The following is a 53,827-nucleotide window of genomic DNA, read 5'->3' as shown; positions in this document are numbered from 1 at the left end:
GAGGGGGAGCCCCGGTGATCTCCGGCCCCGTCGTCCCGGGCGCGGCGCCCGACACCGTGCCGGACGCCGTGGTCATCGGCGCGGGCCCCAACGGACTGGTGGCGGCCAACCTTCTCGCCGACGCCGGCTGGTCGGTCGAGGTCCTCGAAGCGCACGACGAGCCCGGCGGAGCCGTCCGCAGCGACCGGGGCGTCCACCCGGACTACATCAGCGACGTGTGCAGCGCGTTCTACCCGCTGGCCGCCGCTTCTCCCATAGTGGCCCGGCTCGCGCTCCACGAGGAGGGCCTGTGCTGGAGCCACGCCCCCCGCGTCCTGGCCCACCCCCTGACGGACGGGCGGTGCGCGGTGCTGGAGCGCGACCGTGCGGCGACCGCGGCCGGCCTCGAGACGTTCGCGCCCGGGGACGCACTCGCCTGGGACCACCTCTGCGACATCTGGGACCGGCTCGGCCCCGACATCGTCGACGCCCTGTTCACGCCCTTCCCGCCGGTGCGCCCCACGGCCCGGCTGGCCGCCCGGCTGCGCGCGGCCGGCGGCCTGCGGCTCGCCCGCATGATGGTGCTGCCCGTACGGCGCCTGGCGGAGGAGGAGTTCCGCGGCGAGGGCGGCAGGCTCCTGCTGGCCGGCAACGCCCTGCACGCCGACCTCGCCCCCGAGGCGGCGGGCAGCGGAGGCTTCGGCTGGCTGATGTCCATGCTGGGCCAGTCGCACGGATTTCCCGTACCCCTCGGCGGAGCCGGAGCGCTCGTCGACGCCCTGGTGCGCCGCCTCGAGCGCCGCGGCGGCGTGGTGCGCTGCGGGGAGCGGGTCGTGGAGGTGACGGTCCGCGCCGGACGGGCGGTGGCGGTCCGCACGGCGGGCGGCGAGACGGTCCCGGTGAACCGCGCCGTCCTCGCCGACGTGTCCGTACCCGCCCTGTACGGGGAGCTCGTCGCCCCCCAGCACCTGCCCCCGCGACTCCTGGACGACCTGCGGCGCTTCCAGTGGGACTGGGCCACCTTCAAGCTCGACTGGGCGCTGTCGGGCCCCGTCCCCTGGGCGGCCGGTGAACCGGCGGCCACCGCCGGGACCGTACACGTGGCCGACGGTCTGGACGAACTCACCCGGTTCTCGGCGCAGCTGTCCATGCGCGAGGTGCCCGACCGGCCGTTCCTGTTGTTCGGGCAGATGACCGCCGCCGACGCGTCCCGCTCACCCGCGGGCACCGAGTCGGCCTGGGCCTACACGCACGTGCCCCACCGGGTGGGGGGCGACGCGGGCGACGCGGGCATCACCGGCTCCTGGGACCAGCGCGAGCAGGAGGTGTTCGCCGACCGCGTCGAGGCCCAGGTCGAACGGTTCGCCCCCGGCTTCCGCTCCCGTATCCTCGCCCGCCGGATCCTCGCCCCGCCGACGCTCGAAGCGATGAACGCCAACCTGCGCGGCGGCGCCATCAACGGCGGCACCACGGCGATGCACCAACAGCTCTTCTTCCGCCCGGTGCCCGGCACGGGCCGCCCCGAGACCCCGGTGGAGGGCCTCTACCTCGCCTCGGCCGGCGCCCACCCGGGAGGCGGCGTGCACGGCGCGCCCGGTGCCAACGCGGCCCGCGCGGCCCTGCGCAGCTCCCGCCCCCTGCGCCGGGCGCTCACCCGCGCCCAGACGGCCCTCGCGGGACGGGGTTTCCGCCCCACGCCCGCGTACGAAGCCCAGGAGCGGCCGTGACGGCGGACTGAGGGCGGCCTCACGGACGCGGTCGGCGGCGACAGGCCGCCGTTCACTTCGTTCACTTCCCCGGCGCCCCCTTTGCGCGGGCAGCCGCCTCCCGGGCGCGACGTCCGGCTTCGCGCGCCGCCCGCTCGGCGTCGTGGGACCGCTGCCGAGCGGTGCGTACCCGTTCGTCCGCCGTCCGCCGCAGCCGCTCGGCCTCCTTGAGCTCCCCGGTCAGCGCCTCCACCCGCTCGGCGGCCTCCCGCAGCTCCGCCTCGGCGTGTTCCTCGTCCGCGGCGGCCCGGTCCCGGTCCTCCTCGCGGGCGTGGGCCTCCTTCTCGGCGAGCCGGAGTTCCTCGCGCAGCTCGCGTGCCCGCCTCGCCCGTTCTCGTTCGTCCTGCTTCTCCCGCTGTTCCTGTGCCGGACGTGCGGTGCGCCGTGCGGTGCGCCGTTCCGGCGGCGGTGCTATGACGTCCGCGAGGGCGGCGCCGAAGCCCACCGGGGCGCTCAGGGGTTTCACCAGCCGCCCCGACGCCCACTCGTCCGCGGCGGCGGGGTCGGCCAGGACCGCGTGCAGCGTGGCCTCGACCTCGTGCTGGACGTCCTCGCCGACCGGCTGCCCGGCGTCCGCCGCCAGTTGCCGCGCCTGCCGGGCGAGGGCGGTGACCAGGACGTGCTGCTGCCGGCTGAGTTCCCGGAGCCGTGCGCCGTCCAGGTCCTGGTGCGCACGGCGCAGCCCGTCCCCGAGCCCGGCCAGCGACCGGGCCTCCTCCGGTCGCTCCCGCACGAGGAGGTTGCTGACCCAGGCCGCCAGGGTGGGCCGGCGCAACGCCCGGACGGCGTCGGCGAGTGCCCGGTCGCCGGCCTTGCGGGCCTCGGCCGCGCGGGCGTTGCGTGCGGCGGTGAAGCGGTCGGGACGCAGCCCGTACAACTCGTCGGTGACGCTCTCCAGGTCCACGGTCCATACATGCCCGCTTTCGAGCGGATTGAGAGGTTTTCCTCCCGGAAGCGGTGGTCACCCGACCCGAGAGATCCGAACACGAGAGACCGACATGAGAGACCGACACGACAGAACCGACACGAGAGAACCGCGGGAGGATGCATGATCACGCAGGCACAGATCCCGGACGTGCTGGACCATCCGGTGTACGACGCGACCGGCGACAAGATCGGCGAGGCCAAGCACGTGTTCGTCGACGATGTGACGGGCCGGCCCGACTGGGTCAGCGTCAAGACCGGATTCTTCGGCTCGGGCGAGTCGTTCGTGCCCATCCACGACGCGAGCGTGGTCGAGGACCACCTGGAGGTGCCGTACCCCAAGGGCAAGGTCAAGGAGGCCCCGAACGTCGACGTCGACGCGGGCGGCCACCTGTCGGCCGTGGAGGAGCGGCGGCTCTACGAGTACTACGGCATCCGTTGGGACGGCACGCTGGAGGGCGGCGACCGGTCCGGCGACGACGACCGTGCGCGCGGGACGGGCACCGCGGCGGCGGGCACCGCGGGTGCAGCCGGGGCCGCGGGTGCGGCCGGGACCGTGGGTGCTGCCGGGACCGCGGGTGACGCGGGCACCGCACGCGCCGCGGGTGGCCGCACCGACGACGCCATGACCCGCTCCGAGGAGGAGATGCACGTCGGAGTGGAGCAGCGCGAGAGCGGCAGGGCCCGGCTGCGCAAGTACGTCGTGACCGAGGAGGTCGAGCAGACCGTCCCGTTGCGGCACGAGGAGGTCGTCCTGGAGCGCGAGCCGGTCACGGACGCCAACCGCGACGCGGCGCTGTCCGGGCCGGAGATCACCGAGTCCGAGCACGAGGTGACGCTGCACGCGGAGGAGGCCGTGGTGGAGACCAGGGCCACTCCGGTGGAGCGGGTGCGGCTGCGCGCCGAGGAGGTCACCGACGAGGAGACCGTTCGCGGGCAGGTCCGCAAGGAGCGGATCGAGGCCGAGCTGCCCGACGACGAAACCCCCCGCGACCGCTGATCCTCGCCACGCACGTCGTATACGACCGCGAGCGATCGCGAGCGCAGCCAGGATGAGCCGGATGGACGCGACGAGGCCCGCACGGTCCGTGGTGGACCGTGCGGGCCTCGGCTCTCGCGGTGCGCGGGGACCGGCGGGGCCGTGGATCAGAAGGAGAACACGCTCGAACCCTCGGCCTGCAACATGCAGGAATTGCCGTACGTCTTCTCGAAGTTGACGCGCTGGCCTTCCCATATTCCCTGCGCGGTGACGACGACCGGGTCCCAGATCTTGACGCAGGGCCGGGCCGTGTCGTCCCCCAGATTGTCGAAGCTGCCCCGGGCGGCCCGCAGTTCGCCACAGGCCTGTTCGGGCGCCGGGTGCGATCCGCCGGCCTTGGGGCTGCACGTGAGCGTGACCGCTCGCAGGGGTACGGCGGTGGCGGCGGTCTCGCCCTGGGCGACCGTCAGCACCAGGGCCGTGGGTGCGTAGAGCCGCGGCGCGGGCGCGGCGGCCTCCGCGGCGGCCGCCGGGACGGTCACGGGTCCGAGGACCCCCGCCGTGGCCAGACCGCAAATGACGGCGCGCCTTACCAGTGTCCGCATGACAGGAAACCTTTCCGTTCGTTTTGGGTTCGTTTCGGGTTCGTCTTGGTGCGGTGTGCGGCAGTCACATTGCCGTGCCCGCCCTGTTGACGCACATTCAGCGACGCTTTTCAGTTTGGTCAGTTATTCAAGCGCTGACGCGAACCCATTCCCGAAACGCCGTGAGCGGTCCCGTGATCCCCTCGTTCATCAGGGTGTTGTGGTGTGTGATGAATGGTTCAAACGTGCACCATGCGTGGAAACGTTCGTGTGGCCGTCGCGCAACACGTCCGAAACATGGCGGCAACGCGGAGCGCTGTGATCCGGCCTGCCCGTCCCGGCGTGCCGACTCAAAAGGACCTTTCACCTGAAGGTAATGTTCTGGCAAAGTTGACGAAGGCTGCTGCTGTGCATGATCGTTGTCGCACCCACCACGGTGCCGTGCTCCGCAGCACCGCGGAGACCCCGTGGCCGTCGTCGACGACACCCCCCACACGACAACCGACAATGACCCGACCACACCGCGTCCCGGCCCCAAACCCGGAGCGCAGGAGGCAGGCCGCCATGAAGTCCCTGATCGACAACGCCCGTGCGTTCCGGACCCGCGTCGCCCAACAGCCGCAGGAGTTCCGCGATCTCGCCGCCGGACAGTCCCCCCAGGCGCTGTTCATCACCTGTTCCGACTCCCGCGTGATCCCCTCACTCATCACGGGTGCCCGACCGGGCGAGCTCTTCGAGCTGCGCACCGCCGGCAACGTGGTCCCCCGGTACGACGAGGCCCGGCCGAGCGCCGAGGCCGCCACCGTCGAGTACGCCGTGCGCGTCCTCGGTGTCCGCGACATCGTCGTGTGCGGGCACTCCCACTGCGGAGCCGTGGGCGCGCTCGTGCGCGGCGACGACCTCTCCGCCCTTCCCGCCGTGCGCGGCTGGCTCGACCACTCCGTGCCCGAGCCGCCCGCTGCCCCCGACCTCGCCGGGGCGGTGCGCCGCCACGCGGTGGCGCAGCTCGACGCGCTCCGCGGCCACCCCGCCGTGCGCGAACTCCTCGCCGACGGTCAACTGACGCTGCACGCCTGGTACTACGAGATCGACACCGGTGCGGTGAGTGCGTACCGGCCGGAGCCGGAGGGCGAGTTCGTGCCCCTGTGACGGGGCCGAGCACTCTCCTCCCCCCTCCGTCCGTCCGCCGCCCCCGCCGGGGCGGCGGACCGCATCCCCAGGGACCCCACCCTCATGTTCTCCCCGTTGAAGGACCGCACCGTGCTGCGCCGCGACATACTCGCGTCGCTCGTCGTCTTCCTCGTCGCCCTGCCCCTGTGCGTGGGCGTGGCCGTCGCCTCCGGCGTACCCGCCGAACTCGGGCTGATCACCGGCATCGTCGGCGGCATCGTCGTGGGCTGCCTGCCCGGAAGCTCCCTCCAGGTCAGCGGCCCCGCCGCGGGCCTGACCGTCCTGGTGTACGAGGCCGTCCAGGAATTCGGCCTGGCCGCCCTGGGAGCCATCGTGCTCATATCCGGGCTGCTCCAACTGCTCCTCGGCGCACTCGGGTTCGGCCGCTGGTTCCGTGCCATCTCCGTCGCCGTCGTCCAGGGCATGCTCGCCGGAATCGGCCTGGTCCTCGTCCTCGGCCAGGTGTACGCGATGGCCGACACCGCACAGCCGTCCGGCGGCCTCGGCAAGCTCGCCGGGCTGCCCGCGCTGGCCGGCTCCCTCTTCTCCGGCGGTACGGCCCTCACCGCCTTCCTCGTCGGTGCGGGAACCGTCGCCGTGCTCGTCCTGTGGCCACGCCTTCCGGCCCGCGCCCGGGTCGTCCCCGGCCCGCTGGTGGCCGTCGCCCTGGCCACCGCCGTGACCGCCCTGTGCGGCCTGCCCATCGCCAAGGTCGAGGTCCAGGGCCTGCTCGAGGCGATCCAGCCGCCCTCCCTCGGGGAGTTCGGCGGGCTCGCCACCGTGGCGGCGCTCGGCACCGTCCTCGCCTTCACGCTCATCGCCTCGGCCGAGTCCCTGTTCAGCGCGGCCGCCGTCGACCGCATGCACGACGGGCCGCGCACCGACTACGACAAGGAGCTGATGGCCCAGGGCATCGGCAACACCGTCTGCGGGGCGCTCGGCGCCCTGCCCATGACGGCCGTCATCGTCCGCAGCGCCGCCAACGTACAGGCCGGGGCACGCACGTCACTCTCGCGCGTCCTGCACGGAGTGTGGCTGCTGCTGTTCGCCGCACTGCTGCCCGCCGCGATCGGCGTCATCCCGCTCGCCGCGCTCGCCGGCGTCCTGGTGCACGCCGGCTGCAAGCTCATACCCGTCAAGGACCTGCTCCCGCTGTGGCGCGACCACCGCGGCGAGGCCGTGATCCTCGTCGTCACGGCGGTGGCCATCCTGGTCACCAACCTCTTCGAGGGCGTCCTGCTGGGCCTGCTGCTCGCGGTGTGCAAGACCGCCTGGGAGACGTCCCACCTCCACGTCGAGGTGCGGGAACTCACCGGCGGCCGCCTGGTCGCGACCATCACCGGCAACGCGACCTTCCTCCGGCTGCCCAGGATCCTGGAGGAGCTGGAGAACCTCCCGAAGGACAAGCCCATCGAGCTCGACCTCTCCGGGCTGCGCCACCTCGACCACGCGTGCCGCGTCGCCCTGGAGAACTGGGCGCTGCGTCACAACGACGCCGGCACCGAACCGGTGCGGATGCTGCACCCCGAAGAGGTCCCGGCTCAGGCCTCGTCCGCGTCCAGCACGTAGCGCACGACGGATGACGGTGTCAGCCGGTCGTTCTTGACGACGGCGACACCGCCGCTCCCGGTACGGCCGTCCGTACCGGGAGCGGTTTCGTGTCCGGCCGCGACGGCGGTGGCGGCCCCGGCGGCGAGCAGCACGCCGGTGGCCGCGGCCACGGCGGTGGCACGGAGGTACATGGTTCCCCTCTCGGTCGGTGATGCGTTGCGTCCCGTGATGCGTTGCGTCCGGTGAGCGCCGCGTCGTTCACGGTCCTGCCGGTGAGCAACGAAGTGGGGCCGCAGAAGTGTCGGGTGACGGTTGTCGTCAGCGCGACGTATGCCCGTAATTCCCCTATTGACCGAAGGGCCGGATCGGTAGTTATATGTTGAATAAAGGGCAGATAAAGTCTTCCACAGGAGGCGGGCCCGCAATGACCACCCACCCGAGCATCGAGCAACACCCCGATCTCGCCGAGATGCGGTCTCGGTTCGAACGGGCGACCAGCACCCCCCGTGGCCAGGCGATCGAGACCCTCGGCCTCCTCACGGGTCTCTTCCTGGCGGCCTCGCCATGGATCGTCGGCTTCAGCGGCCTCACGGCCCTCGCCGTGTGCAACCTGATCACCGGTGTCGCCTACGCCCTGTGCATGGGCGGGTTCGGCTCGGCATACGAGCGGACCCACGCCATGGCCTGGTCGGCGTGCGCCATCGGCGCATGGACGATCGTGTCTCCCTGGGTCGTCGCGGGCAACGTCGACACGACCCGCAGTGTGGTCTGCAACGTGATCGTCGGCGCCGTGGCCCTGCTCCTCGGCCTGGCGATGACCGGGTCGGCGATGTCCGGCCGCCGTTCCGGCCGTACCCGCGCCCGTGGAGGCCCCGGCCCCATGGCGTGAAGCAGACCGACCCGCTCGACCAGGAAGGCCCCGGCGCCCGTGCGCCGGGGCCTTCCGCGTCCGCTCGGGCCCTCCGCGCGCCGGCGCAACGCGCGGGCGGCCGGTCAGACGCCGGACCGTGAGCGGGGGAGTGCGGGAGGGAGCGCCGCCGTGAGAACGGCCCGGTGGACGGCGCGTGCCAGCCGGGCACCCCACACGGAGCGCGGCCCCGCGAAGGCCTGCGTCTCCCGGCCGGCCCCCGGCACGGGCGCGGCGACGCAGACGGCGTCGGTCGGCGTGCCGGAGCAGTCGTGACCGGCGTCCAGCAGCGCCTGGACCTTGGCCTCGGTCACCGTGGCGACGGCGTTCACCAGAGCGGCGTCGCTCAGCGGGACCGGTACACAACCGATGATGTTTATCGTCCCCGCCGGGGGAGGCCCCGAGTACCCCCGGGCCGGCGAAGCGGCCCAGCCGGTGACCCCCAGACCCGCGGTCACCAGCGCCTCCGCGCCCTCGTCGGCCCCGTGGGCGAAACCCCGCACATCGGCGGCCGTCATCATCCCCACCCCCGCCCCCTCGGCGCCGGCCGTCCGTGCGAGGGCGGCCAGGTGGGCGGCCGGGTCCATGCGCCGGTAACCGTGGGCCACCTGGGCGTTCAGGACCCAGGCCCGCTCGGCGATCCCACCGCCCAGCACCGCGCTGCTCACCATCCGCCAGCCCGGCCCCGCACGCCAGAGCAGACCGTGCAGCCGCTCCCCGTCCTCGTCGCGCGCCCAGCCCTCCACCCGCACCAGACGGGCGCCGGCCGGCGTGGGCGTGGTGAGGGAGGACACGGGCGCGGCTCCTTGGGCGTAGGGCGTTCACGGCCTGCGACGTGCGGTGTTCACCGCGCGGCGTACGGCGTTCGAGGGATGACCGGATGATCGTAATGAGACGTCCGCCGCTCCCGGAACCGGCCCCCCGCCGGCCGTGGTGACCTACAGGTCGGCCAGTCCGGCGACCTCCGGACCGGCCGGTCCGGCGATGTCCTGTTCCGCCCAGACGACCTTGCCCGTCGGCGTCCGGCACGACCCCCAGCGGCGACAGAGCATGTTGATCAGTTGCAGTCCCCGGCCGCCCTCGGCGCTCAGCGGCGCGTGCTGGATCTGCGGCAGGTCGGGACCGGAGTCCGACACCTCCACGCACAGCCGTTCGTGCCGGATGAGCCTGAGCCGGTCCGGGCCGCCCCCGTACCGCAGGGCGTTGCCGACGAGCTCGCTGACGACCAGCTCCGTGACGTCCACCAGGTCGGGCAGCGACCAGCGCTCCAGCTGGCTCCGCACCAGGCGCCGGGCCTCCCCGGCGGCCGACCCGTCCGACGGCAGGGGCCACACGTGCAGCTCGCCGTCCGGCAGGGGCCGGGCCTCCGCGACGAGGACGACGGCGTCGTCGAACGGTGTGCCGCCCTCCCCGACGAACCTCGTCGACGTCACGTCGCAGCTCAGCGACAGCTCGGGCCGCGGGCCTCCGACCGCCTCGCGCAGCCGGCCCAACTGCGTCTCGATGTCGACTTCCCGGCTCTTGATCAGGCCGTCGGTGTACAGCATCAGCCGCGCGGGCTCCGGCACCTCCAGGGTCACCGGATCGTACGGGATGACCCCGGCCCCCAGGGGCGCGCCCGCCGGCACCTCCATGAACGACGCCTCACCCGCGCCGTCGATCAGCAACGGCGGCAGGTGACCGGCGCTGGCCAGCCGGAACGTCCGCTCGGCCGGGTCGTACACCGCGCACAGGCAGGTGGCGACCTGGTCCTCCTCCAGGTCGCGCGCGGCGAGGTCCAGCCGGGCCAGGACCCGTTCCGGGGCGATGTCCAGCCCCAGCAGCGTACGGGCGACCGAACGCAACCGGCCCATGGTCGCGGCGGCCGCCAGGCCATGACCCATGACGTCCCCGACGACGAGCGCGGTACGGCCGCTGGGCAGGGGCACGACGTCGAACCAGTCCCCGCCCACTCCGCTCGGCTCGACGGCCGGCTGGTAGCTGGACGCCACGTGCAGCCCCGGTGTGGAGGGCGCGGCCCGGGGCAGCAGGGCGCGCTGGAGCGTCAGGACCGTTTCGCGCTCACGGCTGTAGAGGCGGGCGTTGTCGACGTACACCGCGGCCTTGGACGCCAGCTCCCAGGCCAGCGCCAGATCGGTGGGGGTGAAGGGGGCCCTGTTCCCGGCGCGTACGAAGTCGGCGGCCCCCAGCAGCACCCCGCGGGCGATGAGCGGAACGGCCATGTAGCTGTGCACGCCGGCGCGTCGCATGAGGCGCGCGGCGCGGGGCGTCGGGGCGATGGACTCGAACTGGTCCGCCGCGATCCGGCTCACCAGCACGGGACGGCGTGCCGTCAGGCACTGGTAGACGAACTTGGGCGTCGGGTGGATCGTCGACAGGTCGCCCACCGGATCCGGTTCCAGCCGCCGCAGCCGGTCGATCGCCGACACCGCCATGGCGCGGGTCAGGGGCACGCCGCCGCCGCCCGCCCGGTCGCCCTCGCCGCCCCGCAGCACCGACTCCAGGAGATCCACCGCCGCGCCGTCCGCCATCCTGGGGACGGTGAAGTCGGCGAGCTCCTGAGCGGTCGTCCCCAGGTCCAGGGTGGTGCCGATCAGGTTGCCGGCCTCGTTGAGCCAGTCCAGCCGGGAGCGGGCGGCGGTCATGGAACCGACCGCGGCCACGGTCCGCCGCAGGGCACGTGCTGCCCGCAGCGGGTCGAAACGGCCACCGGGCCCCCCGCGAACCCTCCGGCTCCCTCCCGGACTGCGGCTGTCGTCCACGTCGTGTACCTCTCCCACGGCGCTGCCGGACTGCTGGAATCCCCGATTCTGCCCTGTCCGGCTCCCGGCGGCCTCCCGGAGGCCCGGTGGGCGGGCGGCGCGGGACACCCCGCCGCGGACTTCACGAACACGTGACACCGGACATGTGTGCGAGCCGGACGGCATGGGGAGGGCCGTGATCATGACAGAGACATCCGTCCCCGTACGCCGGCCGGCCCGGCAGCTGCTCGCCGCCTCCGTGGGCAACGCGGTCGAGTGGTACGACTGGTACGCCTACACCTTCCTCGCCACCTACATCGCCGGCCAGGTCTTTCCCGAGAGCAGCGGGAACTCCCTCGTCCCCCTGCTGTCCACCTTCGCCGTCTTCGCGGTCGGGTTCTTCATGCGGCCCGTCGGCGGACTGCTGATGGGCGCCGTCGCCGACCGGCACGGCCGGCGCGCCGCCCTGACGGTCACCATCCTGCTCATGGGCGGCAGCAGCCTCCTCGTCGGGCTGACACCGACGTACGCCGCGGCGGGAGTGCTCGCGCCCGTGGTGCTCGTGGCCGCCCGGCTCCTGCAAGGCCTCTCCGTGGGCGGGGAGTTCGCCGCCTCCACCACGTTCCTGGTCGAATCGGCCGGACCGGGCAGGCGCGGCCTGTTCTCCAGCTTCCAGTACGTCTCCACCACCATCGGCCAGCTCACCGCCTCCGGCGTCGCCGCCGCCCTGGTCAGCAACCTGGGGGAGGGGCAGATGGAAAGCTGGGGGTGGCGCGTCCCGTTCCTCGCGGGAGCGGCGCTCAGCCTCGTCGGCTTCTGGATCCGGCGCGGCGCCCAGGAGACCCTCGAACCCACGGGTGAGCACGCCGGACGGCCCCGCCCCCGGCTCCTCGACGCGCTGCGCCACCACCCGCGCGAGTCGCTGCTGATCTGCGGCATCACGGCCGGCGGCACCATCGCCTACTACACGTGGACCTCCTACCTGCCCACGTACGCCGAACTCAACGCCGGGATCGACAAGGCCGACGCCCTGCTCGCCGGTACGCTCTCGCTCGGCTTCTTCGCCCTGCTCCAGCCGCTCGGCGGGCTGCTGTCGGACCGCTTCGGCCGCAAACCGCCGCTGCTGTTCTTCGGCGCGGGCTTCGCCCTGCTCGCCGTACCCCTGCTGCACACCATCGGGGACTCCTTCGCCTCGCTGCTGCTGGTCCAGTGCGCGGGCATGGTCCTCCTGACCGGCTTCACCTCGATCTCGGCCGCCGTCAACGCGGAGATCTTCCCCGCGCGCGTGCGCGCCGCGGGCATCGGCTTCCCGTACTCCCTGACCGTCGCCCTCTTCGGCGGGACGGCGCCCTACGTCGGCACCCTGTTCACGGACCTGGACCACCCGGGCCTGTTCCCCTGGTACGTCTCCGCGGTGTGCCTGGTGTCCGCCCTCGTGTACCTGCGGCTGCCCGAGACCGCGCACCAGGAACTGGAGCGCTGACCCGCCCGGACGCCCCGGCCGAATCCGGCACAAAACTCCGTGGTTCCCACAACGACCTGGGGGTACCAGGGCGCCATGACCCCACGCGGACCGGCGGATCCCGCCACCGAGCCGGTGTGTGCCGATGGACGGACGTCTCCGGCGACTTCGTTACGCGCCGCCCCGCGAGGGTCATGGCTGAGGAGTCCCAGTCCCGAGCACGGAGGAACCATGCCCAACCCCAAACCGCTCAAGGCCGCCGCGCAGAAGCTGACCGAGGCCCTCCAGGACGGCGGCCCCGCCGAAGGCGTCCCCGGCGCGCCCGCCCCCGAGCCCGCCCAGGTCGAGGAACCCACCGAGGCGCGCGGGCCCCTGCCGCCCAAGCCGGACCAGGGCGAGCCGGCCCCGTACTCGCCCACCGGCCGCCACACCGGCAACCCGCCGCAGTCCCGCGCCCAGGACGGGCCCTACCTCACCACCGCCCAGGGCGCCCGGCTGTACGACACCGACCACTCGCTCAAGGCGGGCCCCCGCGGCCCGGTCCTCCTCCAGGACCACCACCTGCGCGAGAAGATCATGCACTTCGACCACGAGCGCATCCCGGAGCGCGTCGTCCACGCCCGGGGCGCCGGTGCCCACGGCGTCTTCCAGGCGTACGGCACCGCCGAGGGCGTCACCAAGGCGGCCTTCCTGCGCAAGGGCACCGAGACACCGGTCTTCGTACGGTTCTCCACCGTGCTCGGCTCGCGCGGCTCCGCCGACACCGTCCGCGACACCCGGGGCTTCGCCACGAAGTTCTACACCGAGGAGGGCGTCTTCGACCTCGTCGGCAACAACATCCCGGTCTTCTTCATCCAGGACGCCATCAAGTTCCCCGACGTCATCCACGCCGGCAAGCCGCACCCCGACCGGGAGATCCCGCAGGCCCAGAGCGCCCACGACACCTTCTGGGACTTCGTCTCCCTGCACACCGAGGCCCAGCACCACACCATGTGGAACATGTCCGACCGGGGCATCCCCCGCTCGTACCGCACCATGGAGGGCTTCGGCGTCCACACCTTCCGCCTCGTCAACGCGGAGGGCGCCACCACCCTGGTCAAGTTCCACTGGAAGCCCAAGCTCGGCGTGCACTCCCAGCTCTGGGAGGAGGCGCAGATCACCGGCGGTGTCGACCCCGACTTCCACCGCCGCGACCTCGCCGACGCCATCGAGGCCGGCGCGCACCCCCAGTGGGAACTGGGCATCCAGACCTTCCCCGACACCCCCGAGCAGACCTTCGAGGGAATCGACCTGCTGGACCCCACGAAGATCGTCCCCGAGGAGCTCGCGCCGGTCCGGCCCATCGGCCTCCTCACCCTCAACCGCAACCCCAGCAACTTCTTCGCCGAGACCGAACAGGTCGCCTTCCACGTCGGCCACCTCGTCCCCGGCATCGACGTCACCGACGACCCGCTGCTCGCCGGACGCCTCTTCTCCTACCTGGACACCCAGATCACCCGGCTGGCCGGCCCCAACTTCCACCAGATCCCCATCAACCGGCCGCACGCCCCCGTCAACGACATGCTCCGCGACGGCTTCCACCAGCAGGCCGTGCACAGCGGCGTCGCCCCCTACAAGCCGAACTCGCTCGACGGCGGCTGCCCCTTCTTCGCCGGCGCCGACACCGCGGCGTTCATCGAGACCCCGGTGGAACTGCCCGCCTCCCGCAAGGTCCGCGAGGCACCCGCCAGCTTCGACGACCACTTCAGCCAGGCCCGGCTGTTCTGGCTCAGCATGAGCCCGGTCGAGCGCGAGCACATCATCACCGCGTACACCTTCGAGCTCGGCAAGGTCTACGACAACGCCATCAAGGAACGCCAGCTCCGGGCGCTCGCCCACATCGACGCCGAACTGTGCGCACGGGTCGCCGAGGGCCTCGGGCTCCCCGCGCCCGAACCCACGGGGCCGCTCGCCGACGTCCGGCCGAGCCCCGCGCTGTCCCAGGTCGGCCAGGAGTGGCCCGCCGACGGCCGCGTCATCGGGATCGTCGCCGACGACACCAGCGACCTCGACGCCGTACGGACCCTCCGTCAGACCGTCGTTGACGCGGGCATGGTCCCCCTCGTCATCGCCCCGGCGGGCGGGAAGCTCGGAGCGGGCGGCGCCGACCCGGTCACCGTGCAGCGCACCTTCGCCACGGCGCGCTCGATCGAGTTCGACGCCCTGATCCTCGCCGGGGTGCCCGCGCCGGGCGCCGACGCCTACGGCGCGCGGGACGCCAAGGCAGGCGACGCCGGGCAGGCGGCCACCGCCCTCGACCCCCGGCTCCTGCTGATGCTGTCCGAGGCGTACCGGCACGCCAAGGCCATCGGCGGCTGGGCGGGCGCCGACAGCGTCCTGGAGGCCGCGGGCGTGCCCGCCGGCGCACCCGGCGTGGTGAGCGGCGACAGCGGCGAGGGCGTCCTCGCCGAGATCACCCGGCTCCTGGGCCGCCACCGCGTCTGGGACCGCTTCCCCGCCGCGGCGTGAGGGAGTTCGCCTCCGCTCAGGGCTCCCGGTCCGCGTCGTGCCGCAGCGGCGTCAGCTGCTCGATGTCGTAGCGGTCGCGCAGCGCGGCGATCGCCGCGTGGTCCGGGGGCCCGCCCCGGTCGAGGATCTCGATCAGCTCCTCGAAGTACCGTTCGTGGTCCGGCGGCGGCGACGCCTGGAAGAACATCTTCGCGGGGCTGTCCGTACGGTTGGCGAAAGCGTGCGGACAGCCCGGCGGGACCACGATCACCGTGCCGGGGGTGGCACGGACCGTGCGCCGGCCGGACGGCGACTCCCAGTGCCGCCAGTCGTCGCCCGTCCGCACCCGCGGCTCGAACGCCAGGACGTCCAGCTCCCCCTCCAGGACGTAGAACAGCTCCTCGCTCCGGGCGTGCACATGGGCGCCCACGTCGAAACCGGGCGGCACCACCACCTCGAAGCTCGACGCCGCCCGCGAGTGCTCGCCGGTCACCTTGAAGGTGACCTCGTGCGCGGGCGAACGCAGCGTACGGCCGTGGCCGGTCGGCACCAGGAGACCGTCGGGGGCGTCGGCCAGCAGCCCGGCCGGCACCCCCTGATGCGCGGTCACCAGGCCACCGGGAGGGACTTCGGCCCGCGGATCAGCGCGCCGCGCCGGAACGGCACCTCCTCGACCGGAACGGCGAAACGCAGACCCGGGAACCGGTCCAGGAAGGCGTCCACCAGCAGTTCCGACTCCATCCGCGCGAGCATCGCGCCCACGCAGAAGTGCGGCCCGTACCCGAACGCCACGTGCGGATTCGGGCTCCGGTCGAAGTCCAGCGTCTCCGGGGACGGGAACACATCCGGGTCCCGGTTCGCCGCCAGGTACGAGACGTAGACCGGCTCGCCGGCCCGGATCCGCACCCCCGCCACCGTCACGTCCTCCACGGCGATCCGCGACAGACCGACCGCGCTGCGGTGCGGGATGTACCGCAGCAACTCGTCGATGGCACGCGGCCGCACCTCCGGCTCGGCGCGCAGCCGCGCCAGGTGCTCGGGGTGGGTGAGCAGCAGGAACAGCATGTTCCCGCAGTTGTTGGTGACCGCCTCGCCGCCGATCTGGATCAGCAGCGCCAGCCCCACCGCCTCGGACGCGGTGATCTCACCGTTCGCCACGGCGGCCCCGAGCAGGCCGACGACACTCTCCTCGTCGTCGCCGTCACGCGGCTGGCTCAGCAGATCGGCGAAGTAGGAGCACATGTCCTCCTTGGCGCGCTGGCTGCGCTCGACCCCGTGGGCCGAGGAGAGGATCAGATTCGTCCACTCGTGCATCCGCGGCCGGTCGATCGGCGGGACGCCCATCAGCTCGCACACCACGGCCAGCGGGAAGGGCCCCAGCAGCCGCTCGGTGAAGTCGGCCGGCGGGCCGTCGGCCAGCACCTCGTCGACCAGCTCCTCCAGCAGCTCCCGGGACCGCTCCCGCAGCCGCTCCACGCCCCGCGTGGTGAACGCCGGCGCCACGGCCCGGCGCAGCCGCGTGTGGTCGGGCGGATCCTCGAACCCCACCGCCCCGTCCACCGGGATGAAGTGCGGCGCGAGCCGGGTGACGTCGTTCTCCACGACCAGCTTGCGGCTGAAGCGCGGATCGTTCGTCACCGCCCTGACGTCGTCGTAGCGCGTCACGAGCCAGGCCCAGCCCTCGCCGTTGGGCAGCTTGATCCGGGTGATGGGGCCCTCCCGCATCAACTCCGCCAGCACCGGGTCGAACTCCGTGCCGAACAGGTCGAGCGCGGGCCAGTGGCGCACCGGGGGCAGTGCGGCCGTGGTCGTCGGTTCATCCAACACGGGTCGGTTCCTCCACCGGTACGCGGTCGGGCAGGTCCTTGAGCACGTGGGAGCCGAGGCGTTCGGTGACGCGGTCGGAGACCGTCCAGCGGCCGAGCGACATCTCGGCCGTGATGCCGGGACCGAACCCCGCGAGCAGACCGCGGGCGCTGTGCTCCGCGCTCCCCTCGTCGAACAGCCGGCGCAGCGCGTCCAGGACGACGGCGCTGGCGATGTTCCCGTACTCGGTCAGCGTGGCCCGGCTGAAGCGGAACGCCTCCGCCGGCACGCCGAGGAACGTGCTCAGGTCGTCCAGGATCCTCGGGCCACCCGCGTGGATGATGTAGAAGTCCAGGTCGGAGGCGTCCCAGCCGTGCTGCCCCGCCAGCTCCTTGAGGGCCGGCGCCAGCGGTTCCATGGTGCCCGGCACCCGCTTGTCGAGCTTGAAGTGGAAGCCGGTCGACCGTACGTCGTACGCGATCCAGTCCTCCGTCTCCGGGACCAGGTAGGAGCCGTTGCGCTCCAGCGTCACGCCCGTACCGCCCCGGCCCCGCATCACGGCGGCCGCGAGGCCGTCGCCGAACAGGCCGTTGGACAGCAGGTTGCCGACGCCCAGGTCGGTCGGCTGGTAGCACAGTGAGCAGAACTCGCAGGCCACGATGAGCGCGTTCGCCTCCGGGTAGGCGGTGCAGAAGTCGTGCGCCCGGTTGATCGCCGCGCCGCCCGCCGCGCAGCCGAGCTGGGCGATGGGCACCTGGCGGGTGTCGCTGCGGAAGCCCATGGTGTTGATCAGCCAGGCCGTGAGCGACGGCATCATGAAGCCGGTGCACGACACGTAGATGATCACGTCGATGTCCGCGGCGCGGAGATCGGCGTCCTTCAGGGCCTGCTCGATGACGGCCGGCACCCGGGCCTTGGCCTCGGTCTCGTATATCCGGTTGCGTATCTCGAAGCCCTCGTGCCGCAGCGTCTCCTCGATCGGCCGCAGCAGGTGTCGCTTCTGGACACCGGTGTTCTCCATCAGCCGGAGGGCGAGCGGGAGCTGGGGGTGGTCCGCGTGAATGGTCCGCGCCAGGTCGAGCGTCTGCTGCATGGTGATCACGTGCTCGGGGACGGAGACCGCGGGTCTGCACAACGTGGCCATGACGTAAGCCCTTTCGTCGCGTTTGCACTCAAAGGATCCGGGACGGGCGATCGTCGCGCGCGGCGAAGAAGCCCCCCGCGGTTACGGCGAACCGGTGACGGGACACCCTCCGCGCGCCCACCGCCGGCGCCCCCGCCGGCCGGCGGCCTCCGGCCCCGCGCCCCGCACCGCCCGCCGGGGCGGGAACCCGGTGGCGCCGCGCCGGAACCCGGACGGACCACATGCACCGGCTCCGCGCCATCGCCGCGCGTTGCGCCGACCCCGGGAACGGGCGTCCGGCGGGCCCCGGCGTTCGCCCGGACGGGGGAGCAGCGGATGCTCCGGCGGGCAGCGGCGGCGGAGCATGAGGCAATGCCCCTCCATCTCCGCATCGTCCACGGCCGCCCGACCCCGACCGAGGTCGCGGCCCTCACCGCCGTGCTGACCGCACTCGCCTGCCGCACCCCGACGGAAGGCCCCGGCGCCCGCGGCACCCCCCGCACCCCGGTGCACCGCGCGCACTGGGACCGGGGCTGGCGGGCCCACCCCGCCCCCGGCTCGTGGCGCGCCCGCTTCGGCCTGCCGCCCCGCCACCCGCACCATTGAGGGGTGAAGGCGACCCACGACCTGCGACTCCTCCTGACCTCCGACACCCATCTGCCCAAACGCGCCAAACGGCTCCCCGACGAACTCCTCGCGGCCGTCGACGCCGCCGACGTGGTCCTCCACGCCGGCGACTGGGTGGACGCCGCGACCCTCGACCTGCTCGAGGCCCGCGCCGCACGGCTCCTGGCGGTGTACGGCAACAACGACGGACCCGAACTCCGCGCCCGGCTGCCCGAGGTGGCCCGCGCCCGGCTCGGCGGCCTGCGGTTCGGGATCGTCCACGAGACGGGTCCCGCGCAAGGCCGCGAACGCCGGTGCGAGGAGCGGTTCCCCGACCTGGACGTCCTGGTGTTCGGCCACAGCCACATCCCCTGGGACAGCACCGCGCCCGGAGGCCTGCGGCTGCTCAACCCCGGCTCGCCCACCGACCGCCGCCGCCAGCCCCACTGCACCTACCTGACCGCCGTCGTCACCGGCGGCCGGCTGACCGACGTACGGCTCCACCGCCTCCCTCCCCGCCACCCGGTGCGGCCCGCCACCCCGTAGAGCGGATACGGTGCTGCTGTGGTGAACAGGGAGGACACGGCCGGGACGGCGCTGCTGCTGGCGGCCGCCCCCGTCGGCAAGGGACGACTGATCGACGCGGTGGGCATGCTGCCGGCGCTCGCCGCGGTGCCGCCGGGCGCGCTGACCGGCACCCCGGCCGCGACACTCGTCGAGCTGGCGGACCCGCTCGACCCGCAGGCCGTCCTCACCCGCCTCCGCGCCGCCGTCGCCACCCCCGGACCGCTCTGGCTCTGCGTCGCCGGCCAGCTCCACCTCGACCACCGGCAGCGCCTGCCGCACCTGGCCCTCGCGCGCACGTCACCCTCCACCCTCCGCTACACCGCCCTGCCGTGGCACTGGATCGCCGGCGAGCTGAAGCTGCGCCGGCCGGGCACGACGACGGTCGTCCTCGACCTGGTCGCCGACGACCCGACCTGGCGGCAACTGGCCACCGACCGGGGCCTCCTGGCCCTCTGCCACGGGGTTCGGGTCTACGGCCGTGTCGTCCCGCCGCCGGGCCGCCGCGCCCTGGCGAGCCCCGACTACCTCAAGGCCTGCGCCGGCATCTGGCGCAGCGGGGCCCGCCCGCACCTCGCCGAGCTGCACGAACAGGCCCTCGCCCAGGCGGGCCCGGCGGACCGGGCGCTGCTGTTCGCCACCGACTTCGCTCCGGCGCCGGGCGCGCCCGGCGTCCCGGCCGCACGACAGGAGCCGGGTGGGCAGGAGCCGGGTGGGCCGGACAGGGACGGCGACCCGCTCCCGTCGATCCTCGCCGCCGCAGGGGCGGGCCGGCACGGCGAGGCGGCCGCGGCCGCCGCCGCCTGGGAACAGCACGCCCACCTCACCTACGGCTCCGCCTCGCCGCAGGCGATCCACTGGCTCGAGGTCCGGGCCGACCTCGCCCGCCTGGCCCGTGACCCGGCGGCCAGCTGCCGGCTGTGGATGGTCGCCGCGGAGGCCAGGCTGGCGCGCCGCCAGACCCTGGACGACCCCGAGGTCGAGGGCGCCGTCGACCGGGCCCACCACCAGTGGGAGCAGCTCCGCGACGCGCGGACCGCCCGCACCCTGGCCCCCGCCCTGATCGCGCTCCGCCGCCGCGTACCCGGCCGCCAGCGCCAGGCGCTCCAGGTGCTGCAACGCCGGCTCGAACGCTGGCACGACTCCACCGAAGGTGTCATGCGCTGACACGATGGCCGAAAGAAGTCCTCACCGGGCACTGTTACGGCCATTCCTCATACCGGCGCGCCGACTCTCTCTAGCATGTGCCTCTCGTACGAACGACCTGACGGCACCCGAGCGGATGAGGACTGGATGGCACGCGAGTTGTGGAGCCCTGAAGCCATCGACACCACCGTGCCCAGCGTGGCGCGCATGTACGACTACTTCCTGGGCGGCAGCGACAACTATGAGTCCGACCGCGCGGCCTGCGAACTCCTGCTGAAGCAGGTGCCCAGCACCAAGGCACTGGCGGTCAACAACCGCCACTTCCTGCGCCGGGTGGTGCGCGTCCTTGCCACGGAGTACGGAATCCGCCAATTCATCGACCACGGATCCGGCCTGCCCACCCAGGACAACGTCCACCAGGTCGCCCAGGCCGTCGACCCCGGGGCGAGCGTGGTGTACGTCGACAACGACCCGATCGTGCTGGCGCACGGCCGCGCCCTGCTGGACGAGAACGAGCGCACCGCCGTCATCCAGGCCGACATGCGCGACACCGACGGCATCTTCGGTCACGAGGAGACCACCCGGCTGATCGACTTCAGCCGCCCGGTCGCCGCCCTGTTCGTGTCGGTCATGCACTGCATTCCGGACGAGGACGACCCGGCCGCGCTGGTCCGGCGGGTCGCCGAACGCCTCGCACCGGGAAGCTTCCTGGTGGTGTGCCAGCTGGTCAGCGAACGGCCGGAGATCCGGACGTTCGTCACCGACTTCATGGCGGAGGCCACCGGCGGGCACTGGGGTCGGGTGCGCGAGGAGCACGAGGTCAGGGCGTTCCTCGACGGACTGGAGATCCTCGAACCGGGGCTGGTGGAGGTGTCGACCTGGCGGCCGGACAACGACCTCGCCCCCACCCAGCAGACCGACGAATGGGTGGAGTGGGGCGGCGTCGCCCGGATCGTCTGAGCCGGCCCGGCTCCTCACGTCCGGTCAGGAGTAGCGCCGGAGGCGTTCGTCCAGCAGCACGAGCGACTCCTTCGGAGTGAGCGCACAGGCCCCCAGTCTGTCGAGCATGTCGCGGTACTGCTCGACGGTCTGGGGCTTCTGGCTGAAGGTGCTGTCCGTCAGGTGCTCGATGTAGACGGCGTCCTTGAGGTCGCCGAGCGCGAAGCGCAGATACGTCAGGCCGGTGCCGACGCCCACGGACGCGGTGACGTCCAGCGGTGCGATCTGCACGGTGACGGACGAGCGCTGCATCATCTCGGCCAGGTGCTCAAGTTGCTCCCGCATCACCCGGGGGCCGCCGACCGTGCGCATCAGCACCGACTCGTCGATCACCGCCCACAGGCGCGGCGCGTCCGGCAGGTCCAATTGCCGCTGCCGTTCCAGCCGCAGGTCGACCCGGCGCCGGACCTCGTGGGGGAGGAGGCGGGCAGGACCCGACTCGATCACCGCACGTGCGTAGGAGGGCGTCTGGAGCAGCCCCGGCACGTAGAACGGCTCGTAGGTGCGTATGATCGCGGCCGCTCCCTCCAGGGCGACCAGCGGGGTGAAGAAGTCCGACAGGACGTCGCTGAAGGAGCGCCACCAGTCGGGCCGGCGGGACTGGGCCACCAACCGCTGGAACTCCGCGACCAGTTCACCGTCCTCCACGCCGTACAGGCCCAGCAGCGCGGCCGCGTCGGCCGGTTTGCACCCGTGGCGCCCGAGTTCCAGCCGACTGGTCTTCGACCGTGAGAATCCGAGGCGGACGTCGACGTCCGCGGGGTCGAGCCCGGCGCTGACGCGAAGTTCGCGCAGCTTGCCGCCCAGGATCAGCTTCAGGGCGGTCGGGTTGTTCTCGACCGCCCCCAGGGGCCGGACGAACAACGACGAGCTCCGTTCCGTTGCAGCCATCGGGGCGCTCCTGCTCTGTGAGGACACGACAGTATCCAGCACCGGGCGGCCGATCCAGAGAGCGGGTCGACCCTGTGGCCGATTCCGTTCGGTCCTGATCCGGACCGGTGCGGAATCAGTCCAGTACGGAGTCGAAGTCGCCGTCCCGGGCGCCCGCGACGAACGCTGCGATCTCGTCACGCGTATAGATGAGCGCGGGCCCGTGGGGGTCGCGGGAGTTGCGGACGGCGACCCGGCCGCCGGGGAGCGCCGCCAACTCGACGCAGTTTCCGGTGGCGTTGCTGCGGGCGCTCTTGGTCCACGCGACCGCGCCCAGGGCTCCGGCCTGCATTCCGTTGAAGAACTCCACTCCCACCAACCCCTGCCGTTTCGTTCAGACGTTCGCCATTGGCTCAGAATGCAATCCCAGATGCAATTGCATTTTGCGTACGGTGCCGACGATACTCGTTCCAGATCGCCTGCCGCACCGTCGAACACCGAAGCCAGCAGGGGGACATGCCCAGTGACGGCTCACACGTCGGCCTTATCGCGTACAGCCACCGATACACATGCAGAAGCCGCGCTACCGCGGGACGAGGGCCTGGGTGCCTTCGCCGCCTGCGGGCTCGGCGGATGCCCCAGGAGCGCGGGGCAGGCGCGGGGTTTCGTCCGGGCCACGCTGACCTCGTGGGCGCTGCCCTCGCTCGTACCCGACATGTCGCTGATCGTCAGCGAACTCGTCACCAACGCCGTCCAGCACGGCCTGGACGCGCCCGCCTCCCCGCCCTCGGACAACCCGGTCTGGCTGGGCCTCTTCCGGTACCCCGGCGTCGTGGTGTGCGCGGTCTCCGACCCGAGTTCGGAGCCGCCGCGGCCGCGCGCCGCCCACGACTCCGCGGGGAACGGCCGGGGGCTCGCCCTCGTCGGCGCGCTCAGTGAATCCTGGTCCTGGGACCCGGCCCCCGTGCGGGGCAAGACCGTCTGGGCGAGCGTCGCGCTGCCCGGCGGGCAGGCCTGACGGCGCCCACCCCCCCCGCCGGCGGACAGCCGGCGGCCCCTGTCCGGCCCCCGGAAACAGCGGGGCCGGTCCGCCCGGCGCGGGTGCGCCGTGCGAACCGGCCGCTTGTCGCGGGCCGCTGACGTCAGTCCTGGACGGCAGCCGAGAGGTTCTCGGAGATGACGTTCTCCAGGATGTGCGACAGGGCGCTGTCACCCTTGACCGCCGTGGAGTTCTCGGCGCACTGCTGGTTCTGGGTGTCGTTGAGGATGTCCTGGACACCGACGTTGATCAGCGCGATGTTCTGGACGTCCGCCTCGGCCGGCAGACCGACGCACAGCTTGTTCAGCGATCCCTGAACCAGACCGATCTGCGGGCTCAGCTGGCCCCCGGTGGTCGTGTTGCCGTACGACTGGGTCGCGAAGTTGCCGTTCTGCGTGTCGATTCCGCGGTCGCCCACGGCGGCGGCCATCGGCGCGGACGCGCCGAGAACGGCGGCGGCGACGCCGACCGTGGCCAGAACCTTCTTGATCATGTTCGTCCTTCATCCGTTGCGAGACACCCGGATCCCCGGGGTTCCTTTGCGTAACAGGACGGCCGCCGCCGCGTAACGGGACCGCGATCAGAGAAGTGCGAGTTCACCCTTTTGCCGCAAGGGGGCGGGAATGACACCGCGCGCGAGCGGTCACACATGGGGCATGGAGCAATCGACAGCGGACGAACGCGTCGCCGAACGACTCGTACCGGCATGGCTGGAGGAAGCCGCGCGGCACGACCCGCGGGCCGCCGAGCGGGCCCGGGCGGAGTGGGAGCGGGGGAGCCTGTCCGCCGGGGCCGCCCGGGAGCTGGCGGACTGGGTGACCGCGCGGGTCACCGACACCGGCTTCAACCAGGACGAGGGCCCCACGCCCGACGGACCCGTCCGCATCAGCGTGGCCGACAAGGCGGCCGTCCACCGCTGGCTGGCCGCCCAGGGGCACGACGTGTGACCGGCGGCGTCAGCTGAAGAGGGGGAAGCGGGCCGCGTCCGCGCCCAGGACGCCGCGTTCGGCCGCCGTGAGCGCGACCCGGCCGGTCGCCGCGCGGGCGTAGTGGGCGTCGTCCCACGGCAGCGGCACCGGGCGGCCCAGCAGACCGTCGAGGGTGCGGCGGACCTCGGCCAGCCCCGCGGGGGACGGGCCGGGCAGACCGTTCGCCGGTGCGCCCAGGTCGAGGTGATGGACGGTCACCTCCACCGCGAGCGTGCGCAGCAGGTCGCCGGGGTCCAGGACGTGCCCCTGAGTGGCGACCGGCCGTCGCGGATCGGCGTGGCGGGCGGCGTGCAGGACCGCGGCGGCCGTCTCCAGGTACAGCTCGCGCAACTGCCCGAACTCCAGGAACATCCCGGCGACGGTCCTCGCGAACCGGCGCCCGTGCGCCGCGCGTTCCCTGCCCTCCCCGTCCTGCTGGCGCCAGTCGGCCCAGTAGGTGACGGCATCCCGGTCGGGTGCGGCGTCCGCGGGGGAGTGCAGGGCGGTGAGGGCGCGCCTCGCATCGCTGAGGCAGTGGAAGACCAGGTCGCGCGCGGCCCAGCCGGTGCAGCCGGTCGGCGCCCAGGAGCCGTCGTCGTCGATCTCCCGGACGGCGGCCATGAAGGCTCCGTACGCCGCGTGCAGCACACCGGTCGGGCTGGTGACGTCCTCGGTACGTGTCATCACGCCAGTGTGCGGCAGACCGTGTGCGCCACCCCACCCGGGCATCCGGTTGGTGTGTACCTGACGCTAGAGTGCCTAGCTCGATCCATGGCGTTACCGAGGAGGGGGCGGCGCATGAGTGCGCAATTGCGGGAGGCGGCAAGCGAGTTGGCGGCGGTGTTGTGGCGGGAGCACACCGTCTACCGCGAGCGCTCCGGGGGCGTGGTCATCCGGGGGGAGCACGTCCGGCGCTGGATCAGTCTCGCCCCCGCCGGGGGCAGGAACGAGATACTCCTGCGGGCCGGACGCATCCTGGACGGCGGGACCACCGCCCCCGCCCGCTCGGAAGCCGTCATGCCGCTCACCGCGGGCACGGCCGAGCTCGCCGCCGCCTGCCGCCGTCTGCTGGCCGAGACGGCCGCCGAGGCAGCCGTCGCAAGCAGCCCCGGCGGCGACGGACCCGCCGGCCGCCGCCGTGGTGCCGGGCGCGCCGGGCGAGGGACGGCGCCGCGGCCCCGGCGGCAGAGACCGCCGCGCGGGACCGGGAAGAAGGGACGCCATACGGGAGCCGGCTCCTGGATCGTCCTGCTGTGCCTCGCCGGCGTCGCCGCGTACTACGCCTGGAGCGCAGGACTGACGCCCTGACACCCGCCGCGCCCCGATCTGGCCGGGCCCTGCCTTTCGTGGTCCACTTGAGGCAGGCAGGAGCGAGAACGATGGATGACAGACGCAGGTCGGTACCGGCCGGTGCTGCCGTCGCCGTGGCGCTGACCGCGGCCATGACGGCCGGCCTCTACGGGTGCTCGGGCTCCGCGCCCGGCACGCGGCCCGGCGCGTCCACCGCGACGAGCCCGCACGGGGAGGGCGTCTCGCCCTTCACGGGCCTCCCGGCCGAACCCGCCCCGGTGCTCGCCGTGAAGATCGACAACGTACCCCCGGCGCGGCCGCCCACCGGCCTCGACGCCGCGGACCTCGTCTACGTCGAGCAGGTCGAGGCCGGGCAGACCCGGCTCCTCGCCGTCTACGCGTCCCAGCGGCCCCGCACCGTCGGACCGGTGCGCAGCGCACGCGAGTCGGACCTGGAACTGCTGCGGCAGTTCGGCCGCCCCGCCCTCGCCTACTCCGGGGAGCAGTCCGCGCTGCGGCCCCTGATCGACGCCGCCCCGCTGTTCCCGCTCACACCCGGCGACGCCCCCGGAGCGTACTTCCGCGACCGGGACCGCCCGGCCCCGCACAACCTCTACGTCCGGCCCGAACGGGCCCTGGCCGCCGCCCCCGAGGCCACCAAGGCCAAGGACATCGGCTTCCGCTTCGGGCCCGCGCCCGCGGGCGGCCGGCCGGTCAACGAGCACACGGTGCGCTACCCGGCGGCCCGCTTCACCTTCACCTGGTCGGAGGGCGACCGCCGGTGGAACGTGGCCATGGACGGCACGCCCACCCGCACCGCGGACGGCGACCGGGTGGCGCCCCGGACGGTCGTCGTGCAGAACGTCGACGTCCACCCCTCCCGGTTCCGCGACCGGGGCGGCAGCGTCACCCCGTACACGGAGACCGTGGGCTCCGGCACCGCGCTCGTCCTGCGCGACGGCCGCGGCCACGAGGCGCGGTGGAGCCGGCCATCGGCGGACGGTGGCACCACGTTCACCACCCCCGCCGGGCAGCCCCTCGCCTTCGCACCCGGCCAGGTCTGGGTCGTGCTCAAGGGCCGGTGAGACGCGCCGCCCCGCCCCCGTCACTCCGCGGCGTTCAGCCGGGCCAGCTGACCCGGCGACAGCGTCAGTGAAGCGGCCCTCGCACAGTCCTGGACGTTCACCGGGCGGCGGGCGCCAGGGATCGGCACGACGCGGGGCGAGAGGGCGAGCATCCAGGCCAGGCACACCCGCTGTGGGCTCACGCCGAGTTCGCCGGCCACCTCGTGGAAGGCCCCGTGGCGCGAGCCCAGCGCGCCCGCCCCGCCCATCCCGCCGAGCGGGCTCCACGGCAGGAACGCGAGGCCCAGTTCGTCGCACAGCTCCAGCTCCGGCAGGCTGCTGCGGAAGGACGGCGAGAACTGGTTCTGCACCGCGACGAGCCGCTCGCCCAGCATGCCGTGGGCCAGCCGGATCTGGGCCGGGTCGGCGTTCGAGATGCCGACCGCGCGCACCTTCCCCGCGTCGCACAGCTCGCCCAGCGCGCCGACGGACTCCTCGTACGGGACGTCCGGGTCCGGGCGGTGGTACTGGTACAGCCCGATCGCCTCCACCCCGAGGCGCCGCAGCGACGCGTCGGCGGCCCGGCGCAGGTGCTCCGGCGAGCCGTCCAGCGCCCATGCGCCGTCCGGACGGGTGTGGCCGCCCTTGGTGGCGACCAGGACGTCCGAGGTATCGCCGCCGTACGCGGCCAGGGCCCTGGCGATCAGCGACTCGTTGTGGCCGGGGTCACCGGCGTCGAGGTGGTACGCGTCGGCCGTGTCGATGAGCGTGATCCCGGCGTCCAGCGCCGTGTGCAGCACGCCGATCGCCTGCCGTTCGTCCGGCCGGCCCTGGACGGACAGCGGCATGGCGCCCAGGCCGATCGCGCTCACGTCCACGCCTCCGATACGGCGGGCCGGCATGGTGGGGTGCGGTGGTGTCTCAGTCACCCCTCCAGCCTCCGCATCCACCCGGGCCCCTGTCCAACACGGGTCGCTGATGGCAGCCATCAGCCCCGCCGATCGCCACCCACCCGCGGCGACTCCAGCAGTGCCCGTACGGCCGCCGACGGACGCGAGTGCGCCGGCCACGCCACCGACACCTCCCACACGAGGGACGTGGTGAGCGCCCGCCACCGCAGGCCACGGGCCTGGTCCTTGTCCGCCACCGAACGCGGCACCACCGCCACCGCCGGTCCGCGCCCCACCACCTCCAGCAGCTTGTGCACGTCGTCCAGCTGCATGGCGATGACGCGCCGTACGCCCGCCGCGTCGAACGCGGCATCGGCGACCTGACGCGACCCCCAGTGCGGACGCAGGTCCACGAACACCTCCTCCGCCAGCGCGGCCGGCTCCACCGGCTCCTCCCGCGCGCCGGCCAGCCGGTGCTCCGGCGCGCACAGCAGCACCATCGGCTCCCGTGCCAGCTCCCGCAGCCGCAGCCCTGAGGAGTCACCCGGCCCGGCGACGAACGCCACGTCCAGCCGGCCCTGCCGCAGCCGCTCCAGCAGCAACGACGACCCGGCCTGCTCCACGTGCACGTCCACCGAGGGGTGCCGCGCCCCGAACTCCATGAGGGTGCCGAACGGATCCGCCGCCCCCATGCACTGCTCGGTCCCCACCCGCAGCGTGCCCGCGACCACGTCCCGCACCCGCGCGACCGCCTCGCGCGCCGCCGCCGCACTGTCCAGCGTGCGCCGGGCCTCCCGCAGCAGCGCACGGCCGGCGTCGGTCAGGTCGACGCCCCGCGCCGTACGCACGAACAGCTCGGCCCCCAGCTCCCGCTCCAGGGCCCGCACCGACACCGACAGCCCCGACTGCGCGAGGTGCAGCCGCGCGGCGGCCCGGGTGACGTTGCGCTCCTCGGCGACGGCCACGAAATGTTCCAGATGCCGAAGCTCCACGTCAGGCAGTCTAGGACGTCACCGAAGGCGCCCGGCTGCCCACGCCCCCGGGCCCCGAGTCCCGCCCTAGGCCGCGAGGGCGAGCCGGACCTGCGGGGTGCTCGGCCGGGCGGTGCCGGCCGGGCGCGGCCGCCGGACAGCGATCGCGCTCACCGCGGATCCGTCGCTGACCGGGACCGGCACCCGGCCCGTCGCCGACCGGGCGCGTACCGGACGGGTCAGACCGGCCTGCGCGAGGGCGAGGAGGTCGGCGAGCCCGAGACCGAGGGCGTGGGCGGCCGCTGCGAGGACCTCCGACGAGGCCTCCTTCCGGCCCCGTTCCAGCTCGGAGAGGTAGGGCATCGAGATCCGGGCCGCGCCGGCCACGTCCTTCAGCGTGCGCCGTTGCGCGAGGCGCTCGCGGCGCAGGACGTCTCCGACGACGTGCCGCCACAGGGGCTCTTTGTCTGCGTGGTTGCTCACCCCCACAGCGTAGGAGCGATGATCGCGTACGACCCCTGGAGGGACGGGAGTTCCGCTCTCGGTGGAATCGTCGTGCGGCCCTCGGGCCTGCCGTGACGGTCGGGGGCCCACCGGAGTCGCCCGAGCAGCGGGAACACCGCCGCCCACGCAGCGTGGTCGCACTGTAACGGAACGGGGGCGTTCGCGCCGTACGTGATCGACTGGTCGGGTGCCGTCACCGGCCTTACGGTCGAACAGTGGACCAAGCGCCCGCCGGACGCTCCTGGGCACCGAAGCGTCCGAGGACGCTCCCGGGAACAGTCCGCCGGCCCCTCCGACGAGGGATGAACCCCATGACCGGACCTCAGCCGACCCCGGCCTCCCAGTCCGCCACCCCCGAGCGGGGCGGGGGCAACGCGATGGCCCTCCTGGTCATCGCCTCGTGCCAGTTGATGGTGGTCCTCGACATCACCATCGTGAACATCGCTCTGCCGCACATCCAGAGCTCTCTGAACTTCTCGACCACCAACCTCTCCTGGGTGGTCAACGCCTACACGCTCACCTTCGGCGGCCTGCTGCTGCTCGGTGGCCGCGCGGGCGACATCCTCGGCCGCCGCCGGGTGTTCATCTTCGGTGTGCTGCTGTTCGTCCTCGCCTCGCTGCTCGGCGGCCTGGCACAGAACTCCGGACAACTCCTCGCCGCCCGTGCCCTCCAGGGCGTCGGCGGTGCGATCGCCTCCCCGACGTCCCTCGCCCTGATCAGCACGACGTTCAAGGAAGGCCCGGAACGCAACCGGGCGTTCGGCGTGTTCGCCGCGGTCTCCGCCGGCGGCAGCGCCATCGGGCTGCTCGCGGGCGGCCTCCTCGTCGAATGGCTCGACTGGCGCTGGGTGCTCTTCGTCAACGTGCCGATCGGACTGCTCATCGTCCTCGCCACACCGAAATGGATCAAGGAATCCGAACGCCACCCCGGCAACTTCGACATCACCGGGGCACTGACCTCCACCCTCGGCATGGTGCTCCTGGTCTACGGGTTCATCCGGGCGGCGCAGGACGGCTGGAGCGACGCGCTGACCGTCACCTCGTTCGCCCTGGCCGTGGTGTTCCTCGCCCTGTTCATCTTCGTGGAGAGACGGTCCAGGCAACCCATCACACCGCTGCACATGTTCGCCGACCGCAACCGCGCCGGCACGTACGCGATCATGCTCAGTCTCGCGGCCGCCATGTTCGGCATGTTCTTCTTCCTGACGCTCTTCGTGCAGAACGTCCTCGACTTCAGCCCCCTCCGGGCGGGCCTGGCGTTCCTCCCGGTGAGCGCGATCATCGCGGTCGGCGCGGGACTCGCCTCGCAGCTGCTGCCCAAGTACGGGCCCAAACCGTTCATGGTGACCGGAGGTCTGCTCGCGGCGGCGGGCCTCGCCTGGCTGACGCTGACCGACGTGCACTCCACCTACCTCGGCAGCGTGCTCGGCCCCATGCTGGTCTTCGGCCTCGGCATGGGCATGGAGTTCGTCGCGCTCACCCTGATGGCGCTGTCCAACGTCCGCGTCGAGGAGACCGGCGCGGCGTCCGGACTCCTCAACGCCACCCAGCAGGTCGGCGGCTCCCTCGGCCTGTCCATCCTGGTCACCATGTTCGGGACGGCGACCGCCAACGAGGCGGAGAAGCAGATACCCGCCTTCCTGTCCCAGGCGAGCCCCGCGGAGGCCCTGCGATTCCAGCGCACCGGGGTACTGCCACCGCCCTATGCCGATCAGATCCTGACGTCCGGTGTCTCCGCGGCGTTCGTCGTCGCGGCCATCTTCGGGGCCGTCGCGGCGCTCGTCGCCCTCCTGGTCATCCAGGTGCGCCCCTCCGACATCGAACGCCTCAAAGGCGGCGGACTGGGCCCCGGCGGCATGTGAGCCGGACGCCCGGTGCGAGCGCCGCCCGCCGCCTAGAATCGCCGGGCATGGAGCAGACACCGCACGGCTCACCCGACGACCCCAACCCGCTGCGACGGCTCTCCCTGGAGCAGTTGCGCCGCCGCACCAGCGCGAAGTGGCGGACGTACCCGGACGACGTGCTGCCCCTGTGGGTGGCCGAGATGGACGTTCCGACGGCCGAGCCCGTGGCCCAGGCGCTCAACCGGGCCATCGCCATGGGCGACACCGGCTACCCCGCCGGGACGGGGTATCCCGAGGCCCTGGCGTCGTTCGCCGGCAAGCGGTGGGGCTGGGACGGTGTCGCGGTGGAACGCACCCGGCTGGTGCCCGACGTGATGCTGGGCATCGTCGAGGTGCTCAAGCTGTTCACCGGCCCCGGTGACGCGGTCGTCGTCAACTCCCCGGTGTACAACCCGTTCTACCTGTTCGTGGAGCACATGGAGCGCCGCGTGGTGGAGGCTCCGCTCGACGCACGGGCGCGGATCGACCTCGCAGTGCTGGAGGACGCCTTCCGGCAGGCGGTCGCGGGCGGGCGCCGCGCGGCGTACCTGCTGTGCAGCCCGCAGAACCCGACCGGCACCGTACACACCGCCGACGAGCTGGCCGCCGTCGCGGCCCTCGCCGCCCGCCACGGCGTACGCGTCGTCGCCGACGAGATCCACGCGCCCGTCGTGTCCCGCGCGGTGCCGTTCGTGCCGTACCTGAGCGTCCCCGGCGCCGACAGCGGCTTCTCCCTGATGTCCGCCTCCAAGGGCTGGAACCTCGCCGGGCTGAAGGCCGCGCTCGCCCTGGCCGGGCCGGCGGCCGCCGACGACCTCGCCAGGATGCCGCCCGAGGTCGGACACGGCCCCAGCCACCTCGGTGTCATCGCCCACACGGCCGCCCTCCGGGACGGCGGCGACTGGCTCGACGCCGTGCTGGACGGGATCGACCACAACCGGCAGCTCCTCGTCCGCCTCCTCGCCGAACACCTGCCCGGCGTACGCCATCTGCCCGGCGAGGGCACCTACCTGGCCTGGCTGGACTTCCGGCGACTGGGCCTCGGCGACGACCCGTCCGCGCACTTCCTCGAACACGCCCGGGTCGCACTCCACCCCGGCCCGCCCTGCGGCACCGGCGGCGCCGGACACGCCCGCCTCAACCTCGCCACCTCGCCCGAGGTGCTCACCGAAGCCGTCCGGCGCATGGCCGGCGCCCTGTAGCCACCGGCACCGGGGCCCGCGCCCCCGCGTCCGCGGAGGCCGCCGCCTACTCGGTCTCCCGCGACGCGGGGGAGTCCGCCATGTACGACGACCACACCCGCAGCGGCAGGAAATCGGCCCGGTCCGACTCGCTGCCGGCCACGCCCCTCATGGGCAGCAGCCCCTCCGTCCCGGGCCGGCTGCGGAACACCGTGACGGCGGTGGACAGCCGGTCGGTGTAGCCCACGAACCAGGACGCCGGGGTCCGGTCGTCGGCGCCGGTGCGGCCGGCGGCGACCGGAGGCAGCGCACGGAGGGCGTCCGGGGCCATCACGTCCACCGCCACGTCCCGCAGTGCCCCCGACACCTCACGGGCCACCTCCGCGTCCAGAGCCCGCCGGGCGGTGGGCCGTTCCAGCCCCTCCACCGGAGTGCCCAGGTGACTGGCCGCGATCACGGAGTACGGGTCCGTCTGCCTCCCGTCGGCGGCGAAGGTCGCGTACGCCCCGGCCATCCTGATCGCGCTCGGGGTCGACGTGCCGGTGGGGAAGGACGGCTCCAGGGGAGCCATGCTCAGGGGCAACAGGCCGGAACCGACGGCGAGGTCGCGCACCCTGTCCAGCCCCACCGCCTCGCCCACCCGGCTGTAGAGCCCGCTGTCACCGCGGACCAGGCCCTGGCGCAGCGCGAGCGGCACGTCGTCCCCCGTGGCGCCGACGCCGTTCTGCAACGCGGCCGCCAGGACGAAGGGCGTGAACGCGGAGCCCACCGGCACGCCGGACGTGTCCGCGTTGTTGCTGAAGTGCTTGGTGGCATCGGACCCCCCGTACAGCGCCAGCACCGCCCCGTCGTCCGGCCGGATCGACGCGGCACCGATCTCCACATCGCGGTCGGCGATCCGGCGGGCCGGGTCGAGCGACGTCTGCCGGACCCGCTCGACCGTCGTCCGCAGCCGCTCCACCTCCCGCTTGTCGAAGGTGGTACGGATCCGGTAACCGCCGCGACCCAGTTGCTCGGTCGTCAGTCCCGTGCGGTTCTTGATGTACTTGTTCGCCACGTCCACCAGGTAGCCGATCTGACCGGACATGCTGGTGGAGACCGACTCCGGGCGGGGCTCGGGGAAGACGGTGTACTTCGCCCGCTCCTCCCGCGTCATGTACCCGAGATCCACCTGTCGGTCCAGCACGTAGGACCACCGCTCGACGGCCCGCCGGTGGTGGGCCTCGCTGAGCGACGGGTCGTACAGCTCACCGCCCTTGAGCAGCGCCACCAGCAGGGCGCTGCGGGCGGGGTCGAGGTCCTTGGCGTCCATGCCGTAGTACGCCACGGCCGCGGCCTGCACGCCGTACGCGTTCCGGCCGAACCAGCTGGTGTTGAGGTACCCCTGGAGGATCTCCTGCTTGGACAGCGACCTCGACAGCTTGACCGACAGGCACAGTTCGCGCAGCTTGCGGTCGAGCGTCTGCTCCTGCGTGAGGTAGGTGTTCTTGACGTACTGCTGCGTGATGGTGGAGCCGCCCTGGATCTCCTGGCCGCGCGCCATGTTCACCACGGCCCTGCCCAGTCCGCGCACGGAGAAGCCGGGGTCGCTGTAGAAGGTGGCGTTCTCCGTGGCGATCACGGCGTTCTGAAGGGACCGCGGGATGTCGGACAGGGGGACGTTCTGCCGGTTGACCTGGCCGACGCTGACCATCTGGGTGCCGTCGGCCCAGTAGTACACATTGGCCTCGGCCCGCGCGTCGGCGTTCACGTCCTCGATCTCGACCGTGAGGTACACGTGCCCGACCAGTGCGGCGAGCCCGAGGAAGCCGAACAGCGCGAGACCGAGAAGCTGCCGCCACGACGGCAGCCACCGGCGCAGTCCGTCCCGCCCCCGGCGCGGGTAGTCGACGCGGAACCGGCGGCCGTTCCCCGGCGACACCCCCGTGGGCCGCCGGACCTTCGACCGCCGGACCTTCGACCGCCGGTCCCCGGGCATTGGGCCCCCGCGCAGCGGATCCCCGGGCAGCAGGCCTCCCGGCTGCCCGCGCGGAACCCACGGCCTCCGCCCCCAGCGACGCAGCACGGCTCATCGCCCCCCTCTCCGTACGGGTGACTTGCTCGTCCCCTACTACGGGACGTGACGGCCGGCCGTTCAGCCGGCGGAGAGGCGCAGCGGGAGAAGGGGGCGGAAGCGGGGCGGGCCGGGACGGTCCGGTGTCAGCCGCCGAGGGGCAGGCCGGCGGGCAGACCGGCCGGCAGGCCACCGAGCAGGCTGCCGCCGACCGGCAGCGGGGACGCCTGGTGGCCGGGGGAGTCGGGGGACGTGCTGAGCGGGCCCGTGCTGTTGAGGTCGGTCACGACGGGCGCTCCGACGGACGCCGGCGGCTGCTCTCCGGCCATGGCGGGGGTGGCGGCTGCGACGCTCGCACCGGCGATCGTGGCGCACACGGCGATCAGACGGGTGCGGGGGTGACGCGACATGACGTGCTCCTGAGCTGTGAGGGGTCGAGGGGGGAAGTGGCCGAAATCGACGGCCGGAATGTGCAACGAACCGGACCGGCCGACGACACGGCCGTACGGGCACGTCGGCGACACCCCGACGAGGCCCCGGCGGCACCTGCGCCTCACGCACCCCGTACGTCCGCCGTGACGAAGCGGGCGGCCTGCTCGCCACGGAGGTGGCCGGGGGGCACTTTCCGGCCGAACGCGAGCAGCAGGAGGTCCTGCCCGGCGCCGTACAGCGGAGTGCCCGAACCGAAGGACCAGTCGAGGTCGTCGGCACGGAGTTCGACGCCGTCCAGCTCCGCCCCGAAGAACCTCGCACCGCGCGGGGTGACGCCGTCGAGGACGACACGCACGCGGTCCTCGGGGACACGGCGGTCGAGGCCGAGCGCGACGGTGATGTCCAGGCCGTGGACGACGTCGTGGCCGAGGGCCGCGGTGATCCCTCCGACCGGGGGCGTCCAGGGATGGTGCGCGTTGTCCCGCAGGAACGCGGCGAGCCGGCGTTCGGAGAAGGCGGCCGCGTCGGCGCGGGCGCAGCGGTCGGTCATCCGGTGCAGGCTGCCGCGCGCCTTGACGAGCTCGACCAGCGTGCGGGGGAACGAGTGGCGGAAGCCCAGCGACATGTGGGCCGCGACCTCCCGCACCCGCCACCCGGCGCACAGCGTCGGCGCGTCCCACGACGCGGCGGGCAGACCGTCCAACAGGGCGGCCAGCTCCCTGCGTTCGGCCGCGATGGCGGACGTGATGCGACGACGGGTTGTGATCTCCATGGCTCCCAGGGTCACCCGCGGCACTGCCCCCCGTCCAAGACAGGGTCCTTCTGCCTGCCAGAAGCAACGGTCATGGACGCCCGCCGACCGCACTGCTCCGCGCCGCCGCGCCCCGCCGCGCCGGTGGGTCAGACGGCCGGGGAGGAGAGGGGCAGGGCCACCCGGAACCCCACGTCGTCGATCCGCAGGGTCGGATGGCTGCGCCGGCGCACCGAGGCCCGGCAGCTCCAGCGCTCGTCGAACCACCCACCGCCCCGCAGCACCCGGTAGGTGCCGTAGACCTCGGGGTCGTACTGGTCCCAGCACCACTCCCACACGTTGCCCAGCATGTCGTACAGGCCCCAGGCGTTGGGCCGCCTGCCGCCCACCTCACGCACGCGTTCGCCGGAGTTGCCGCGGTGCCAGGCGATCTCATCGAGCGGCCCGTAGCGCGCACCCGGCGTGCCGGCGCGGCAGGCGTGCTCCCACTCGGCCTCGGTGGGCAGGCGGTATCCGTCGGCAGACGCGTCCCACTCGACCCCGTCGGCCTCCGGGTCCGGGCCGATCCGGTACGCGGGTGCCAACCACTCCCGCGCGGACAGGGCGTTGCAGTAGCGGACGGCGTCCCACCACGACACGCCCTCGACCGGCAACCGGTCGCCCTCGGTGCCGCCCGGCCGCTGCCCGGTGACCGTTGCGTACCGCTCCTGGGTGACGGGGATCGCCGCGAGCCGGTAGGGCGCGAGGTCGACCGGCCAGCTCCGCGCGGTCCGCCGGTCCGACAGCGTCACCCGGCCCGCCGGGACCGTGACCATCGCCGTGTCGCCACTGATGTCCATGATCGGGTGATCCTACCGGCGCCCGGCCGGCGGGATCCCGCCCCCGCCCGGTCCCTCCGGTGCCGGGCCGAAGGGCGTCGGCAGCGCCCGCCGGGCCTGGGACAAGGGGTTCCGGATGATCATTGACCTGGTCCTGAACAGCGCCGTAGGGTGCATATCACCCATCTCGCCGATTGTTCAGGGGGGCGCCCCATGGCTGTCCCGGCCCGTGAAACGGTTCGTCGATCTCCCGCCCGCCGCCGCGCCGCCGCCTTCGCCGGCTCGGCCCTCCTCGCCTCCGGGCTCGCCCTCACCCTGTCGGCGTGCGGCTCGGACGCCCCCGCGGCCGGCCCGCCCGATACCCGGCCGGCCACCGCCGCGGTCTCCCTGGACCGGGCGGCCGGACCGGTCGCCACCGCGGTGCAGGCGCAGGCCACGGCGGCCCGCCAGGCGGCCCAGCAGACCGCGGTGGACCAGACCGGCCCGAAGGTCTGCACCACGGACCCGGCTGACCGGGCGGCCTGCGTGAACCCGGGCGGCACGATCGACCCCCGCGGGGGAGACCTGGACGGTGACGGGGTCTTCGAGTCGCACGAGCCCGTCGGGCCCGGCTACAAGGACCCCCGCGCGTACAACGGCGGCAAGACGTCCGGCGAGACCCAGTGCGAGTGGCTGCGCTCGCGCGGCACGCCCTGCTGAACGGGCCCGCCCGCTGAACGCCTGCTGAACACGGCCGACCGCCCCCAGCGACGTGAACGCCACACGACACGGCGGTGCCGGTGCCTGCCCAGGCACCGGCACCGCCGTGTCGTGCGGCCATCCGGCCGCTCGTCCGCGTCAGTGGTCGCCCGGCTGGATGCGACCGCGCCAGCCGCCGGACTCGCCGCCCTGACGCTCGATGAAGTCCTTGAACCGTCGCATGTCACCCTTCACACGCCGGTCGATCGTGCCCGTGAGGTCCGCGGCCTTCTCCGCGACGCCGCTGGTCTCCACGTCCATCACCAGCTCCACGCGCGTGTGGGTGTCGTCCAGCCGCTGGAAGCTCACCACGCCCTTCTGGTGCGTGTCGCCGCTGATGGTCCTCCAGGCGATCCGCTCGTCGGGCAGCTGGTCCACGATCTCGGTGTCGAACTCGCGCCGTACCCCGCCGATCTTGGTCTTCCAGTGGTTGTGCCGGTCGTCGACCTGGACGACCTCCTCCACACCCTCCATGAACTGGGGGAACTCCTCGAACATCGTCCACTGGTTGTACGCGGTGTGGACGGGGACCTCGACCTCGACGGCTTCCTTGACCTTGCTCATCAACGCCTCCTCTATCCCGGTCTGCGGCGCGGCGAGGACCTGCCGCGCACGTCGGCCGGTGATCCGGGTACCCGCCCACACCGATCCATGCGTACCGGAACCGGGAGCGCCCCGATCGCGTGACGGTGCTCTGCCCTCCCCCCGGAGGGCGGAGCACCGTCGCATCCCCCGCCGGTGGATCAGCCGCGGACGTTCTTGAGCAGCACCTTCACGTCGTGGCCCTTGTGCCAGCCGGTGTCCACCAGCGGACTGTGGTGGGCCTCGTTGCCCCACGTGTAGTACTTGTGCCAGCTCTGGTGCCAGGTGCCGTTCAGGTTGGACCCGGTGGCCGTCCAGACCTGGGCGATCTTGCCGTCGTGCCGGTTGTCCCAGATGTAGAGCTGGGCCTTGGTCTGGGTGTCGAGGCCGCTGTACCGGTCGCACTCGCGGTACTTCACGCCCGCCGCGTTGTCGTCGACCTGGATGGTCCGCCAGGCCGTGCAGGCCGCGGCGACCCCGGCGTCGGCCGACGGCGCGGCGCCGGCCGACGGCGCCATGACGGCGGTGGCCGCCGCGGCGAGCGCCACCGCGCCCAGCGCGACGCGCCGGCCCGCCTTCCTCGCGGGGAGGCCCCGGGCCCCGTTCTCGTGGAGATTCGCCGTGCGTGTGTTCATGTCGTTCGTCTCCTTCCGTCCGCGCCGCCGCAATGCCCGTGCTGGTGCTGCTGGTGCACGAACCTACGGCGGCCCGCCGGTGGCGTCGTCCCACGCCGGTTCGACCTTCGTGGCCACCTCTCGCGGCAGGCCCGGGGTTCCTGCAACTTCCGCTGTACTGCGGAGGGTTGACGTCGCACTTTCGCGGCCCGCGTTACGCTGCGGCGATGCGGATCCGCCCCCTTGCCGCCGACGGTCTGATCACCGCGGCGCTGACCAGCGTGGCCGTGCTGCTCGGCCAGGAGGCCACGAGCCAGGGGTGGCCCCCGCTCGACCTCGCGGGCCACCTGCTGGTGGGACTGGTCAATGTGCCGGTCGTGGTGCGGGGCAGGGCACCCGTCGCCGTCTGCCTCTTCGTCCTGGCGATGTGGACCGTGTACGTCAGCGCCGGCTACTGGCCCGTCGTGAACTCCTTCGCCCCCATGCTCACCCTCTACACCGTCGCCTCCCTGCGCCCCCTGCGCACAGCGGCCGGCTGCGCGGCCCTGATGAGCGCCGTGTGGATCTACGCGGGTCTCCTCAGCGAGCGTGCCGCCATGCCGTCCGTCGTCGGCCAGGCGCTCGGCTTCTCCCTGGTACTGGTCCGCTTCGGGCACGTCGCCCGCCGGTCCGCCGAGCTGGCCCGCCGGCTGCGGGACGAGCAGGAGGAACGGGCCCGCCGCGAGGTCGCCGGGGAACGCGGCCGGATCGCGCGCGAACTCCACGACGTCGTCGCCCACCACATGTCCGTGATCTCGGTCCAGGTCGGGCTGGCCCGCTTCGTCTTCGACTCCGACCCCGACACCGCCCGCACCGCCCTCGGCACCATCGCCGGGACCAGCGCCGAGGCCCTGGAGGAACTCCGGCGCGTGCTCCAGGTGCTGCGGGCCGACGAGGACGGCGGCCCCGCCGCGCCCATGCCCGGCCTCGCCCGGCTGGAGGAGATGGCCGGACGCGTACGGGCCGGGGGAGTGCCCGTCGAGGTACGGGTGGGCGGTGTGCCGCGCCCGCTGCCACCAGGCGTGGACCTGTGCGCGTACCGCGTCGTACAGGAGGCCCTGACGAACGTCCTGAAGCACGCGCCGGGTTGCCGTGCGCTGGTGGAGGTCCACTACCACCCGCACCACGTGGCGGTGGCGGTCACGGACGACGGACGGGGGGTGATTCAGGACAGAGTACCGACGGGCGGCGGACACGGCTTGATCGGGATGCGGGAGCGGGCCAAGCTGTACGGAGGGACGATCAGCATCGGCCCGCGGAGCGAGGGGGGTTACGCCGTGAGGCTGACCCTGCCGACCTCCACCCGCACCGCACGGCAGGGGGACGGCGCGTCGGAATGACCAGGGTGCTCGTCGTCGACGACCAGTACCTCATCAGGGCCGGCCTGGTGGGGCTGCTGCGGGCCGCGCCCGGCGTCGAGGTGGTGGGCGAGGCCGGTGACGGGGAGGAGGCCCTCGCCCTGGTCGCCGAGACCCGCCCCGACGTGGTGCTGATGGACATCCGGATGCCCGGCATGGGTGGCATCGCGGCCACCGAGAAGATCCTCGCCGAGGCGCCCGGGCCACCGCCCAGGGTGCTGGTGCTGACCACCTTCGACCTGGACGAGTACGTGTACGGGGCGCTGCGCGCGGGTGCCTCGGGCTTCCTGCTCAAGGACTCCGGCCCCGAGCGGCTGCTCGCGGCGGTCGCCGCGGTCGGCTGCGGTGACGCACTCTTCGCGCCCAGCGTCACCAGGCGCCTGGTCGAGGCGTTCGCGGACCGCGTGTCCGCCGGGGCGCCCGAACCGCCCGCCGACCTCGCCGTGTTGACCGGCCGCGAGACCGAGGTGCTGCGACTGACCGCGCGCGGTCTGAGCAACCTGGAGATCGCCGGTGAACTCTTCATCAGCGAGGCCACCGTCAAGACGCACCTGAACCGTGCCATGGGCAAACTGGGCCTCGACAGCCGCGCCCAGGCCGTCGTGGTCGCCTACGAGACGGGGCTGGTGACACCCGGGGGCGGCTGACCGGTGAACCGAACGGTGCGTCGGCACGTATGGAAGGGCGACCTTCCGCGAGACGGCCTTCCGTTTCGCACCGGTACGGCATTGGGGGCCTTGGATGAAGCACGGGCGGCGCACCCTCCGGCGGGCCATCAGGCTGGCGGCCGTCGGGGGACTGCTCTGCGGCGGGCTGATGGTGTCGCAGGCGGTGGCGGGGGAGCCGGCGACGGACGGCCGCACGGCGGCCGGAACCCCGGCCCCGGCAGCGGACCTCGTCGCCCGGCTGGGCACGTCGCGCACGGCCGGAAGCTGGATCGGGGCGGACGGCCGCCCGGTCGTCGCCGTGACCGACGACGCCACGGCCGCCGAGGTACGGCGGGCCGGAGCGCGGGCCGAGGTGAAGCGGCACAGCATGCGGGAGCTCGACTCCGCGAGGAAGACCCTGGCGCAGGCCCCCAGAGTTCCCGGCACCGCCTGGGTGACGGACTACGCCTCCAACGAGGTGAAGGTGTACGCCGACCGCACCGTCTCCGCCGCCGACTGGTCGCGCATGACCGACGTCGCGGAGCGGGCGGGGGACTTCGTCCGGATGCAGCGGACCGACGGCGCCTTCACCACCCGGGTCAACGGCGCCGTGCCCATCTTCAACGGTACCGGCCGCTGCTCGGTGGGGTTCAACGTCACCGACGGCCGCGACAACTTCATGCTGACGGCGGGGCACTGCGGACCGGTGGGAACCCCCTGGTTCCGCAACACCCAGGCGGGAAGTGGCCAGTTGGGCACCACGATCGCCCGGAACTTCCCCGGCAAGGACTTCTCCCTGGTCCGGTACGACGACCGAGGTGCCTTCGACGGCAGCAACGCCGTCGACATCGGGCAGGGCAAGACCGTGCCCGTCATCGGCGCGGCCGACCCCGTCGTGGGCCAGCAGGTCTTCCGCAGCGGCAGCACCACGGGCCTGCGCTCCGGCCGGGTCACCGCGCTGGACGCCACGGTGAACTACCGCGAGGGCACGGTGACCGGCCTGATCGCGACCACCGTCTGCGCCGAACCCGGCGACAGCGGCGGACCGTTGCTCGCCGAGGGCCTCGCCCTCGGGGTGACCTCGGGCGGCAACGGCGACTGCTCGGAGGGCGGCATGACGTTCTTCCAGCCGGTGACGTCCGCGCTGACGGCGCTGGGCGTCCGGGTGATCGACGGACGCATCGCCGCCCGGGGGAACACCGCTGCCGCCCCGTCCGCCTCTCCGGCCCCGCCGTCCTCACCCGGCGACGCGGCCGGGGCCGGCAGCGGCACCGGTACGGGCACCGGGGCCGGTGCCGGAGAAGCCGCCGTGCCGCCCGCGCAGGGCCTGGCGCCGCCGGGAGCCACGGGGCAGTGGACCATCGCCGGGGTCGTCGTCGAGGGGCGGCGCATCGTTCCGGGGCTGGCCGTCATCGGGGTGAGCCTGCTCGGCCTGATCGCCACCCGCTGGCTCTTCGCGGGGCGCATCGACCGTCACCGCCTCCAGGCGCACTACTCCCAGCACTGGGGCTGACGCTGGATGGATTATCTGGTTCGTGTCGAATAATCCGGTTATCGACCTACGTGCTTATGGTGAGCCCGCTGAAGCCACCCCCCTACGCTTGGGAGACATAGCAATGGGTCAGTTCGCACGTACCTGGGGCGCCGGAATCTCCGCCGCCGCGCTCATCGCCGGCTCGGTCGGCACCGCCGTCGCGGTCTCGTCCCCGGCCTCCGCGCCGAAGAAGCCGGTGGCGGGCACCGCCCTCAGTGCGTCGGCCAAGGTCACGGCGAAGAGCGTCAGAGCCTGGCAGCAGTTCCGCATCCGCGGCGTGGTGACCGGCCTGCGGCCCGGCAGCAAGGTCACCCTCCAGCAGAAGCAGGGCAAGCGCTGGGTGTCGCTCCCCGCCTCGATGAACACCACGTCCCGCTCCACGTACAGCATGCGCGTCATGCTGGGCATGAAGGGCCACAACAAGCTGCGCCTCGTCGACAGCCGCAAGCGCGTCGTCTCGCCCGTCATGAACATCTGGGTGCGCTGACGCCCGGAACCCACCGCCCGCCCTGCCCCGCTCCGCGCCGAAGCGGGACGGGGCGGTCGCGGATTCCGGCCGCGCGGGGCTAGGGTCGTCCCGTGGCCGAACTCGATGCGTTCAGTGACCTGCTGGACTACCCGATGTACGTCGTGACAGCCGTGGCCGGCGGGGAGCGGGCCGGCTGTCTCGTCGGATTCGCTTCCCAGTGCTCGATCCAGCCGCCCCGGTTCACCGTCTGGCTGTCCAAGGCCAACCGGACCTACCGGGTGGCACGCCGAGCCACCCACCTCGCCGTGCACCTCCTCCACCGCGAACAGCTCGACGTCGCCCGGCTGTTCGGCGGCGAGACCGGTGACGAGGTCGACAAGTTCCAGCGGGTCGCCTGGCGCCACGGCCACGGCGACGCGCCCGTACTGACCGACGCCTGCGCCTGGTTCGTCGGCCATGTGCAGGACCAGATCGAGGGCGGGGACCATGTCGGGTTCCTCCTGGACCCCGTCGAGGCGTCTCCGAAAGCGCCCGGGCGGCCCCCGCTCGTCATGTTCGGTGACGTCGCCGACCTCTCCCCGGGGCACCCCGCTTGAGCCGGAGCGCACCCCGCGGGCCGCCGCGCGGCAACGGTGGAGTTCCTCGCCGCGACCCGTGGAGGCGACCTGGACGCGCTTGTCGCGCTGCCGGGACCCCTGGCCGGTCTGGTACCTACTAGGTACCATCGAGGTATGCCGTCCTTGAACATCACCTTCACCGACGAGGAGCTGGAGGAGGTCCGCGCCGCGGCGGCCGCCGAAGGCAAGTCACTCAAGCAGTACGTCCACGACCTGCCCCTCCGGGAGCGGCAGCGGCGACAGTTCGTCCGCTACGCCGTCTCCTGGGGTGAGGCCCATCGCGCCGAGTTCGACGAGGCCTTCCCCGACGAGATGCCCCGGGCCGAGGATCTGCGGGGAGCCGAGGACCGGCAGGGAGGCGCGGCCGCCTGATGGCGCTCTACATCGACGTCCCCTGGCTCCTCGACGTACAGGAGCAGGCGGTCCCCGAGGACGTGTCCGTCGCCGACTACTCCGCGCTCGTCGCGGCCGTCGCCCGGCACAAGACCCGCATCCCGCGCCCCACGACGGCCGAACCCGACCCCGCCTGGCGCGCGGCCGCCCTCCTGCACACGCTCGTGCGCCTTCAGCCGCTGCCCCACCGCAACTCCCTGTACGCCTGCCAGGTCGCCGTCGCCTACATGCACGCCTCCGGCGAGGGCATCGACGCCCCGTACGGCGCCCTCGTGGAGCTGGTCCGCGACATCCAGGCGGCGAAGACGACCGTCTACCAGGCGGCCGACCGGCTGCGCGGCTGGCGCATCTGACCCGCGCCGGCGGCCGGAGCGACGGCCGGCCGCCCACCCGGCGTATTCCTCCCCCCGTGTGCCGTTCGGCGTACCGGGGGATCTTCAGCAACCTCCCTTCCGGCCGGTCGTTGCAGTCCTGGGCGGGCTCCCTCCGCCCACGACCGACCACCTGGAGGCCTGATGCGCCGGAAGCTCCGCTCCACCGCCGCCGCGCTCGCGTTCGTCACCACCACCGCCCTGAGCGGCGTGATCGCCGCGGCCGGCACCAGTGCCGCCGACACCGCCGACACCCTCTTCCCCGTCGTCGCCGAAGCGACCCTCCGGGAGGAGGCGGACCGGATCATGAACCTCACGTACCGGGACTTCGCCCGCACGCCGCGCGTGGAGCCGTTCGACTGGAGCACCGACGGCTGCTCCGTACCCACCGGCTACGCCCCGTACAGCGAGGTCTTCCGCCCGGCCTGCGTCCAGCACGACTTCGGGTACCGCAACTACGGGGCCAACCACGGACTGGCGCTCGACCCCACCCGCGAGACCAAGAACTGGATCGACGGCCGGTTCCGCACCGAGATGGAGCGGGTCTGCCAGGACACCTCCTACACGCCGCTGGCTCACTTCAACTGCGTGAACGCGGCGCGGGCGTACTTCGTGGCCGTCAACGTCGCGGGTGACCCGGCGTTCTTCTGACGCAGCGGCGTGGGCCGGCCGGGCGCCCCCGATCGGCGCCCGGCGCCCTCAGTCGGTGTGCTTGGCCGGTGTCCTCGACGGCCGCCGGGTGAAGCGGTGCCACCAGTGGCTGCGCCGCGGGTGGACGGCCCGGCCGAGCCGGCGGCCGATCAGCAGGTAGCCGAGCAGCGCGCCCGTCGTGTTGAGCAGTACGTCGTCGATGTCGAAGGCCCGCCCGGTGATGAGGGCGCCCTGGACGAGCTCGACCGACAGCATCACCAGGGCGGTGACCACCGCCACCCGCAGAAGACCGCGTGCGCGGGGCACCAGCACCGGCAGCAGGACGCCGAACGGGATGCCCAGCACGATGTTGCCGCCGAGCTGCTTGACCGTGTCCCGGAAGGCGGGTTGCGACAGGTAGTCGCGGATCGAGTCACCCGGACGCAGGTTGCTGTGTGTCAGGGACTCCGAGGCGGCCGACGGTTCCAGGGTCAACCGGGCCAGCACCACGGCGAAGCCCACCATCGCCACGAAGGCCAGCAGCATGGCCGCCGCCCGGCCCCACCGGGACCGTCCCCGCCCGTCCGGCACCGTCTTGTCGCGCAGCACGGTCCGCGCCATCACCAACCCCCAACTCAGGTAGGTCCGCCTCAGCTTCCGTTACCCCCGACGAGGAGCCGCACGCCCGGTGACCGTACGTGACCCTCCGGGATGCGAAGGGCGGAGGGCTCTGTTTGTCTGGTTGCGCCCGGCTTCGAGCACCCCGGACGGTACGCAACGGAAAGCAGGCGTGAAACATGAGCATGGCGGACGAACCCAGCAGCCGGATCCACCAGATGCGCGCCAAGGCGCAGGAGTTGGAGCAGGCGGCGGAACGCGCGACCGACCCGCAGGAGGGCAAGCGGCTGCGGGACAAGGCGCACCGGCTCAAGGAGCAGAGCGAGAAGGAGCGCGACATCGCGGGCGGGAACGTCGACCCGATGTGACGGGTCGGGTCGGACAGGTGGCGGCCGGGCAGCGGCGGCGCGGTTCTCGCCGTGCGGGGCGCTGCCCGGCCGGTCGCGCGACTGGGTGGTCCGGTGCCCCCGGCGGCCATGTGCGGGACGACGGTTCGGGTGTGTGACCTCGGTCCGGTGGACGCGCTTAGCGGACGCGGCCCTCGGACGACGACTCCTCGCTGTCCTCCTCGTCGTCGGGCAGGTGCACGTCGTCGACGGCGATGTTCACCTCGACCACCTCCAGGCCCGTCATGCGCTCGACCGCCTCCACGACGTTCTCGCGCACCTCGCCGGCCACGTCGGAGATGGCCACGCCGTACTCGACGACGAGTTCGAGGTCGATGGCGCTCTGCCGCTCGCCGACCTCCACCTTGACGCCGCGCGTGACGCTCGACCGTCCGCCGGGGACCCGGTCGCGTACCGCGCCCACGGTACGGGCCAGTCCGCCGCCCAGGGCGTGGACGCCGTCCACCTCTCGGGCCGCCATTCCGGCGATCTTCACGACGACCCCGTCGGCGATGGTCGTCTTGCCCCGGGCCGCCGGGTCGGCGGCGGGGTTCCTCGAACCGCTCGGATCCGTCATGGGGAAGCCACCTCCTTGATGCGCCAAGCTCGGGAAGGCCCCTCTCTCAGCGTGCCCTCGGAGCCCCCGACGCGCCACGCGAGACCGTGAGCGACACACGCCCGCGCCATGTGCGCTGCGTAGCGGCACGAGCACTGTTCGGGTACGGTCGGAGGTGGAGAAGTCGTGGTTCCGAAGTGTGCGCCCGTGATCGCGATCACGGGCGTTTGTGCTGTCACACCTCTTGTCGGGCCCGCACTCTAGGGGCCCGCACCGTGCGGGCCGTTCACGGATAGGAGGCCGAACATGGCTACTGGAACGGTCAAGTGGTTCAACAGCGAGAAGGGCTTCGGCTTCATCGCCCAGGACAGCGGCGGGCCGGACGTCTTCGCCCACTACTCGCACATCAGCGGCGCCGGCTTCCGGGAACTGACGGAGGGCCAGAAGGTGACCTTCGACGTCACCGAGGGCCGCAAGGGGCCGCAGGCCGAGAACATCGTCTCCGCCTGACCCGGAGCGGACTGATCCCCGGCGGCCCCTGCCCGGCAGGGGCCGCCGGGACGTCTCCCTACCGGGATCGGTCCGCCCGCCCCTCTCCGGCGGGCGCGGCGGTCCTCACCCGGCGATCCGCACCCGTACGTCCGTCGCGCCGCGCCCCGAGGCGACCGTCGCCGCTTCGGCCTCCACCCGCGCGCGGACCGAGGCGGAAAGCGCCGAGAAGGGTGTGACCGTGAGGTCGAGCCCACGACCGGCGGCCCTGGCGCGCCAGATGCCGACGAGTTCGGAACCGACCAGCAGCGCGCCCGGCCCGCCGATCGCCCGCCAGATCTCCCGCTCCCGGCTCTGGTCGGGCACCAGCAACGCCCGGTCCCGTGCCTGGAGGAACGGGTCCCCCGGCGGCAACAGCCGCACCAGGCGTCGCCCCTTCGCCGACAGCAGCGCGTCCAGCTCGGAGGCCGGCAGCCAGGCCCGCCGGCCGTCCACCCACACCTCGGACAGGTCGTCACCCGGCCACACGGCCCTGACCACCGCCGGCTTCGTGCCGAGGAACTTCGCCACCTCGGCGGGCGTGGCGGGACCGAGATGGCGCAGGTAGGCGCGGACCAGCTCGCCCGTGCCGGCGGCGACGGCGGGAACGGGATACCTCGTGCTCAGCGGTGCGAGCACCGTGCCGTTCCCCCGCGGGGCCACCCCGATCGCGCCGAAGAGCCCGGCCTGCTGGAAGAGCAGCCCGGAGACGTGCCGGGCCCCGCACCGTTCGCACCAGTACGTCAGCGACCCCGGTACGGCCGCGCTGACGGCCGTACTGACGTCGCCCTTGGACATCTCCGAGGTCACCGCCGCACGGAACGCCTCGGCGGTGACCCGGAACGCCTCGGTGCCGAGCCGCGCCCCCTCCCTGATCACCGCGGTGTCGATCCGCGCCGTCGCGTCGGTGTCGTCCAGCGGCCACAGGGCGCGGGCGAGCGCCGGCAGGGCCGCGCGCCGGTGCAGGTGCGGCGCCCCGCGGAAGGACCAGACGAGATCCAGCCCCTCGCGTGACGCGCCCCGCGCGGCCAGGGCCAGTTGGGCGGACCCGTACGGCGTGTCCTGCACGCCCAGCGCGAGTACGCCGGGCGCGGGGGAGGAGCGGTCGAAGCCGTGCGCCGCCACCCGGTGGGCCAGCACCTGGCCCCGGCTCACCTCGACACGCCGTGCGCTGCTCATGGCCGCACCCTAGGTCCTGTGCGCACCGACCAGGCCCAGGGCGGTCTTGTGGGCCGTGTCGAGCGCGTCGGCGGCGGGGACGGCGACGTCCGGGGCCACTCCGACGCCCTCCCAGTTGGTGCCGGTGACGGCGTTGACCGTACGGGCGTTGGGAACCGTCACCTGGATGTGTTCGGTGACCGCGTACCGGTCCGTCGGATGGGCGCCGCCGCGGGTCGTCTCGCCCACCACGACCGCCCGCCCGTACGCCTGCAGGGTGTACGCCACGTCCTCGCCGCCCGAGAAGGTGAGCGCGCTGGTCAGGACGTACACCGGCCGGTCCAGGTAGCGGGGCGCCGGAAGGTGCGAGGCGGTCCAGAACTGGCGGGTGGAGCCGGTGCCGCGGTCGTAGATGTCGTTGAGGTGCACCTGGTCGTCGGCGAAGAAGTAGCTGCACCACATCGCCGCGCCCTCGGGAGCGCCGCCCCGGCACGCGCGGAGGTCGAGGATCAGGGCGGAGCTGAGGGCGACCAGCTCCATGGCCGCACCGATCGCCCGGGCGCCCTGGCCCGCGTCCGCTATCCACCGCAGGCCGATCAGCCCGACGTTCCCCTCCAGCCGTTCGAAGCGGCTGATGCCCTGGTTCTCCGACCGGAGCAGTTCCAGGAACGCCGCCCGTCCCTCGTCCTGGACCGCGGGGTTCAGGTCCAGCGGCTCGTCCGTCCACAACAGCCTGAGGTGCTTGTCGGAGCAGGCCTCCTGGAGGTGGGCGGTCACCGCCTCGCAGAGGGCCGGGCCCTCCAGGTCGTCGTAGTCCCCGGCCGTGAGGTGGCGCCGGACCGTGGCGTCGATGTGGGCGGTCTTTCCGGGGAAGACGTAACCGGCCGTGATCCGGTCCAGGGCACGGGAAACGATCTCTGCATTGGTGAGCATGGCAGGTCATGCTAGGTGGCCGGCGGCTTCCGATCGAACGATTTGACGGATCACGAGCCGCGGCGTGACCGGCCCGGCGGAAACGGTCGTCCCGGCCGGGTGCAGGAAGGCGAGATGGGGGAAAATACTCGGTAGACGAGTCGTTGACCCGCGCGTGAAGCCTTCCCGTGAAGCAGGTGGCTGCCATGGAACACGAGTCGGAAGGACGCATCCTCGCGCAGATAGAGCGCGGTCTCACCAGTGAGGACCCCGATCTCGCCGCCCGCCTGAGCACGCTCAGCGAGCAGGTCTCCGGGGCGGCCTCCGGGGCGGGCCCCGCTGCTGATCCGGGACCGCCCGAACGGCACTGGCGCAGGAGGGCCACCATCATTCTGGTGGTCATCGCGCTGGTGGGGCTGGTCCTGACGGTCGTCCTCAACGCCTCGTCGTACGAGACGCCGACGCCTCCCAGCACGCCCACCTCCGCCGCCGCCCGGTGACGGACCGGGAGGTTCGCGCTCCTGCTTGAGGGGATCACCGCGGTTCACCGGCCGGAACCGGGTGTGCCGGTCGGGCCGGTCCCGCCGGTGCTGCCGGTCGCGCACGCCGTGCTGAGCAGGACGCATGCGACCAGGTGCGGCGCCCGGGACATCGGGACGTGCCCGCAGCCGGGCAGGATCACCACCTTCGCCCCGGGGATCATGGCCTTCGCCCGCGCGGCCTGCCACCGGGGCAGAAGGGGATCCCGAGCGCCCCAGGCGATGGCGACGGGCACACCGGGAACGTCCCCGCGGAACAGCACGGGCGTCCGGCCCGCCCGGAGCGTGCCCCGGAGCGAGGCGCTCTGCCCGGTGAGAGCCAGCACGGCGTACGCGTACCTCCGCTCGGCGACGGTCCAGAACCCGGCCGGGGCCAGCGCCGTCACACTGCGGGCCAGCCCCGCCTGGGCCAGCCGGAGCGCGATCAGACCACCCAGCGAATGGCCGGCGACGTGCGGCCGCTCCACCGCGAGCGCGGTGAACAGCGCACCCATCCAGGCCACCGTCGTCTCCAGGTCACGCGGAACGGCCGGATCCGGTTCGGGTGAGTCGCCGAAGCCCGGAAGGTCCACAACGACGGTGTCGTGTGCGCCGAGCAGGGGTACGACGCCGTCCCAGGCCCGGCGGTCGTCGGCCGCCCCGTGCAGCAGCACCAGCGGCTCACCGTCCCCGTGCCGTTCGTACGCCACCGGGACCATCGGCAGACCCGCGACCCGCGCCTCCGCGAAGGAAGGGGTACGGCGGGCGGTACGGCGACGTGCGATCGGGCGCCCTCGCCGGGGCGTGGGGGGAGTCACGGGGCATCTCCACCGGCCCTCGCCTCCGGTCACCCGGTCCCGGTCACCGGGCTCCGGCTCCTACGTCCCGCGTGCCCGGAACGGTCCACCGGAATCCCGTCGCCCCGTCACTTCGCCGGACGGTCGGCGAGCGCGTCCAGCGTGCGCATGGCCTCGGCGTGGGCGCTCATCCGGGTGCTGAGGGAGCCGACGGCGACCAGCACCGCGCCGGCCGTCGACACCGGCACCGACAGCGCGAGCACGCCGAGGGCCTCGGGCCAGTCCCGTTCGCTCGCGCAGTGGTCGCCGCGCCAAATACCGTCGTTGGAGGTGGCACCGTCGGTGAACAGCCGCGATTCGCACTCCCTGGGGTGCCGGTCGTCGGGCTCCTCGTCGACCTGGTACGGCGTGAGCAACAACAGGGCGCACCAGGTCCACAGAACCCCGGCCACCGACAACAGCCCGATGCCCCAGGCCCGTATTCGCCGCGACCGGTCACGGAAGTCCAGGTCGTAGTCACGTGATCGCATGGCGTACGAAGCTAGCAGCCGCCCGGCCGGTCACCGGTGCGTTTGGCCGGGGGCGCGCGGGGAACCCCGGACGCGCGGGCGGAGACGGTGACGGGCGGAGACAGTGACGGGCGGCGCCCCGCGGGCAGCGGCGGGGGAGTGGCAGCCGTGCGAGCCGCCTTGGGAGGCTGCGATGGAGTACGTGCAGGAGGGCCCCTACCGCTTCCGCATCCGCCGTGAGGGAGACATGCGGGTCCCTGGGGTGGTGTTCGCCTCCGCGGAACTGATGCGGGACGCGGAGAAGTCACTGGAGCAGGTCGCCAACGTCGCGACCCTGCCGGGCATCGTGACCGCCTCGTACGCCATGCCCGACGTCCACTGGGGGTACGGCTTCCCCATTGGCGGGGTCGCCGCCACCGCCGTCGACGACGGGGGTGTGGTCTCGCCCGGAGGCGTCGGCTTCGACATCTCCTGCGGGGTGCGGCTGCTGGCCGCCGACTGCGACCGGCGGACGCTGGAGCCGGTCCTGCGGTCCCTCATGGACGGCCTGGGCCGGGCGGTACCGCGCGGCGCGGGACCCGGCGGGCTCTGGCGGCCGGGCGGGCACCAGCTGGAGCGGATCCTCGCGGGCGGCTCCCGGTACGCGGTGGAGGAGGGCCACGGCGAGGAACGCGACCTGTGGCGCTGCGAGGACGGCGGGCACGTCGCCGACGCCGACCCCGGCCAGGTGGGCGCCCGGGCCCGCGAGCGCGGCACCGGGCAGCTCGGGAGCCTCGGGTCGGGCAACCACTTCCTGGAGGTCCAGGAGGTCACCGAGATCTACGACGAACGCGTGGCCGGCGCGTTCGGGCTCGCTCCCGGCCAGGTGTGCGTGATGATCCACTGCGGGTCGCGCGGGCTGGGGCACCAGGTCTGCTCGGACCACGTCCGGGCGATGGACCGGGCCATGGCGCGGTACGGGATCGCCGTACCGGACCGCCAACTGGCCTGCACCCCGGTCGCCTCGCCCGAGGGCCGCGCCTACCTCGGCGCCATGGCCGCGGCGGCCAACTACGGGCGCGCCAACCGGCAGCTCCTCGCCCAGGCGGCCCGCCGCGTCCTCCGGCGCGAGGCGGGCGCCCGCCTCACGCTCGTGTACGACGTGTCCCACAACCTCGCCAAGGTCGAGACCCACACCGTGGACGGCGAGCCCCGCACGCTGTGCGTCCACCGCAAGGGCGCCACCCGGGCCTTCCCGCCCGGACACCCGGAGCTGCCCGAGGACCTGCGCGCCGTGGGGCAGCCGGTCCTGATACCCGGCACCATGGGAACCGCCTCGTACGTCCTCACCGGGGTCCCGGGCGGTGACGCCTTCCACTCCACCTGCCACGGCGCCGGCCGGGTCATGAGCCGCCACCAGGCCGCGCGGACCACCGGAGGCCCCCAGGTACGGGCGCGGCTGGAGGCGGACGGCATCGCGGTGCGCCCCGCCTCGTCGCGCGGCCTGGCGGAGGAGGCCCCGGAGGCGTACAAGGACGTCACCGCGGTGGTGGAGGCGGGCCAGGGCGCCGGCCTGTGCCGGAAGGTGGCCCGTCTGGTCCCGGTGGGCGTCGTCAAGGGCTGAGCCGTGTGCGTCACGTCCCTGGCACCGGTCCGCCCGCGTCCACCCGTGCGCCGTCCATCCGCGTCCCGTCGTGCTTCCGCCCGTCGGCTCAGACGTCGACCGTCACCGCGCAGGACCATCCGTAGGGGCCCGGCGCGAGGTGCAGCTCGTGCCAGGACACGGCCTTCGGGACGGCGCCGGTGATTGGCACCGACCGCACGTCCGTCACCGCCAGCCGTACGTCGAGTCCGTCGTCCACCGTCTCCACCTCGACGTCCACCGGCACGTCACCGTCCACCTCCAGGCGGAACACCACCTCGTCGAGCAGGGCGGCCAGCAGGTCGTCGTCGCTCCCCTCGGGCATCTGCACCTGACGCACGGCCGTGGCCCGCGTCGCCGAGATGTCCGCGAAGCACTCGACCATGCCGAGCACCGCCTCCACCAGACACTGCTCGCGGCTCCCGCCCCACGCCTCGACGCGTACGTCAGCCGTGTGCGGTACCGCCCGATGCCCGCTCGCCCCGGGGCGCCGAACCCGCATGTCGTCGTCCGTGTCACCGGCCATGCAGCCCGCGTGCCCCTTACACCCGGTCCCCATGCCTCCCGAGGGGTACCGCTTGCCCGTCAGGGGGTCGTGCCGACACCTGAACGGACGCCTCGGCCCCAGCCCCGACCTCGGCTTTCGCCTCCGTGTCCGGCCCTTCGTCCCGGGCGACGTCGCCCCCGGGCGGATCCTCCGTGAGCAGCAGGGCCGCCAGCAGGCTCGCAGAACGGTTGCTCAGGGCATCGGCCGCCTCGAGGAGCCGGTGCTGCCGGGCGACGGGCAGCGACAGCGCCACGGCCCCCGCCCGGCCCGCCACGGTGAGGGGGAAGGCGACGCACACCTCGTCGTTGGAGTACTCGAGCAGGTCGAACTGGGCCGCCTGCGGCCCGTAGTGGTCGAGGGCCCGGAACAGGTGGCGGTGATCGGTGATGGTGCGCGAGGTCAGTGGAACCGGACGACGCCGGTCGAGGTGCTCCATACGGTCCTCGAAGTCGAGCTGCGCCAGCAGGCTCTTGCCCACGGCACTGGCGTGCGCGGCCTCGCGGAAGGGCACCCACTCGCGCACCGCGGGCGTGCCGGGACCCGCCGCGCACTGGATGATCCGCACCTCCCCGTCCGTGTAGCGGCTCACGTACACCGCCGCCCCGACGCGGTCCCGGAGACCGGAGAGGACCCGCCGCAGGGCGTCCTCGCGCTCGGCGCCCTCGTGCCGCGCCCAGGCCCGCAGGAGTGGACCGGTGCTGTACGCACCGGGCTCGGGGACGGCCACCAGACCCTGCTCGGCCAGCCAGGCCAGCAGGTGGTCGAGCGACGGTGCGTCCACGCCGGTGCCGCGGGCGATCTGCCCGGGGCTCAGTGGCCCGTCGGCGTCGCCGATGGCGCGGAGCACGTCCAGCACGCGCAGGGCCTGCTGCCACCGGTGCGCCGACCGCTGTGCCGACTCCTGGGCCGAGGGCACCTGCCGCGCGAGACCGGTCAGCGCCGGGGACCTCAGTGGGGCCGGTGTCCACAGGCGGCTGCCCCCGGGGTGGGCGGGGACCCACAGCCCGCCGGCACGTGCGGACGGCGGCGCGACGAGCCGGGACGGCGGGGCGCTTGTGTCGGCCTCGGTGGCGTCCTGAAGGGGGCACGACTCGTCAGCAGGAGCAGGAGCAGGAGCAGGAGCAGGCCCCGGAACCGGAGCGGGAGCCGGAACGGGAGCTGGAGCGGGGGCCGGAGCGGGAGCGGGGGCCGGAACCGGAGCTTCGGGTTCTGGCTGCGGCGCCGTGGACGGCAGGCCGAGGGCGGTGCGGACGTCGTCGGCGAACTCCGGGTCCTGGGCGGGACCCTGCGCCAGGCCCTCCGCCCCGGCGGTCGTCGCGTACAGCAGCGCCTCGGCGTCGCCGTGCCCGTGGCGTGCCGCCTCGGCGACGAGGAACGCGGCGTCGTCACGGCCCTCGTCGCCGAACCGGCGGTGGACGACGACCGCCAGCCGGAACAGCGCCCCCGGGTGGCCCAGTTCGGCGGCCCGGCCGAGCCAGGCCGCCGCCGTCGCCAGCTCGTCGCGGCGCAGGGCCCTGGACCCCAGCCGGTAGCAGGAGTTCGCCAGGCCCCGCTCCTCCTCGGTCCGCCCGTCCTCGGCCCGCGTCTCCGTCCCGCATTCCTCCGCACCCGCCGGTGCCGGGCCCCAGGGGCCGTGCGGTCGGTCCCAGAAGTCCCTCGTCCCCTCCAACTCGTCCAGCAGCGCGGTGAGCCCGGCCGGAACCGGCGGTTCCGAGCGCTCGTCCCGGGGACCGTCGTACCTGCTCACATCACTCACCTGATTCCCTTTCCGTGCACCGCCGTGTTCTTCCGCCGCTGTGTGCGGCAATGCCGCCGGAGCCTGCGCCGCAGTTCGACGATCGCGTTGTGCCGCTGGACCCTCAGGTTCTCCAGGGATATTCCGAGGGCTTCGGCGATCTCCCGGTCCTCCAGGCCCTTGGCCTGGAGTTCGACGATTCGTTTCCGCGAGCCGGGTGCCATCTCCTCGATGGCCGGTACGACCACCTCGTGCAGCACGCGCAGGTCCGCGGCCGGCGGCGGCATCCGGTGGTCCTGCAACTGGGTCAGGACGCTGTCCGCCACGATCACCACCCGTTCGCGGCGGAACGTGCTGACGGCCAGGTTGTGGGCCGCGCCCAGCAGGTAGGCCATCAGGTGCTTGCGCGGTGCCGCGCGCCCCGCCAGGCAGGCGCGGGCCA

At 73.2% G+C, this 53,827-nt stretch carries 61 protein-coding genes (2 of these 61 running past the window's edge); 31 read left to right on the top strand and 30 right to left on the bottom strand.

Translation table 11 applies throughout. From position 1 onward, the window contains the following. A protein-coding gene (locus tag EIZ62_RS00815; RefSeq protein WP_156690784.1) for an SRPBCC family protein crosses the window boundary here: on the top strand, window positions 1–18 show its 3' end. 420 nt of this gene lie to the left of the window's left edge; only the last 18 of its 438 coding nucleotides appear in the window; its start codon lies off the left edge, out of view; it ends in the stop codon at window positions 16–18. Window positions 19–56: 38 nt separating this feature from the next. Next, window positions 57–1,706 (top strand): phytoene desaturase family protein, encoded by a 1,650-nt coding sequence (locus tag EIZ62_RS00810; RefSeq protein ID WP_156696126.1) that lies wholly within the window; start codon window positions 57–59, stop codon window positions 1,704–1,706. Window positions 1,707–1,767: 61 nt separating this feature from the next. On the opposite strand, the gene EIZ62_RS00805 is transcribed toward EIZ62_RS00810, so the two are convergent. Beyond that, window positions 1,768–2,649, bottom strand: a complete 882-nt coding sequence (locus EIZ62_RS00805; protein WP_156690783.1) for a hypothetical protein — start codon at window positions 2,647–2,649, stop codon at window positions 1,768–1,770. Window positions 2,650–2,793: 144 nt separating this feature from the next. Between EIZ62_RS00805 and EIZ62_RS00800 the strand changes: the two genes are divergently transcribed. Next, on the top strand, window positions 2,794–3,669 hold the full coding sequence (locus tag EIZ62_RS00800) for a DUF2382 domain-containing protein (RefSeq protein WP_156690782.1): 876 nt from the start codon (window positions 2,794–2,796) through the stop codon (window positions 3,667–3,669). A gap of 146 nt (window positions 3,670–3,815) precedes the next feature. Here EIZ62_RS00800 and EIZ62_RS00795 read toward each other — a convergent pair whose 3' ends face one another. Further along, window positions 3,816–4,253 (bottom strand): subtilase-type protease inhibitor, encoded by a 438-nt coding sequence (locus EIZ62_RS00795; protein ID WP_156690781.1) that lies wholly within the window; start codon window positions 4,251–4,253, stop codon window positions 3,816–3,818. 543 nt (window positions 4,254–4,796) lie between these two features. Here EIZ62_RS00795 and EIZ62_RS00790 point away from each other — a divergent pair. Next, entirely contained in the window at window positions 4,797–5,381 is a 585-nt protein-coding gene (locus tag EIZ62_RS00790) for a carbonic anhydrase (protein ID WP_156690780.1), read from the top strand. 84 nt (window positions 5,382–5,465) lie between these two features. Beyond that, entirely contained in the window at window positions 5,466–6,971 is a 1,506-nt protein-coding gene (locus EIZ62_RS00785) for a SulP family inorganic anion transporter (RefSeq protein WP_156690779.1), read from the top strand. On the opposite strand, the gene EIZ62_RS00780 is transcribed toward EIZ62_RS00785, so the two are convergent. Next, complete coding sequence (locus EIZ62_RS00780; RefSeq protein WP_156690778.1) at window positions 6,944–7,144, bottom strand: hypothetical protein; 201 nt, start codon at window positions 7,142–7,144, stop codon at window positions 6,944–6,946. The genes EIZ62_RS00785 and EIZ62_RS00780 overlap by 28 nt on opposite strands. Before the next feature lie 233 nt (window positions 7,145–7,377). Here EIZ62_RS00780 and EIZ62_RS00775 point away from each other — a divergent pair, with 233 nt between their 5' ends. Beyond that, complete coding sequence (locus tag EIZ62_RS00775; RefSeq protein ID WP_156690777.1) at window positions 7,378–7,842, top strand: SPW repeat protein; 465 nt, start codon at window positions 7,378–7,380, stop codon at window positions 7,840–7,842. Between the two features lie 104 nt (window positions 7,843–7,946). Here EIZ62_RS00775 and EIZ62_RS00770 read toward each other — a convergent pair whose 3' ends face one another. After that, window positions 7,947–8,654 (bottom strand): adenosylcobinamide amidohydrolase, encoded by a 708-nt coding sequence (locus EIZ62_RS00770; RefSeq protein ID WP_167536304.1) that lies wholly within the window; start codon window positions 8,652–8,654, stop codon window positions 7,947–7,949. 144 nt (window positions 8,655–8,798) lie between these two features. Next, entirely contained in the window at window positions 8,799–10,505 is a 1,707-nt protein-coding gene (locus EIZ62_RS00765) for an ATP-binding SpoIIE family protein phosphatase (RefSeq protein ID WP_156690776.1), read from the bottom strand. Window positions 10,506–10,803: 298 nt separating this feature from the next. Between EIZ62_RS00765 and EIZ62_RS00760 the strand changes: the two genes are divergently transcribed. Both EIZ62_RS00760 and EIZ62_RS00755 read left to right on the top strand, forming a co-directional pair. Further along, window positions 10,804–12,084, top strand: coding sequence for an MFS transporter (locus EIZ62_RS00760; protein WP_167536303.1), 1,281 nt, complete (start codon window positions 10,804–10,806; stop codon window positions 12,082–12,084). A gap of 210 nt (window positions 12,085–12,294) precedes the next feature. Further along, window positions 12,295–14,571, top strand: coding sequence for a catalase (locus tag EIZ62_RS00755; protein ID WP_156690775.1), 2,277 nt, complete (start codon window positions 12,295–12,297; stop codon window positions 14,569–14,571). A 16-nt stretch (window positions 14,572–14,587) separates the two neighbouring features. On the opposite strand, the gene EIZ62_RS00750 is transcribed toward EIZ62_RS00755, so the two are convergent. The 3 genes from EIZ62_RS00750 to EIZ62_RS00740 are packed head-to-tail and all read right to left on the bottom strand — an operon-like array spanning window position 14,588 to window position 17,551. Beyond that, window positions 14,588–15,160, bottom strand: a complete 573-nt coding sequence (locus tag EIZ62_RS00750; protein ID WP_167536302.1) for a cupin domain-containing protein — start codon at window positions 15,158–15,160, stop codon at window positions 14,588–14,590. Beyond that, a complete protein-coding gene (locus tag EIZ62_RS00745; protein WP_156696122.1) occupies window positions 15,157–16,374 on the bottom strand; it encodes a cytochrome P450 in 1,218 nt (405 codons plus the stop codon). The genes EIZ62_RS00750 and EIZ62_RS00745 overlap by 4 nt, the downstream gene beginning before the upstream one ends. Continuing rightward, complete coding sequence (locus EIZ62_RS00740) at window positions 16,367–17,551, bottom strand: type III polyketide synthase (protein ID WP_280117763.1); 1,185 nt, start codon at window positions 17,549–17,551, stop codon at window positions 16,367–16,369. The genes EIZ62_RS00745 and EIZ62_RS00740 overlap by 8 nt, the downstream gene beginning before the upstream one ends. Window positions 17,552–17,851: 300 nt before the next feature. Between EIZ62_RS00740 and EIZ62_RS00735 the strand changes: the two genes are divergently transcribed. The 4 genes from EIZ62_RS00735 to EIZ62_RS00720 all read left to right on the top strand — a co-directional run bounded on the left by EIZ62_RS00735 (window position 17,852) and on the right by EIZ62_RS00720 (window position 20,755). Further along, the gene (locus EIZ62_RS00735) at window positions 17,852–18,085 is read left to right on the top strand and encodes an acyl-CoA carboxylase subunit epsilon (RefSeq protein WP_167536300.1); all 234 of its coding nucleotides are present in this window, start codon (window positions 17,852–17,854) and stop codon (window positions 18,083–18,085) included. A gap of 21 nt (window positions 18,086–18,106) precedes the next feature. Continuing rightward, window positions 18,107–18,631: a metallophosphoesterase family protein gene (locus tag EIZ62_RS00730; RefSeq protein WP_156696121.1), complete on the top strand. Its 525-nt coding sequence runs from the start codon at window positions 18,107–18,109 to the stop codon at window positions 18,629–18,631. Window positions 18,632–18,649: 18 nt separating this feature from the next. Continuing rightward, window positions 18,650–19,816 carry a hypothetical protein gene (locus EIZ62_RS00725; RefSeq protein ID WP_156690773.1) on the top strand — a complete coding sequence of 389 codons (1,167 nt, stop codon included), beginning with the start codon at window positions 18,650–18,652 and terminating at the stop codon, window positions 19,814–19,816. 126 nt (window positions 19,817–19,942) lie between these two features. Further along, complete coding sequence (locus EIZ62_RS00720; RefSeq protein ID WP_156690772.1) at window positions 19,943–20,755, top strand: SAM-dependent methyltransferase; 813 nt, start codon at window positions 19,943–19,945, stop codon at window positions 20,753–20,755. Between the two features lie 24 nt (window positions 20,756–20,779). Here EIZ62_RS00720 and EIZ62_RS00715 read toward each other — a convergent pair whose 3' ends face one another. Further along, on the bottom strand, window positions 20,780–21,685 hold the full coding sequence (locus EIZ62_RS00715) for a helix-turn-helix domain-containing protein (RefSeq protein WP_156690771.1): 906 nt from the start codon (window positions 21,683–21,685) through the stop codon (window positions 20,780–20,782). Between the two features lie 115 nt (window positions 21,686–21,800). Next, entirely contained in the window at window positions 21,801–22,016 is a 216-nt protein-coding gene (locus EIZ62_RS00710; protein WP_167536459.1) for a DUF397 domain-containing protein, read from the bottom strand. Between the two features lie 66 nt (window positions 22,017–22,082). Here EIZ62_RS00710 and EIZ62_RS00705 point away from each other — a divergent pair, with 66 nt between their 5' ends. Beyond that, entirely contained in the window at window positions 22,083–22,682 is a 600-nt protein-coding gene (locus tag EIZ62_RS00705; RefSeq protein ID WP_341873919.1) for an ATP-binding protein, read from the top strand. A 124-nt stretch (window positions 22,683–22,806) separates the two neighbouring features. Here the strand turns inward: EIZ62_RS00705 and EIZ62_RS00700 are convergent, their stop codons facing one another. After that, entirely contained in the window at window positions 22,807–23,196 is a 390-nt protein-coding gene (locus EIZ62_RS00700) for a rodlin (protein WP_156690769.1), read from the bottom strand. A 163-nt stretch (window positions 23,197–23,359) separates the two neighbouring features. On the opposite strand from EIZ62_RS00700, the gene EIZ62_RS00695 reads away from it, so the two are divergent. Further along, window positions 23,360–23,650 carry a hypothetical protein gene (locus tag EIZ62_RS00695; protein ID WP_156690768.1) on the top strand — a complete coding sequence of 97 codons (291 nt, stop codon included), beginning with the start codon at window positions 23,360–23,362 and terminating at the stop codon, window positions 23,648–23,650. Between the two features lie 9 nt (window positions 23,651–23,659). On the opposite strand, the gene EIZ62_RS00690 is transcribed toward EIZ62_RS00695, so the two are convergent. Continuing rightward, window positions 23,660–24,355 (bottom strand): maleylpyruvate isomerase N-terminal domain-containing protein, encoded by a 696-nt coding sequence (locus EIZ62_RS00690; protein ID WP_156690767.1) that lies wholly within the window; start codon window positions 24,353–24,355, stop codon window positions 23,660–23,662. A 114-nt stretch (window positions 24,356–24,469) separates the two neighbouring features. Between EIZ62_RS00690 and EIZ62_RS00685 the strand changes: the two genes are divergently transcribed. Beyond that, window positions 24,470–24,979, top strand: coding sequence for a hypothetical protein (locus tag EIZ62_RS00685; RefSeq protein ID WP_156690766.1), 510 nt, complete (start codon window positions 24,470–24,472; stop codon window positions 24,977–24,979). Between the two features lie 71 nt (window positions 24,980–25,050). Further along, window positions 25,051–26,046, top strand: coding sequence for a DUF3048 domain-containing protein (locus EIZ62_RS00680; RefSeq protein WP_208827726.1), 996 nt, complete (start codon window positions 25,051–25,053; stop codon window positions 26,044–26,046). A 20-nt stretch (window positions 26,047–26,066) separates the two neighbouring features. On the opposite strand, the gene EIZ62_RS00675 is transcribed toward EIZ62_RS00680, so the two are convergent. The 3 genes from EIZ62_RS00675 to EIZ62_RS00665 form a co-directional block, all read right to left on the bottom strand. Then, on the bottom strand, window positions 26,067–26,927 hold the full coding sequence (locus tag EIZ62_RS00675; RefSeq protein WP_156696118.1) for an aldo/keto reductase: 861 nt from the start codon (window positions 26,925–26,927) through the stop codon (window positions 26,067–26,069). Between the two features lie 86 nt (window positions 26,928–27,013). After that, window positions 27,014–27,907 (bottom strand): LysR family transcriptional regulator, encoded by an 894-nt coding sequence (locus tag EIZ62_RS00670; protein ID WP_156690765.1) that lies wholly within the window; start codon window positions 27,905–27,907, stop codon window positions 27,014–27,016. 66 nt (window positions 27,908–27,973) lie between these two features. After that, a complete protein-coding gene (locus EIZ62_RS00665) occupies window positions 27,974–28,375 on the bottom strand; it encodes a helix-turn-helix domain-containing protein (protein ID WP_156690764.1) in 402 nt (133 codons plus the stop codon). Between the two features lie 326 nt (window positions 28,376–28,701). On the opposite strand from EIZ62_RS00665, the gene EIZ62_RS00660 reads away from it, so the two are divergent. Together EIZ62_RS00660 and EIZ62_RS00655 are read left to right on the top strand one after the other, a co-directional pair. Then, complete coding sequence (locus EIZ62_RS00660; protein ID WP_156690763.1) at window positions 28,702–30,252, top strand: MFS transporter; 1,551 nt, start codon at window positions 28,702–28,704, stop codon at window positions 30,250–30,252. Between the two features lie 47 nt (window positions 30,253–30,299). Beyond that, the gene (locus tag EIZ62_RS00655; protein ID WP_156690762.1) at window positions 30,300–31,475 is read left to right on the top strand and encodes a MalY/PatB family protein; all 1,176 of its coding nucleotides are present in this window, start codon (window positions 30,300–30,302) and stop codon (window positions 31,473–31,475) included. Window positions 31,476–31,521: 46 nt separating this feature from the next. Here the strand turns inward: EIZ62_RS00655 and EIZ62_RS00650 are convergent, their stop codons facing one another. From EIZ62_RS00650 to EIZ62_RS00635, 4 genes are all read right to left on the bottom strand, one after another. Then, window positions 31,522–33,432, bottom strand: coding sequence for a transglycosylase domain-containing protein (locus EIZ62_RS00650; protein WP_156690761.1), 1,911 nt, complete (start codon window positions 33,430–33,432; stop codon window positions 31,522–31,524). Window positions 33,433–33,653: 221 nt separating this feature from the next. Then, entirely contained in the window at window positions 33,654–33,917 is a 264-nt protein-coding gene (locus EIZ62_RS00645; RefSeq protein WP_156690760.1) for a hypothetical protein, read from the bottom strand. A gap of 143 nt (window positions 33,918–34,060) precedes the next feature. Continuing rightward, complete coding sequence (locus EIZ62_RS00640) at window positions 34,061–34,711, bottom strand: maleylpyruvate isomerase family mycothiol-dependent enzyme (RefSeq protein ID WP_156690759.1); 651 nt, start codon at window positions 34,709–34,711, stop codon at window positions 34,061–34,063. A 128-nt stretch (window positions 34,712–34,839) separates the two neighbouring features. Then, window positions 34,840–35,529 (bottom strand): formylglycine-generating enzyme family protein, encoded by a 690-nt coding sequence (locus EIZ62_RS00635; RefSeq protein WP_156690758.1) that lies wholly within the window; start codon window positions 35,527–35,529, stop codon window positions 34,840–34,842. A gap of 192 nt (window positions 35,530–35,721) precedes the next feature. On the opposite strand from EIZ62_RS00635, the gene EIZ62_RS00630 reads away from it, so the two are divergent. Further along, window positions 35,722–36,207 carry a hypothetical protein gene (locus EIZ62_RS00630; RefSeq protein WP_156690757.1) on the top strand — a complete coding sequence of 162 codons (486 nt, stop codon included), beginning with the start codon at window positions 35,722–35,724 and terminating at the stop codon, window positions 36,205–36,207. 138 nt (window positions 36,208–36,345) lie between these two features. On the opposite strand, the gene EIZ62_RS00625 is transcribed toward EIZ62_RS00630, so the two are convergent. Beyond that, window positions 36,346–36,810 carry an SRPBCC family protein gene (locus EIZ62_RS00625; RefSeq protein WP_156690756.1) on the bottom strand — a complete coding sequence of 155 codons (465 nt, stop codon included), beginning with the start codon at window positions 36,808–36,810 and terminating at the stop codon, window positions 36,346–36,348. A gap of 179 nt (window positions 36,811–36,989) precedes the next feature. Beyond that, complete coding sequence (locus tag EIZ62_RS00620; protein ID WP_156690755.1) at window positions 36,990–37,463, bottom strand: hypothetical protein; 474 nt, start codon at window positions 37,461–37,463, stop codon at window positions 36,990–36,992. Window positions 37,464–37,669: 206 nt separating this feature from the next. On the opposite strand from EIZ62_RS00620, the gene EIZ62_RS00615 reads away from it, so the two are divergent. The 8 genes from EIZ62_RS00615 to EIZ62_RS00580 all read left to right on the top strand — a co-directional run bounded on the left by EIZ62_RS00615 (window position 37,670) and on the right by EIZ62_RS00580 (window position 43,521). Next, window positions 37,670–38,821, top strand: a complete 1,152-nt coding sequence (locus tag EIZ62_RS00615; RefSeq protein ID WP_156690754.1) for a sensor histidine kinase — start codon at window positions 37,670–37,672, stop codon at window positions 38,819–38,821. Next, window positions 38,818–39,486: a response regulator gene (locus EIZ62_RS00610; RefSeq protein ID WP_156690753.1), complete on the top strand. Its 669-nt coding sequence runs from the start codon at window positions 38,818–38,820 to the stop codon at window positions 39,484–39,486. Before EIZ62_RS00615 ends, EIZ62_RS00610 begins: the two co-directional genes overlap by 4 nt. 94 nt (window positions 39,487–39,580) lie before the next feature. Beyond that, complete coding sequence (locus EIZ62_RS00605; RefSeq protein ID WP_156690752.1) at window positions 39,581–40,999, top strand: S1 family peptidase; 1,419 nt, start codon at window positions 39,581–39,583, stop codon at window positions 40,997–40,999. Between the two features lie 103 nt (window positions 41,000–41,102). After that, window positions 41,103–41,507 carry a hypothetical protein gene (locus EIZ62_RS00600; protein ID WP_156690751.1) on the top strand — a complete coding sequence of 135 codons (405 nt, stop codon included), beginning with the start codon at window positions 41,103–41,105 and terminating at the stop codon, window positions 41,505–41,507. Window positions 41,508–41,599: 92 nt separating this feature from the next. Beyond that, on the top strand, window positions 41,600–42,085 hold the full coding sequence (locus EIZ62_RS00595; protein WP_208827722.1) for a flavin reductase family protein: 486 nt from the start codon (window positions 41,600–41,602) through the stop codon (window positions 42,083–42,085). Window positions 42,086–42,220: 135 nt separating this feature from the next. Then, window positions 42,221–42,478: a hypothetical protein gene (locus EIZ62_RS00590; protein WP_156690750.1), complete on the top strand. Its 258-nt coding sequence runs from the start codon at window positions 42,221–42,223 to the stop codon at window positions 42,476–42,478. After that, on the top strand, window positions 42,478–42,852 hold the full coding sequence (locus EIZ62_RS00585; RefSeq protein ID WP_156690749.1) for a toxin Doc: 375 nt from the start codon (window positions 42,478–42,480) through the stop codon (window positions 42,850–42,852). The genes EIZ62_RS00590 and EIZ62_RS00585 overlap by 1 nt, the downstream gene beginning before the upstream one ends. A 162-nt stretch (window positions 42,853–43,014) precedes the next feature. Next, the gene (locus EIZ62_RS00580) at window positions 43,015–43,521 is read left to right on the top strand and encodes a phospholipase A2 (RefSeq protein WP_156690748.1); all 507 of its coding nucleotides are present in this window, start codon (window positions 43,015–43,017) and stop codon (window positions 43,519–43,521) included. Between the two features lie 48 nt (window positions 43,522–43,569). Here the strand turns inward: EIZ62_RS00580 and EIZ62_RS00575 are convergent, their stop codons facing one another. Further along, window positions 43,570–44,121, bottom strand: a complete 552-nt coding sequence (locus EIZ62_RS00575) for a VanZ family protein (RefSeq protein WP_341873915.1) — start codon at window positions 44,119–44,121, stop codon at window positions 43,570–43,572. A 176-nt stretch (window positions 44,122–44,297) separates the two neighbouring features. On the opposite strand from EIZ62_RS00575, the gene EIZ62_RS00570 reads away from it, so the two are divergent. Continuing rightward, window positions 44,298–44,486, top strand: coding sequence for a DUF6381 family protein (locus tag EIZ62_RS00570; RefSeq protein WP_156690747.1), 189 nt, complete (start codon window positions 44,298–44,300; stop codon window positions 44,484–44,486). A gap of 157 nt (window positions 44,487–44,643) precedes the next feature. Here the strand turns inward: EIZ62_RS00570 and EIZ62_RS00565 are convergent, their stop codons facing one another. Next, complete coding sequence (locus EIZ62_RS00565; protein WP_156690746.1) at window positions 44,644–45,081, bottom strand: Asp23/Gls24 family envelope stress response protein; 438 nt, start codon at window positions 45,079–45,081, stop codon at window positions 44,644–44,646. A 285-nt stretch (window positions 45,082–45,366) separates the two neighbouring features. Between EIZ62_RS00565 and EIZ62_RS00560 the strand changes: the two genes are divergently transcribed. Beyond that, the gene (locus EIZ62_RS00560) at window positions 45,367–45,570 is read left to right on the top strand and encodes a cold-shock protein (protein WP_156690745.1); all 204 of its coding nucleotides are present in this window, start codon (window positions 45,367–45,369) and stop codon (window positions 45,568–45,570) included. A gap of 105 nt (window positions 45,571–45,675) precedes the next feature. Here the strand turns inward: EIZ62_RS00560 and EIZ62_RS00555 are convergent, their stop codons facing one another. Further along, window positions 45,676–46,767 carry a DNA glycosylase AlkZ-like family protein gene (locus EIZ62_RS00555; protein ID WP_156690744.1) on the bottom strand — a complete coding sequence of 364 codons (1,092 nt, stop codon included), beginning with the start codon at window positions 46,765–46,767 and terminating at the stop codon, window positions 45,676–45,678. Between the two features lie 9 nt (window positions 46,768–46,776). Further along, entirely contained in the window at window positions 46,777–47,679 is a 903-nt protein-coding gene (locus EIZ62_RS00550) for a S41 family peptidase (protein WP_156690743.1), read from the bottom strand. Between the two features lie 185 nt (window positions 47,680–47,864). Here EIZ62_RS00550 and EIZ62_RS00545 point away from each other — a divergent pair, with 185 nt between their 5' ends. Continuing rightward, a complete protein-coding gene (locus tag EIZ62_RS00545; RefSeq protein ID WP_156690742.1) occupies window positions 47,865–48,158 on the top strand; it encodes a DUF3040 domain-containing protein in 294 nt (97 codons plus the stop codon). A gap of 44 nt (window positions 48,159–48,202) precedes the next feature. Here EIZ62_RS00545 and EIZ62_RS00540 read toward each other — a convergent pair whose 3' ends face one another. Both EIZ62_RS00540 and EIZ62_RS00535 read right to left on the bottom strand, forming a co-directional pair. After that, window positions 48,203–48,895 (bottom strand): alpha/beta fold hydrolase, encoded by a 693-nt coding sequence (locus tag EIZ62_RS00540; protein WP_156696115.1) that lies wholly within the window; start codon window positions 48,893–48,895, stop codon window positions 48,203–48,205. 206 nt (window positions 48,896–49,101) lie between these two features. Next, window positions 49,102–49,503 (bottom strand): hypothetical protein, encoded by a 402-nt coding sequence (locus EIZ62_RS00535; protein ID WP_156690741.1) that lies wholly within the window; start codon window positions 49,501–49,503, stop codon window positions 49,102–49,104. A gap of 172 nt (window positions 49,504–49,675) precedes the next feature. Here EIZ62_RS00535 and EIZ62_RS00530 point away from each other — a divergent pair, with 172 nt between their 5' ends. Then, window positions 49,676–51,085 (top strand): RtcB family protein, encoded by a 1,410-nt coding sequence (locus EIZ62_RS00530; protein ID WP_156690740.1) that lies wholly within the window; start codon window positions 49,676–49,678, stop codon window positions 51,083–51,085. 88 nt (window positions 51,086–51,173) lie between these two features. Here the strand turns inward: EIZ62_RS00530 and EIZ62_RS00525 are convergent, their stop codons facing one another. The 3 genes in view from EIZ62_RS00525 to EIZ62_RS00515 are tightly spaced (at most 16 nt apart) and all read right to left on the bottom strand, a layout consistent with a single transcriptional unit that may run on beyond the window. Further along, on the bottom strand, window positions 51,174–51,629 hold the full coding sequence (locus tag EIZ62_RS00525; RefSeq protein ID WP_156690739.1) for an archease: 456 nt from the start codon (window positions 51,627–51,629) through the stop codon (window positions 51,174–51,176). 16 nt (window positions 51,630–51,645) lie between these two features. Further along, window positions 51,646–53,397, bottom strand: coding sequence for an IclR family transcriptional regulator domain-containing protein (locus EIZ62_RS00520; RefSeq protein WP_156690738.1), 1,752 nt, complete (start codon window positions 53,395–53,397; stop codon window positions 51,646–51,648). A 5-nt stretch (window positions 53,398–53,402) separates the two neighbouring features. Then, window positions 53,403–53,827, bottom strand: partial view of an RNA polymerase sigma factor gene (locus EIZ62_RS00515; protein WP_208827720.1) — the 3' portion only. 169 nt of this gene lie beyond the right edge of the window; 425 of the gene's 594 nt are visible here — the last part of the coding sequence; its start codon lies off the right edge, out of view; the stop codon is at window positions 53,403–53,405.

The organism is Streptomyces ficellus, from assembly GCF_009739905.1.
In the GTDB taxonomy this organism is placed as follows: domain Bacteria; phylum Actinomycetota; class Actinomycetes; order Streptomycetales; family Streptomycetaceae; genus Streptomyces; species Streptomyces ficellus_A.
Note: the sequence above shows the minus strand (reverse complement) of the source record. Positions and strands in the feature narration are given on the sequence as shown.

Coding starts and splice junctions, on each gene's coding strand:
- EIZ62_RS00675 (WP_156696118.1), bottom strand. CDS start 26,927: ATGCCGGCCCGCCGTATCGGAGGCGTGGACGTGAGCGCGATCGGCCTG.
- EIZ62_RS00535 (WP_156690741.1), bottom strand. CDS start 49,503: ATGCGATCACGTGACTACGACCTGGACTTCCGTGACCGGTCGCGGCGA.
- EIZ62_RS00785 (WP_156690779.1), top strand. CDS start 5,466: ATGTTCTCCCCGTTGAAGGACCGCACCGTGCTGCGCCGCGACATACTC.
- EIZ62_RS00735 (WP_167536300.1), top strand. CDS start 17,852: ATGCCCCTCCATCTCCGCATCGTCCACGGCCGCCCGACCCCGACCGAG.
- EIZ62_RS00795 (WP_156690781.1), bottom strand. CDS start 4,253: ATGCGGACACTGGTAAGGCGCGCCGTCATTTGCGGTCTGGCCACGGCG.
- EIZ62_RS00650 (WP_156690761.1), bottom strand. CDS start 33,432: ATGCCCGGGGACCGGCGGTCGAAGGTCCGGCGGTCGAAGGTCCGGCGG.
- EIZ62_RS00620 (WP_156690755.1), bottom strand. CDS start 37,463: ATGAACACACGCACGGCGAATCTCCACGAGAACGGGGCCCGGGGCCTC.
- EIZ62_RS00790 (WP_156690780.1), top strand. CDS start 4,797: ATGAAGTCCCTGATCGACAACGCCCGTGCGTTCCGGACCCGCGTCGCC.
- EIZ62_RS00775 (WP_156690777.1), top strand. CDS start 7,378: ATGACCACCCACCCGAGCATCGAGCAACACCCCGATCTCGCCGAGATG.
- EIZ62_RS00600 (WP_156690751.1), top strand. CDS start 41,103: ATGGGTCAGTTCGCACGTACCTGGGGCGCCGGAATCTCCGCCGCCGCG.
- EIZ62_RS00800 (WP_156690782.1), top strand. CDS start 2,794: ATGATCACGCAGGCACAGATCCCGGACGTGCTGGACCATCCGGTGTAC.
- EIZ62_RS00590 (WP_156690750.1), top strand. CDS start 42,221: ATGCCGTCCTTGAACATCACCTTCACCGACGAGGAGCTGGAGGAGGTC.
- EIZ62_RS00560 (WP_156690745.1), top strand. CDS start 45,367: ATGGCTACTGGAACGGTCAAGTGGTTCAACAGCGAGAAGGGCTTCGGC.
- EIZ62_RS00630 (WP_156690757.1), top strand. CDS start 35,722: ATGGCTGTCCCGGCCCGTGAAACGGTTCGTCGATCTCCCGCCCGCCGC.
- EIZ62_RS00570 (WP_156690747.1), top strand. CDS start 44,298: ATGAGCATGGCGGACGAACCCAGCAGCCGGATCCACCAGATGCGCGCC.
- EIZ62_RS00755 (WP_156690775.1), top strand. CDS start 12,295: ATGCCCAACCCCAAACCGCTCAAGGCCGCCGCGCAGAAGCTGACCGAG.
- EIZ62_RS00715 (WP_156690771.1), bottom strand. CDS start 21,685: ATGGCTGCAACGGAACGGAGCTCGTCGTTGTTCGTCCGGCCCCTGGGG.
- EIZ62_RS00605 (WP_156690752.1), top strand. CDS start 39,581: ATGAAGCACGGGCGGCGCACCCTCCGGCGGGCCATCAGGCTGGCGGCC.
- EIZ62_RS00690 (WP_156690767.1), bottom strand. CDS start 24,355: ATGACACGTACCGAGGACGTCACCAGCCCGACCGGTGTGCTGCACGCG.
- EIZ62_RS00550 (WP_156690743.1), bottom strand. CDS start 47,679: ATGCTCACCAATGCAGAGATCGTTTCCCGTGCCCTGGACCGGATCACG.
- EIZ62_RS00555 (WP_156690744.1), bottom strand. CDS start 46,767: ATGAGCAGCGCACGGCGTGTCGAGGTGAGCCGGGGCCAGGTGCTGGCC.
- EIZ62_RS00660 (WP_156690763.1), top strand. CDS start 28,702: ATGACCGGACCTCAGCCGACCCCGGCCTCCCAGTCCGCCACCCCCGAG.
- EIZ62_RS00680 (WP_208827726.1), top strand. CDS start 25,051: ATGGATGACAGACGCAGGTCGGTACCGGCCGGTGCTGCCGTCGCCGTG.
- EIZ62_RS00585 (WP_156690749.1), top strand. CDS start 42,478: ATGGCGCTCTACATCGACGTCCCCTGGCTCCTCGACGTACAGGAGCAG.
- EIZ62_RS00635 (WP_156690758.1), bottom strand. CDS start 35,529: ATGGACATCAGTGGCGACACGGCGATGGTCACGGTCCCGGCGGGCCGG.
- EIZ62_RS00545 (WP_156690742.1), top strand. CDS start 47,865: ATGGAACACGAGTCGGAAGGACGCATCCTCGCGCAGATAGAGCGCGGT.
- EIZ62_RS00700 (WP_156690769.1), bottom strand. CDS start 23,196: ATGATCAAGAAGGTTCTGGCCACGGTCGGCGTCGCCGCCGCCGTTCTC.
- EIZ62_RS00640 (WP_156690759.1), bottom strand. CDS start 34,711: ATGGAGATCACAACCCGTCGTCGCATCACGTCCGCCATCGCGGCCGAA.
- EIZ62_RS00720 (WP_156690772.1), top strand. CDS start 19,943: ATGGCACGCGAGTTGTGGAGCCCTGAAGCCATCGACACCACCGTGCCC.
- EIZ62_RS00610 (WP_156690753.1), top strand. CDS start 38,818: ATGACCAGGGTGCTCGTCGTCGACGACCAGTACCTCATCAGGGCCGGC.
- EIZ62_RS00760 (WP_167536303.1), top strand. CDS start 10,804: ATGACAGAGACATCCGTCCCCGTACGCCGGCCGGCCCGGCAGCTGCTC.
- EIZ62_RS00695 (WP_156690768.1), top strand. CDS start 23,360: ATGGAGCAATCGACAGCGGACGAACGCGTCGCCGAACGACTCGTACCG.
- EIZ62_RS00685 (WP_156690766.1), top strand. CDS start 24,470: ATGAGTGCGCAATTGCGGGAGGCGGCAAGCGAGTTGGCGGCGGTGTTG.
- EIZ62_RS00765 (WP_156690776.1), bottom strand. CDS start 10,505: ATGACCGCCGCCCGCTCCCGGCTGGACTGGCTCAACGAGGCCGGCAAC.
- EIZ62_RS00615 (WP_156690754.1), top strand. CDS start 37,670: ATGCGGATCCGCCCCCTTGCCGCCGACGGTCTGATCACCGCGGCGCTG.
- EIZ62_RS00565 (WP_156690746.1), bottom strand. CDS start 45,081: ATGACGGATCCGAGCGGTTCGAGGAACCCCGCCGCCGACCCGGCGGCC.
- EIZ62_RS00540 (WP_156696115.1), bottom strand. CDS start 48,895: ATGGTCCCGGTGGCGTACGAACGGCACGGGGACGGTGAGCCGCTGGTG.
- EIZ62_RS00705 (WP_341873919.1), top strand. CDS start 22,083: ATGCAATCCCAGATGCAATTGCATTTTGCGTACGGTGCCGACGATACT.
- EIZ62_RS00525 (WP_156690739.1), bottom strand. CDS start 51,629: ATGGCCGGTGACACGGACGACGACATGCGGGTTCGGCGCCCCGGGGCG.
- EIZ62_RS00625 (WP_156690756.1), bottom strand. CDS start 36,810: ATGAGCAAGGTCAAGGAAGCCGTCGAGGTCGAGGTCCCCGTCCACACC.
- EIZ62_RS00780 (WP_156690778.1), bottom strand. CDS start 7,144: ATGTACCTCCGTGCCACCGCCGTGGCCGCGGCCACCGGCGTGCTGCTC.
- EIZ62_RS00530 (WP_156690740.1), top strand. CDS start 49,676: ATGGAGTACGTGCAGGAGGGCCCCTACCGCTTCCGCATCCGCCGTGAG.
- EIZ62_RS00645 (WP_156690760.1), bottom strand. CDS start 33,917: ATGTCGCGTCACCCCCGCACCCGTCTGATCGCCGTGTGCGCCACGATC.
- EIZ62_RS00575 (WP_341873915.1), bottom strand. CDS start 44,121: ATGGCGCGGACCGTGCTGCGCGACAAGACGGTGCCGGACGGGCGGGGA.
- EIZ62_RS00580 (WP_156690748.1), top strand. CDS start 43,015: ATGCGCCGGAAGCTCCGCTCCACCGCCGCCGCGCTCGCGTTCGTCACC.
- EIZ62_RS00655 (WP_156690762.1), top strand. CDS start 30,300: ATGGAGCAGACACCGCACGGCTCACCCGACGACCCCAACCCGCTGCGA.
- EIZ62_RS00710 (WP_167536459.1), bottom strand. CDS start 22,016: ATGCAGGCCGGAGCCCTGGGCGCGGTCGCGTGGACCAAGAGCGCCCGC.